Origin of the sequence: Polynucleobacter sp. 71A-WALBACH, assembly GCF_018882365.1 — a bacterium.
Lineage (GTDB): Bacteria > Pseudomonadota > Gammaproteobacteria > Burkholderiales > Burkholderiaceae > Polynucleobacter.
Genome location: NZ_JACVOP010000004.1, coordinates 57,672 through 115,342, shown reverse-complemented (window position 1 = coordinate 115,342; position 57,671 = coordinate 57,672). Strand labels below are relative to the sequence as shown.

The window sequence follows — 57,671 nt, the reverse complement described above, 5'->3', positions numbered from 1 at the left end:
TTGACTCAATATCTATCGGCATCTTGCGCGCCGTCTCAGTTTTGGTCATTGCCTGCCCTTGTGCGCTTGGCTTGGCTACTCCAGCCGCCATCATGGCTGGTACTGGCATAGCCGCACGTTTTGGCATTTTGATTAAGGACCCTCAAGTACTGGAGTTAGCACACCGCCTTAATATCGTTGCCTTTGATAAGACGGGCACATTAACGATTGGTAAGCCACGCATGCTTGCCCTACTGCCTTTTCATGAGTCATCCGCTGATATTGATCAGATCCTCGCCACCGCTGCGGGCTTGCAATTAGGAAGTGAGCATCCTTTAGCTAAGGCCTTGCTTGATGCGGCTAAAGCAAAAGAGCTCAATCCGATTGCCGCCTCGTCGAGCAAAGGCTTGCCTGGTGTTGGCATTGAAGGCATTCCCAGCGCCGGCCTTTTTGCGGGTCAAACGCTTCGCTTGCAAAGTGTGGCCTCGCTTGACGGCAGTCCGCAGTACGAGATTATTTTACAAAAAGCGCAGGTTTGTTATGAGCAAGGTCAGACCGTTTCCGTCTTGATGGGCTTAGGTAGTGAAGGTAGCACGATACCAACACCCATCGCAGTAATTGCCTTTGGGGATGAGCTTAAACCGAATGCTCAATCAGCAGTCAATGCGCTGCATGCTTTACACATTCGCACTGTCATGCTGTCTGGAGATAATTTGGCTGCCGCTACCCGAGTAGGAAAAACGATCGGCATTGATGAAGTCTTTGCTCAAATCATGCCAAGCAATAAAGCGGAAATAATTCAACAATTGCAGAGCAGCTCTGAAAGTAAGAAACATTACGTAGCGATGGTTGGTGATGGCGTTAATGATGCTCCAGCCTTGGCAGTCGCAGACGTTGGGATGGCGATGTCCACTGGAACTGATGTCGCAATGCAGGCCGCAGGTATCACCTTAATGCGCGGGGACCCTACTTTAGTTGCGGATGCGATTGATATTTCTAAGAAAACTTGGAATAAGATTCGTCAAAATTTATTTTGGGCGTTTGCATTTAATACGATCGGCATACCGATGGCGGCGCTGGGTTTTTTATCACCCATGCTGGCTGGCAGTGCGATGGCGCTCTCTAGCTTCTGTGTACTAAGTAATGCCCTGCTACTAAAGCGCTGGCGCCCTTCGCATACCTAAGTTACTTAGGATTCTTGCGCACTAACTCAATGTCACCATAAAGAGCTCGAGTTTCTGATTTAGTGTTATCGGTATCAGTCAGAAGCGCGATACCAATCACATTACCTGGCGCCTCTCCATAAGCCAACTTGTAGTCTGCCGCTAAATCTCGCTCATGCTTGCGCCACTCGTCCAAACCATCCCAACCAGAATCAACCACAATCATCTTCACGCGAGAGGTATGGGCATTATTTAGAACAGTATTGACGGGATTCTTACCAGACCAGATATACATCACTGTGGCATAAGGCATTTCTTGACCACTAATTAAACTTGCCATTTCAAAGGTCAGCTTTTCTTTCAAAGGAAGTTTCGATTTGTTGCCATCGAAGGCAACCAAAATACGCAGTGGCGCATCGTCATGCTGACTGTCCGCATTATCTGCTTGCGGTATCGCACCGACCGCTTTCCATTCCCACTGAAGCCATAAGTTTTGCGCTGAGCGTGGCCGAAGCTTTACCGCAAGACCAGATGCCGATGTTTTGGAGTTAGCAGCCAGGACCGTGCGACCTTGGTATTTTTCAAGACGGTAAATCGTGTTCTTTTTATAGGGCGCTATACGATAGAAATGCCAACCCTCTGGCATGCCATCACGCGGCTTCTCCGCAGAGAATTTCGGCAAATCCTCTTGAGCGGGTAGCTGATCGGCATTAAATGCTTGACCCGCCTCATTCTCAATTGAATTCCCAGTCAGACCTGCGCAGCCTACCAAACAGATGGTTAGGGCAGTCAAAAGCAATGGGATTCTGAAGAACATTCTTGTAAACATGTCTTCAATTGTCCCAAAGAAAGTGCTGCTTAAGTCTAAAATCATCGGATGCGCCATCAATCACCCTCTAGCTGGGCTGCCATCAGCATCTGCATTGCTGCCTTGGTGCATTTTGCCCTTGGTTTCTCGATTGAGTTCTCTGTCGATGAAGCCCATTACGCGTTGTATGCAAAACATCTCGCCTGGAGTTATTTTGATCATCCCCCACTGGTGGGATGGATTCAGTGGCCACTAGTTTCGCTCACCTCGTCCGAGGGGGTCATTCGCCTGATTCCTGAATTGTTGTGGGTCATTTCCGCCTTCCTGGTATACAAGGTCACCTTAGAAATTCATCGCCTGATGCAGGGACGCAATGCGGGCTACCTCAGCACCACCCTTCCTTCGGCCAATCTCTGTGGATTGATGGCTGTTTTAGCTATCGTTGTGGCTCCACTGCCCCATGTGTTAGCAATCGGTCTTTTACCCGATACTCTGCTTGCACCCTTAAGCCTTGGCTTGATGTTGATGGCTTTACGCTGGACCAGAAAAGATCACTTCTCCTTTGCGGACTGGCTCATTACGGGTTTACTGCTGGGCTTGTCAGGCCTTAGCAAATACACTGCTGTATTTACCGCCTTAGGTTTGCTCTTGGTGTTTTTGGCTTCACCCAAAAAAGCATGGCTTACCAAAGTTGGCTTTTGGGTGGCGGCGGCAATCGCCTTAATGGTGATTAGTCCAGTGCTGTATTGGAACTGGATGAATGACTGGGTTTCCTTCAAGTATCAAATTGCTCATGGTAGCGGTGGCACTTGGGCATGGCGCAGAGTTGCTGCTTTTGTGGGCATTCAGATTCTGTGTTTTGGGCCCCTATTAATTTTGGGTGCCTATGTATTTCTCAAGAACTGCCTGCGCTCGCAGAAGTTCATCCTCCTTGCCTTGCTCAGTTTCTTTGCAATCCCGTTCGCGATTTTTACTACCCTATCTGGAGGTGGCAGCCTCCCTCACTGGACTACTCCTGCGTGGTTTTGTCTTGCACCCTTTGCTGGCATTGGCCTAGCAAAGGCATGGGCTATGCAACATCGCACAGCCATTCGAACACTGCTTATTGGACAGCTACTCATTTGCTTGTTAGGTTTTGGCTTTGTTTTAGCTGGAGGCATCAATACGGCCGCCATCAAATCCAATCCGATTGCGGATCTCTATGGTTGGAAGCAAGCTGGCCAGAAAGCAGCCCAATTAGCAGAAGCGACTCAAGCAAACGGTATCGCAGTGCAAAACTGGACTCTAGGCAGCAGAGCAGCTTGGTATGCGAGTCCATTACCCATCTTCGTTTTGGATGAAAGGCAAGATCAGTTTGACCTTTGGTTTGGAAAGTTGCCAGTTGGTGCAAGCGTCTTGCTGATTAACTGGTCGGGAATGGCTTTTAAGCCCCCAATTGGAAGCAATCGAGCATTTGAGCAATGTGAGCCCTTAGATAGCCTAGAAATCGTCCGATTTGGGCAGATATTATCCAAATTTGACTATAGCCTTTGCCGTAACTGGCAGGATGCGGGTGCTGCGCATTAATTCCCCAAATTTAGGACCGTTTCGGGACCCTTCAGCGCTCTAGGCATTATCCTTACGCCTATGAGTTCACAACCCCAAGCCACCCCAAAAGCCACATCTGGGTGGAAAGCAATCCTCAAACGGGCTTGGCCCACCATTCGCATTTTGCTATCTATTGCCCTCCTCTGGAAGGCGACTAGCGGAATTGATTGGCATGCCCTCCTAGATTCTGGGATTCAGATGCAACCTTGGTGGTTTTTGGCTGCTGGCCTGATGATGCTCTCGGCATTTATTTGTGGCGGACTGCGCTGGGGATTTTTAATGCGCAAAGTTGGATTTCAAGGAACTCTTATCGACTTTGTAGCGCTGTATTTTGCGGGCGGACTGATTAACCAAGGACTACCTAGCACTCTTGGTGGAGATAGTTATCGCGCCATTACTGCTACTCACCTTAATAGTAGTGGCAAGCTCAATAAAGAAAAAGAGCTGAATGAAGAGCTTCACCACTCGGTGGATTTAGAGCACGCAAACCCTAAGCTACGCCTGAGTTTTTCTATGGTGCTGGTAGATCGTCTTCTCGGCTTAGCGGGAAATAATTTACTGGGTGGCCTGGGTCTTATTCTTGGTGGTGCTACTTTAGCCACTTGGGGAACAGATTTAGGTTATGCCGTCACTGGAATCATGATTCTGGCCGGCTTATTACTTGCTGCGATTTTGGCCTGGAGTCCTAGCCGAAACATTTTGCAAAAATTATTGGACCGCCTTCACATGAGTCACGCTTTACCCGGCATTAAGCTGGCGTTTTCTTGGCCGATGAATGTGGCTCAAGCAGCATTTGCGATCGGCATTCACTCCCTCACGATTCTGACGCTTTTGTTTTGCCTGAAAGCATATGGAGTGGATGCGCCTATTGAAGCCCTGATGATCGGCTTACCAGCACTGAGTCTGTTACTAATGCTGCCAATCAGCATCTCTGGTTGGGGTTTGCGTGAGGCCACACTCTCTTCTGTTCTGGCATTGTGGGGTGTAAGCCCCTCTATGACGGTATTAGCATCCATCAGTTACGGCGCCATCACCGTCTTATCAGTATTACCTGGCGCTTATTTTTTATTAAAACGGAAATAATTCCTTTAGAGACCTCCTATGAGTATTAGCGTCAACACCATGCGCGCCATCGACCACTGGGTTGGTGTACCACTATGCGCGGTAGCAAGCCCGATAGTTGCTTTTATTGACAGCGTCAAGAATGCCTTTAGTCGCGGCCCAAATGCGCCACGCAAACTACTGTTTATTGAATTATCGGAAATGGGTAGCGCCATCTTGGTTGACCCAGCTATGCGCAATGCGCAGGCTCGTGGCGCTGAATTATTTTTTCTGATTTTTAAGAGCAATCGTGCCAGCCTTACCTTGCTCAACACAGTTAAACCTGAGAATATTTTTACGATTGATTCTTCCAGCTTGGGTGGTTTAGTTAAAGACACACTCAAATTTTTACTGGTGGCTCGAAAGCATCGTATCGACACCGTAATTGATTTGGAATTGTTTTCCCGCTTTACCGCTCTGCTCACTGGCCTATGCGGTGCGCGTCGTCGTGTCGGATATCACATTTTTCATGGTGAGGGCTTGTGGCGCGGCTTTATGTTGACTCGCAAAGTTCATTACAACCCGCACATCCATATCACCAAGAACTTTCTCTCTCTCATTCATGCGGCATTTGCCAAAGAGATTGAAGTGCCCTTTAGCAAAATTCATATTGCTGATTCTGAGGTTCGTTTAGAGCAAGCGGTGATTGAGCCAGCTGCATTAGTCAAAGTTCGTGAGCGTATTGAAAAGCTGGCCGCAGATGCCGGCATTCAATTTAAACAAGGTCAACAACGCCTGATTTTAGTCAATCCCAATGCCAGCGACCTATTACCGCAAAGACGCTGGGCGCAACAGCGCTTTTCTGAACTCATTCAAGGATTGAACCAGCTTTACGCTAACGATCTGATTTTGATCACGGGCTCCCCTGCAGAATTTGAGTATGTTGAAAAAGTGCGTGCAGTTGCCAACGTTAAAAATGCTTTGAACTTTGCTGGTCAAGTCAGCTTCGCGGAACTGCCACCGCTCTACACCCTATCTGATGTCATGGTGACCAATGATTCTGGGCCAGGCCACTTCTCCGCCGTGACGCCATTGCGTACAGTCGTCCTTTTTGGACCAGAAACTCCTGCACTCTATGGATCCGTTGGTAAATCAATTTCGATTACCGCCAATCTGGCATGCTCTCCGTGTGTCAGCGCAGCCAACCATCGCAAGACACCCTGCCATGACAGCGTCTGCATGCAGGCTATTACTGTCCCTCAGGTACTAGAAAAGATGGTGCATCAGCTCAAGGAAGCCGATCAAGAGCGGGCGCTTTAATTCGCATGACCGAGCAGCGCGAATCGACTTTAGCCATTCTCCCGTTTTGGGTTTGGTGTATTCCACTTTTGCCACTTGGTCTGGCGGCCGCCATTTACTTCGGCGGGCTACAAACTCCAACGTTTTTATTCATCAATCGCTATACCCAAATTCTTCCAGATACCTTATGGGCCTGGCTGACTTTCGCTGGTAATGGCTGGGGTGTCTTTGCCTTATGTTTTCCCCTGCTACTGCTGGCTCCTAGATTGTTTTGCGCTGGACTTATAGCCTCCTTAATTGGTGGTGCTGTTAGCCAGATCATCAAACCTTTTTTAGACTTTCCTCGTCCTGCAGGAGTATTGGCTTTAGGAGACTTCTATCGCATAGGCGAGCCCTTGTTTCATAGAGCAATGCCCTCTGGCCACACACTCAGCGCTTTTGCAGTGGCCTCTGGAATTTACTTTGCCAGCGATAAAGATAAGCGGGCTACTTTATGGTGGATCTTCATCATTGCAGGCTTTGTTGGCATCTCTAGAAATGCGCTCGGAGCCCACTGGCTTACAGACGTTCTAGCAGGCTGTGCTCTTGGACTATGGTCGGGCATGTTGGGAGCCGTCATGATGCGATTCATTCCAGACGCTCAACTCGCACCGAATAAGCTTGGTCCTCGCCTGATTGCTCTGGGCGGTCTCGCAGCTATTTATGCACTTCTAACTCAAACTTTGGACTCAGTGCTCAATCAATCATTGCAATATGCTTGCGTAGCATTAATTAGCATTACCCTGACTCTATTTATTAAAGCGCAAAAACCTAAGGCCATTTAAAGATGTTTAGTTATCGCCATGCTTTTCACGCAGGCAGCCATGCGGATATCCTGAAGCACATCGTGATGTTTCATTTAGTTGAGTATCTTCAAGAAAAACCGGGCGCCCTGACAATTGTTGATACTCATGCTGGCGCTGGAATTTATAGTCTAGTAGATGGCTTTGCCACCATCAGCAAAGAGGCAGATCAAGGAATTGATCGCTTAGCTCAATTTGCAGAGACGAACTCTGTTAGCCCAGGCATTGCCAAGTATCTCGATTGCATTCGCGCTGAGAATGCCGCAGATGACATCTCAATCTATCCTGGGTCTCCATTTATTCTAGCTAGACTGCTAAGAACTCAAGATCGCCTGAAGCTTTTTGAGCTACACCCCAAAGAGATTGATATCTTGCGCCACAATATTAGTGAACTCAAACAGTCTAAGCAAATTGATATTTACGCAGAAGATAGTTTTGCAAGATTGAAAGGGTTAATGCCACCACCCAGTAGGCGCGGACTAGTCTTGATTGACCCCTCCTATGAAGATAAGCAAGACTACCGTTATCTCGAAACCGCGATGGAGGAAGCGCTACACCGCTTCGCTACCGGGTGTTACGCAATTTGGTACCCATGCCTCTCCAGAAGAGAGTCAGCCGCACTGCCTGATCATATGAAAAAGATTGCGCTAGCCCATAAACGCTCTTGGCTACAAGTTGAACTGCGGGTTGAGAATGCCCCAAAAGAACGCCGACTTCAGGCCAGTGGCATGTTCATCATCAACCCACCGTGGACACTAGAAAAACAATTAACTGAAAGCTTGCCCATCCTTGTCAAAGCACTAGGACAAAATAGTGGCGCTGGCTTTGTATTAAAGAGTTTTGAGGCTTAGGGCTTAGGGCTTCGGACTTCCTATCTAGTCTAGTACTTGAATCATGATTTCATTGCGGCGCATGAAGGGCAAAGTCCAAGGTGGGTTATAGCGCGCAAATTGGGGTTCACCAGCTGGCTTTAAATTCTTGGTCTTCATCCACTCACGCAGGGCCTGAGTTTTTTCTTGCACTTTCTCTTCGTTATAAAAGCCGGAAAAAATAATTACCGCTCTTTTTTCTGCCGGGACTTCTCTAATATTGATTTGTGGATTGAGGGGTTTAGGCAAGCTAGCTAAGGTATATTCCGCAGGCATCACAAAAGATACTGTCCATTGATTTCCAGCGGCCTCTAGAGGTTTGCCACCCTCAATTTTTACTGGAGCGGTCATCGCAATTTTTGCACTCTTATTTTGATCGCCCGACTCAATGCCAACTGGCGCTGTCATGGCAATCTTCTCAGCAACCTGATTTTTTCCAAAAATATAGGCCGCGATCAAACGAAATCCTTGAGCTGATGCAGCATCTAAATCACCGTCTACCTTAACCTCCGCCACAATAAGGGGGGCGTAGGCTCGCAATTCAAAGGGTTCAGATTTCTCTAAGAGGACATACTTCGGTTCTTCAGTTGCCATTGCAGCGCTCGCAATTAAGATGCTGGTGAGAAATACTAAAACTCGCAGGGTGCAGTCTTTCATGATGAAGGACTACCACTGAGATTGAATAGTAAAACCAGATATGTCGTATTGAATATGTGCTTGTGCACCCACTGGCAAAGTGAGCTTTTCGGGTTGATGTCCAAACGGTAGCCCTGTTAATACGGGGATGTGTTCAGGAAGGCGCTTGCTAACGGCCTCAATAGCACTCTCCAGCGTATAACCACGATCATTGTCATAAAGACGATATGCCGAGAATCCACCCAAGAGAATTGCGCTTTGATTACTTAATACACCCGCATCCAATAATTGCATCAGCATGCGCTCAATTCGATAGGGATGCTCATTGACATCCTCTAAAAACAGAATTCCACCTTGGGTCTGTTCCTTGCTTGGCAAGTAAGGCGTTCCCACTAGGCCTGCTAGCACAGTGAGGTTTCCACCCCAGAGCATTCCTGAAGCTTGGACTGTAGTAGATTTTCTTAAGAAGGGTTGCGCGGCTTGGATGGTGCAATCTAGCTTGCGCTCGTTAATTGCTTGCTGAAAATGCTCCCACATAAACTTATTAGGAGTAACAGCCTCACCCTGCTCGCCTTGGCAAGCAAAATCAAAATTGAGCATGGGTCCAGCCAGTGTCACTGCGCCAGTCTTGGCAAGTAAACCCAACTGAAAAACTGTGAAATCACTATGCCCACAAATTTGTAGGCCACTACCAATCGCTTTGGCAATTGCATTCCATTCAACATCTGGGAGAAGGCGGTGTAAGCCATAGCCACCACGCATAACCACAACAGCGCTATCGGGAGATACGCTGGCGAGTTGATTAAGCTCAGCTAAACGCTCTATATCTGACCCAGCAAAGCGTTGCTCTACCCGACTAACGCAGTCTGTATTTAAAACCTCTAGGCCTTGTTGCTTTAGCCACTCAATACCCGCCAAGGGACTGCGCGTATCTAAGCTAGCCCCTGAAGGAGCAATCAAATGAATTTGCTTCAACGCCGCTCCTTGAAAAAATTACGCAGAATTTGCCCGCACTCTTCGCTCATGATGCCACCTTCAACTTGAGTCTGGTGGTTAATCTGCTTTTCAGAGAAAACATTGAGTACGCTTCCAGCAGCACCTGTTTTAGGATCGGCCGCTCCGAATACCACGCGCTCAACTCTGGCGTGCAGCATCGCTCCCGCGCACATAGTGCAGGGCTCTAGAGTGACATAGAGGGTTGTACCGGGCAGGCGATAATTAGATTCGTCTTGGGCTGCAGCACGCAATGCCATCATCTCTGCATGGGCGCTAGGATCACTATTACTAATAGGCTGATTAAAACCGCTTGAAATGATTTGACCATCGCGCACTAATACTGCGCCTACTGGAACTTCGCCAGCGATTGCAGCGAGCTTAGCTTGATCCAAGGCTTGCTGCATAAATTGGCGATCAAGCTCTGCTTGCATATTGCTTCTTAAGAATGAGAAACGTCAGCCCAACAATTGGGGGTTTCATAAAGACGAATGGAGGCCAACTTGAGCCGACCATCAAAAGCTTTTTCAAAAATGGGCTGTAATACTTTAAATGCTGCACTAGCTAAGTTCTCAACAGTGGGGACATGCTCCATCACTACGGTCTTGTGATTGGGAATGGAGTTTAAATAATCCACCAATCCAGTATCTTCTTTAGCCACTAGAAACGCATGGTCCCAAGGCTCCACTACATACTGGTTAGTCAGGCGCTTAATGTCGCCAAAATCTAAGACCATACCATCATCCGCTTTCCCTGGATGATCGGCTATCACACCAGTCAGCGTGACTTCAATCGCATAACGATGACCATGCAAATGGCGGCACTGTCCATCGTGATTGGGAATGCGGTGGCCCGAGTCAAACTCGAGTCGACGGGTAATGGAAATAGCTTCTTGCTTGGTAGTCATGATTACTTTTCTAAATACTGAAATAAGGCTTAATGAAACCGCTATCGAATACCGATCATTTTATGGGCCTGAACGCTTAAACGCCATAAAGGCCGCTTTTGACATAGGCTAACTGCCAGCGTAAGGTTTTCTTGGAGCTTAGGTCCATCCATGGCCTGCAAGAAGCGATTGCGATAATCCATCTTCTCAAATCGCGCCAATATAGTCTCAATAGATCCATGACCAACCTGAGGAATAACGAGTTTAATCTCATCGGCCTGTAACACAATCAGCTCAGAGCCGGCCTTCGGACTGACGCAAACCCAGTCAACCCCTTTGGGAACTTTTATCGTGCCGTTGGTCTCAATAGCAACAGCAAACCCTTTGGCATGCAAAGCATCAATTAAGGGGGCATCGAGTTGCAGTAATGGCTCACCACCAGTAAAAACAACATATCGCTGCTGTGGTCCAGCAGAAGTACTGTTCCACGCTTCCTCTATGGTGTCAGCGAGTTGATCGGCAGTTTGAAACTTGCCACCACCAGCGCCATCGCTACCAACAAAATCGGTATCGCAAAATTGACAAACTGCAGTGGCGCGATCTTCTTCTCTACCGCTCCAAAGATTGCAACCAGCAAAACGGCAAAACACAGCCGCACGACCTGCGTGAGCGCCCTCACCTTGGAGGGTTGGAAAGAGTTCTTTAACTGTATACATAACTAACTGCTGATTTTAAGCGCTTTACTTACTTCCAGGACACTAGCTCCCATTCCAAATAATCTTCCCAAAGAGCATCATTCCAGAATCTGCCACCTAAAAGATAGCGTCCATACCCACGACGAATGACCCAGCGCCCCACCTCTGGCGATAGCCATACGTCTTCCTGGCGATAGTTAGCCACCCTAAATACGTCATTACTCTCAAAATAAGGCGCCTCATTTCGGTACTTCAAGACTGGAAATTGGCCAGCAGGAACACCAACACCCTCCCATTGCAACGCCGACACATTTAATCCCCAGTAGTAACTACTATCAGGATAGCCAACCACTTGATAACGCGTACGGTAGAAACCAGACCAGCCTGGAACCAATTGCTCAGGCCACAAGGGGATGGGCTCTAAAAACTTTTGAGGGGGATTCCAATGGGGATCTTGGAGTACATAACCCCAAGGACTCTGGATTTCATCTGGGAGTGGCCCAGCTTTTAACCCGCTGCGTTGAATCCGAATCTGTGGCGAAATAGACACTACCCGCTCGGTAACTATATCCACTAATTCTTGATTGAAAACATTGCGAACGTTGTAGACCCACTGCTGACCCACTTGTGGAGCCCTCACCTTCGGTGGATTGATGGGCTGTGGCAGAGGGGTCGAGACCGGATAAGGCTGCGAAGAAATACAGGCCACCAACAAAAGTGGCAATACCAGCAAAAGAAGTTTGCGTGCTGTGCTTATTTGTAGGAGCTCAGTTGCCATTGATAGCTACCCTCTAAAATCACAGATCCATAGCCACCCTGTAATTGATAAGAGCCGGAGACCTCGCGCGCAACCCAACGTCCAATACTTGGAACAAACCAAGTAGTCTCTTTTCGAATACAGTCAATTTTGCTTGGATCTTGATTTTCATAATTAATCAAGGACTGAAAACGTAGCGCTGTAAATTGGCCAGCTGGAACAGTAATTTTTTCCCAGCCGTGAACACTCATGTATTCCTGCCAATTCAACCTAGAATCTGAGTAGCCAGCAATACTGTACTTCGTATTGAACTGCTTAGCCCAGGTGCTTGAGAGCTGCTCCGGCCAAAGTGGTAAAGATGGACTGAAGTTAAGTAAGTGTGACCACTGGGTATCTGTGGCAACCATACCCCAGGATGTTTGAATTTCACTTGGTAAACGTGCGCCGTCAGCAGTCATACGATCGATCACAATCGATGAGCCAATATTAGAAACGCGCTCAGTAATCACATCCAAAGTTTTACCGTCAAAGATATTTTTCTTAATGTAAGTCCACTCTTGCCCTACTTGAGGTGGACGAACAACTGGTAATGGGTTTGGCTGAGCAACAGGGATACCATGCTCATAAGAAAGACTGCCACAAGCTACTGGAGCCAAAGCGGCCGATGCAATGAAAGTACGGCGAGATAGATTCATATTGCTACCTATGGTGAATTAATGAAGCAACTTGGTTTGTTCAAGTTTATACATGCCTTAATACTTTGGCTATCTTATTGCGAGCAACGGTGGTCTTTGGAGTACTGGGCACATCAAACCACTGATGGGTGTCTTCCTCAAAGCCAACACCGTGCATAAAGTTGTAAATCGCTTTTTTGAGGCCCATACCCAGAAGATCATGATCCACCCCAGTAGGATCGATAAAGGCCACATCATTCTTTGCAAAGCTAATGGGGGGCAATGGTACGAGCTCAATTCCATAGGCTGCCGGGTCAAGCCCCACAGGAGAATGTACTGTGCACGTAAATCGATGAAAGAACCCACTTTGAATACAGCCATTCTCAAAAAGCTGCCGAACATACTCAAGGGAGTCGACAGTTTCTTGAACAGTTTGCGTAGGGAAGCCATACATTAAATAAGCGTGTACTAAGATTCCCGCGTCAGAGAAGCCTTTAGTCACTTGAGCTACCTGCTCGACTGAAACGCCTTTTTTCATGAGCTCAAGTAGCCTATCTGATGCCACTTCTAATCCACCAGACATGGCAATGCAGCCGCTTTGCGCTAACAATTCACATAGGTCCGGAGTAAACGTCTTCTCAAAGCGAATATTTCCCCACCAAGAAATCACTACCTTGCGACGAATCAATTCTTCAGCAAGGGCTTTCAAGATTTTGGGTGGCGCCGCCTCATCCACAAAATGAAAGCCAGTTTGGCCAGTTTCCGCAACAATTGCTTCGATACGATCAACCAGTAGACTTGCTGACGCAATTTCGTAACGAGAAATGTAGTCGAGGCTAACATCACAGAAGCTGCATTTTTTCCAATAACACCCATGAGCAACAGTAAGCTTATTCCAGCGCCCATCACTCCATAGGCGATGCATAGGATTGAGCATATCCAGCAGGGATAAATACGAATTTAGCGGCAGACCATCCCAGGTTGCAGTCCCAACATCTTCAAATGGAACGTCAGGCTCCTGCCAGTTGATGTAACGCACTTCATTTTTGGCATTACGGATAAAGGTACGTACCAATCTCTCTGAAGAGCGTTTTCCATTTAAATGCTCAGTGAGTGCAAGCAAGGGTCGCTCACCAGAATCTAGGGTGATGTAATCCACAAAATCAAATAGGCGCGGATCGGTTAGCTCACGTAATTCGGTATTGACGTAACCACCACCAAGGCCAATCTTGATATTGGGATAATGCAGCTTGATAGTTTGAGCAATTCTCAATGCCGCATACATAGCTCCAGGGAACGGCACTGAGAGCAATACTAGGCTAGGCTCATGCTTTTCGATCGAGGACTTTGTTAGCTCTTGTAAGTGCACATCCATCAATGTGGGGGTGGCTGCCAAGGCATCTGCCAAAGGCGTAAAGGTCGGCTGACTGCCCGCCAATGATTCAGCATAGCGAACAAACTCAAACCGCTCATCCACAGCATCACGAAGCACATCAGATAAATCATTGAGATAGAGGGTTGCTAAATGACGCGCGCGATCCTGAGAGCCTAATGCACCAAATGCCCATGCCAATGAATCTCCGCCCTCTTCCTCATCATAAGCATCCAAGGAGGTGAATCGAGGGCCTTCAGGCAATAAAGTACGACTATTGATGCGATGAGCAAGAGTGCTATCTCGCCCTTGCAAAAATGCAATAGCTAAAGCGATAGTGCTTTGGTAATCGGCAAAATAATCGAGGAAGAAATTAACGCTCGCACTGCGATCCTCTTCAGGGAGAACCAATGCTTGATCTTTGATCTCCAGCAAACCCTCTGGAGTAAAAAACCCCAGAACTAAGGCTAAAGCCAAATCCTCTTGAACTGCATCTAGACCTTGTGAGCGTAAAAAGCCAGTGAGGTAAGCCGTCGATGGATACGGCGTATTGAGCTGCGTCATCGGCGGAATCAGGCTTAGGATTTTCATGCTGCTATCGTTCGCTTATCGCCAAGTGACTCTAATAACTCTAATTCCTCAGAGGTAAAACCTGCTTGCTCACGTGCCTCAAAATTAAATGGGCCTCTCAAAGTGGGTGCACGATATTGTTCAGCCAACTCTCGATAAGTTGTAATCGGGGATAAGCCCTCATTTGCGCATAAGAAATTAAACCAGCGATTGCCAACGAGTACATGACCAATTTCATCATGAAGAATGATTTCTAAAATCTCTACAGCCCGAGCATCTTTGATTTGCTTAAATCGATCGCGAATTTCAGGAACGGCATCAAGGCCTCTTGCTTCCATTGTTCTAGGGACTAGTGCCATCCTTGCAATCACCGAGTCCGTAGTTCTCTCCACCATCTCCCATAAGCTATTGTGGGCCGGGAAATCTCCATAGCTAAATCCAAAGGATTGCATATGCGCATTGACCAAACTGAAATGGTATGACTCTTCTTTAGCTACCTTGAGCCAGTCTTCGTAATACGCCTTAGGCATATTAGGAAAACGCCAGATAGCATCTAGGGCTAGATTCATGGCGTTAAATTCAATATGCGCAAGCGAGTGCCAAAGAATAGACCTGCCCTCAACGGTATCCATTTTTCTTTTAGGGACCCACTTCGGCGCAACTAAGTCAGGTTTAGCAGGCCGTCCAGGAAGATTGAGGTCTTGACTATTGAGATTGGAAGAAGGGCTTAAATCAACACGCCCAGCTTGATACTCGTCGAATAATTGAGACAGCTCGCCAACCTTGAATTGCACATCAGTATTTGCCAGTATTGCGAGGGCAGTTTCTCGTAACTCAAGCATGGGTATGGGCAAAGGCAGACTGAAGTCGCCTATTCCCACTCAATGGTTGCTGGAGGTTTTCCGCTGATGTCATAGACCACGCGATTAATACCGCGTACTTCATTAATGATGCGATTAGATACCTTACCTAGTAAATCATGCGGTAAGTGAGCCCAATGCGCAGTCATAAAGTCTTGCGTTTGAACTGCTCTGAGGGCTACAACGTATTCATAAGTTCTACCATCACCCATGACACCTACAGACTTCACTGGCAAGAACACCGCAAAAGCTTGGCTGGTAAGGTCATACCAAGATTTTTGGCTCGCTTCATCAATCGTATTACGTAATTCTTCAATAAAGATAGCATCAGCACGTTGCAAAAGATTTGCAAACTCAGTCTTCACTTCACCTAAGATGCGCACACCAAGGCCAGGACCTGGGAACGGATGGCGATACACCATCTCGCGTGGCAAGCCTAGGGCAACGCCAAGTTCACGTACTTCGTCTTTGAACAATTCGCGCAATGGCTCAAGCAGCTTGAGATGCATGTCTTCAGGCAAGCCGCCCACGTTGTGGTGACTCTTGATCGTATGCGCGCCCTTTTTACCTTTACCGGCAGACTCAATCACGTCTGGATAAATGGTTCCTTGAGCAAGCCACTTGGCATTTTTAATCTTGCCAGACTCCGCTTGGAAAATCTCAACGAATTCTTTGCCGATGATTTTGCGCTTCGCCTCTGGATCTGCAACACCAGCCAGCTCAGACATAAACTTTTCTTTAGCATCCACCCGAATGACTTTGACGCCGAGGTTGCGGGCAAACATCTCCATCACCATGTCGCCTTCGTTTAAGCGAAGTAAACCATGATCGACAAACACGCAAGTAAGTTGCTCACCAATCGCGCGATGAATTAATGCTGCTGCCACGCTAGAGTCAACGCCGCCAGATAAACCGAGAATGACCTCTTCATCACCGACTTGCTTACGAATATGTTCAACCGCCTCGCTAATATAGTCACCCATTACCCAATCTGGTTTGCACTCACAGATCTCGTGTACAAAGCGACCCAAGATAGCCTCACCTTGTAATGTATGGGTTACTTCAGGATGAAACTGGAATGCATAGAAACGACGCTCTTCATCAGCCATACCGGCAATAGGACATGACTCAGTTGAAGCCATCATTTTGAAAGCGGGTGGCAATGTTGTTACTGAGTCACCATGACTCATCCACACTTTCAGGATGCCGTGACCTTCACTGGTAGAAAAGTCTTGAATACCTTTAAGCAAGTTGGTGTGGCCATGAGCACGTACTTCTGAATAACCAAACTCACGTGCCTTACCCAGGGATTCAGCAGAAGCAACGGCGCCACCGAGTTGGGTTGCCATGGTTTGCATACCATAGCAAATACCAAGAACGGGGACACCTAATTCAAAAACGATTTGCGGTGCACGAGGACTTTCCGCCTCCGTAACAGAGCTTGGTCCACCAGAAAGAATAATTCCCTGACCGCCCTGCTCTTGAATGAATTTGCGAATGAATTCTGGATCGCAATCGTAAGGATGAATTTCTGAATAGACGCGGGCATCACGCACGCGTCTGGCAATCAGTTGGGTGACTTGGGAACCAAAGTCGAGAATGAGTATTTTGTCGTGCACGAAAGAGCCAGTCTTTAATTCAGCCTAAATTTCAGCTTTTGTTTACTTATTAATCAATGTGGTAATTTGGCGCTTCCTTGGTGATCTTCACATCATGAACGTGTGACTCGCGTACACCCGCTGAAGTGATTTCCACAAAATTCGCTTTCTCATGAAGTTCATCAATCGTCTTACAACCCAAGTAACCCATTGAAGAACGAATGCCACCCGTCAGTTGATGCAAGATCGCAAGGACACTACCTTTGTAGGGAACTTGGCCTTCAATACCTTCTGGCACTAACTTCTCAGCATTCGCTGCACTAATATCACTCTGGAAATAACGATCGGCAGAACCGTCCGCCATCGCACCCAAAGAACCCATGCCGCGATAGCTCTTGTATGAACGGCCTTGGTATAGGAATACTTCGCCAGGCGCCTCTTCAGTGCCAGCAAACATACCACCCATCATGACGGAACTTGCGCCAGCAGCCAATGCTTTGGCAACATCACCTGAGTAACGCACACCACCATCAGCAATTAACGGAATACCTGTACCCTTGAGAGCAGCAGCTACATTCACAATCGCGCTAATTTGAGGAACACCTACACCCGCGACAATCCGGGTTGTGCAAATTGAGCCTGGGCCAATACCTACCTTAACGCCATCAGCACCATGGTCAGCCAGTGCTCTAGCAGCATCACCAGTAGCAATGTTGCCGCCAATCACTTGAACGTGTGGATAGTTCTTCTTAACCCACTTAACGCGATCCAATACCCCTTGGCTGTGACCATGTGCGGTATCCACCACAATCACATCAACGCCTGCGCGTACCAAGAGCTCAATACGCTCATCATTATCGGGACCTACGCCAACAGCAGCGCCAACGCGCAATTTACCTTCGCTATCTTTACAAGCATTTGGATGCTCAGTAGCCTTCAAAATATCTTTAACGGTAATCAGGCCACGCAACTCGAACTTGTCATTGACAACCAGGACACGCTCCAAGCGGTGTTGACTCATCAAGCGCTTTGCTTCTTCGAGCGAGCAACCTTCTTTAACCGTAATCAAGCGCTCACGTGGAGTCATCTTGGTTTTAACCGGTGCGTCTAAATCTTCTTCAAAGCGTAAGTCGCGGTTGGTAATAATGCCGACCACCTCTTTACCAGTCAGCACTGGGAATCCAGAGAAACCATGCTCACGAGAAAGTTGAATGACTTGGCGAAGCGTGACATCAGGGCTCACCGTAATCGGATCACGCAAGATGCCAGACTCGTAACGTTTGACCTTAGCCACTTCCCTAGCCTGTTCAGCAGGCTTGAGATTTTTATGAACAATACCAATACCACCTTCGCTGGCCATAGCAATTGCCAGACGGCCTTCAGTAACGGTATCCATAGCTGCGGACACCAACGGTGTATTGAGTGAAATATCTCGAGTTAACTTACTTGCCAAGCTGGCATCTCGAGGAAGTACCGAAGAATAAGCCGGTACAAGGAGCACATCGTCAAAAGTGAGTGCTTTTTGAATGAGTCGCATGCAAAACCCCTAGTCGCAAAAACCGATTATAGCCTCCTAGCCTTTCTTTTAGCTGCGGCAGCCTGGAATTTGGCATCCTGGTTCTGGTTGGCCTTCTTACGGCGGACAGCCTTGGGGTCTACTAGGAGCTCTGAATACAGCTCTAAACGATCGCCCTCATAAATTGGGCTATCCCAATCTTTACGCTTCCCAAAGACGCCAAAACAGCCTTTTCTAGCCAAGATGGGATCTTCAGAATCTTGAGCGATTCCAGCTTTGATCAGGGCCAGGCCTACCGTAGGGGTCTCGGAGGGTTCAAAATGCATTAAAAATGGGCTTAACTTGGGTTCGCCCAAGCGAGCATCGCAAATCAGAATCTCCATTGAACGACTAGCCATAGAGGTCTTCAGCTCGCTTGACGAAACAATCGACAAAGGTGCCGGCAATATGACCAAATACGGGGCCAATGATCTTGTCTAGGATGACGCTCTTGAACTCCCAATGGAGCTTGAATTCCACCTTACAAGCATCTTCCTTGAGTGGGATAAAGTTCCATTGCCCAGAAAAGTGCTTAAAAGGGCCGTCTACGAAGACCATATCAATGGTTTCGGGGCGATGATTGACGTTTCTGGTGTGAAAGTACTGATTAATACCCTTAAAGTGGATGTTGATTTTGGCATCCAAAACAGTCTCAGTTTGCTCAAAAATTTCCACGCCACCACACCAGGGCAAGAATTCAGGGTAACGCGCAACGTCAGTTACTAAGCCATACATGCGGTCGGCTGATTGGCCAATTAAAACGGTCTTGTTGACGTCTGCCATAATCGATCTTGAGAAGCTAAATAAATATGAGTATCGTCGATAACAAAAAAGCCTTCTTCGATTATTTTATCGAGGAACGGTTCGAGGCAGGACTGGTTCTGGAAGGCTGGGAAGTAAAAGCCATTCGCGCTGGTCGAGTCCACATTAAAGAAGCGTATGTTGTCATCCGTCGGGCGGAGCTATTCCTGATCGGCTGTCACATCACCCCGCTACTATCGGCCTCCACTCATATAGTTCCCGAGAGTACCCGTACCCGCAAACTCCTCCTCAATGCGATTGAGATTAAAAAGCTGATTGGCAAAGTTGAACAAAAGGGCTACACACTGGTTCCTCTGAACTTGCATTTCTCCAAAGGGAATGTGAAATGCGAGATCGGACTAGCTCGGGGCAAGAAACAACATGACAAGCGCGCCGCTACTAAAGAGCGTGAATGGGAAGTTCAAAAGGGACGAATTGCTAGAGGCGATCTCAACGCTTAAGCTGCTGTAGTAGGTAAGCCAACTGGGTGCAACTAACCCTAAAGAACAATTCTTATGCATTTATGCACCAATAAAGTGCAATAAGGCACCAAGCCGCCCCATTCCATCCCCTGCAGTTAACTCCAAAGGCATTAGTTTGTAACTATGAAATTGCCCTTTGACGAAATGCTCGACGCCAGCGGAAAAGCGCGTCCCCATTACCAAGTTTTCCATCAATGGCTTCAGCAGCAGAGTGACACCCTCATGGGTCTCAAGCGCGCTGAAGCTGACTTGATATTCCGACGAGTCGGCATTACCTTTGCCGTCTATGGAGATGATCTGGGGTCTGAGCGAACCATCCCCTTCGATCAAGTGCCACGTATATTTACCGCAAAAGAGTGGGAACAGTTAGAGTCTGGCCTACGTCAACGGGTTAAAGCACTCAATCGCTTTATTTACGACGTCTATCACGAAGAAGAAATCATTAAGGCAGGAATCATTCCCGCCGAGCAAATCTATAACAACGCGCAATACCGCCCCGAGATGCGTAACGTCAACATACCTCGTGATATCTATGCCCAAATTGCCGGAATCGATATCGTGCGCGCTGGTGAAGGTGAGTTCTATGTTCTAGAAGATAACCTGCGCGTCCCCTCTGGTGTTTCTTATATGGTTGAAGATCGCAAAATGATGATGCGACTCTTCCCCGATCTATTCCAGAAATATCGAGTTGCACCCGTAGAGCACTATCCAGATTTTCTGCTGGAATGTCTTAAATCCGTTAAGCCCGATGATGTTAAGAAGCCTAATGTCGTAGTGCTAACTCCAGGCATGTATAACTCCGCTTACTTTGAACACAGCTACCTGGCCCAACAAATGGGCGTTGAGCTGGTTGAAGGAAAAGATTTATTTGTGAAGAACGAGCAAGTCTTCATGCGGACCACTCAAGGGCCTGAACGAGTCGATGTGATCTACCGTCGCGTTGATGATGATTTCCTAGACCCCCTCGCCTTCCGCTCAGACTCAACCCTAGGTGTTGCTGGATTGCTATCCGCGCATCGCGCGGGTAATGTGACTTTGGCTAACGCTATTGGCACTGGCATTGCTGATGACAAATCCATCTACCCTTATGTGCCTGACATGATTGAATTCTATTTAGGTGAGAAACCTATTCTTAATAACGTACCCACATTTCAATGTCGCAAGCCAGATGACCTCGCTTACACCTTAGCTAATTTAGATAAGTTGGTAGTGAAGCTAACGCATGGCGCTGGAGGTTATGGCATGTTAGTTGGACCAGCATCTAGCAAGGCGGAGATAGAAGAGTTCCGCAAGCATTTGATTGCCAATCCAGATAAATATATTGCCCAACCAACACTTGCGCTCTCCACGTGCCCCACTTTTGTTGAGTCTGGTGTTGCGCCACGCCACATCGATCTTCGTCCGTTTGTTCTGTCGGGCAAAACAATCAAAATGGTTCCAGGTGGCCTTACCCGCGTTGCCCTCAAAGAAGGTTCTTTGGTCGTGAACTCCTCACAAGGTGGCGGCACTAAGGACACTTGGGTTCTAGAAGAATAAAAGGGATAAGTAAATATGTTGAGTCGTACCGCTGATTGCCTTTACTGGATGGCCCGCTATACAGAGCGCGCAGAAAATACTGCCCGCATGTTGGATGTCAACCACCAGACCTCCCTCCTTCCGCAGCCTGCAGAATTTTTAGAGCAAAGTTGGAAGAAGTTGCTCACTATCTCCAAGCTAGAAGAGTCCTTCATGGAGAAATACGATGTAGTCACCCGTGAGAATGTTTTGGACTTCATGATCTATGAAACCAGCAATCCTTCCAGCATCGTGTCCTGCTTATTTGCCGCTCGAGAAAATGCCCGTGTTATTCGGGGAAGAATTACATCCGAAGCCTGGGAAACTCAAAATACCACTTGGCTTGAATTGCAACGCATTCTTGAGGCCCGCAATCAAGCAGACCCCAGCAGACTTCTTGAATGGGTTAAGCATCGCTGCCATCTATTTCGGGGCGTAATGCATGGCACCATGCTCAAGAATGAAGCCTTTTACTTCATGAATGTAGGAACGCTTCTGGAACGCGCCGATAACACTGCTCGTATCCTGGAAACCAAATATGAAGACCAAGCAACCCTTAAAGTACTCCGCACGGATAAGAAGGTTGAAGCCGATGGTGCAGATGGAGACTTCTTTGATTTCTATCATTGGGCAGCTCTTCTTCGCTCAGTTTCCGCCTTTGAAATTTACCGCCAGATCTATTCTGATCAAGTAACCCCAAAGCAAGTTGCGCAGCTGTTAATTTTTAACAAGCAAATGCCACGCTCGCTGGTTAGCTGTGTCAACGAATTGATTCCATTGATTTCAGAAGTAAAAAATCAACAGTCCAAGGAAATCGAACGACTACTAGGTAAGCTCAAGGCAAGCCTAGACTATTCAGACATTGATGAAGTGTTCTCACAAGGGCTAGAAGAATTCATTGAAGAGTTCTTGCAGCGCATTAATCACATTGCTGATGAGTTCAGTAATGCCTATCTCATTCCACTAGCTGTAGCCTAAAGATCTCTATGCACCTGAAGATTCGTCACCGTACTGAATACCGCTATGAAACGCCAGTGCACTACTCTATCCAAGAGCTACGCCTCACACCCCCGGATATAGCTGGTCAAATAATTGACAAGTGGAAAGTCAGCACGCCAATTAAAGCAAGCAATTCTTATGATGCCTTTGGAAATCTCTGCAGTGTATTTGTTCAAGAGGCCTCCTACACCTCGATGATGATTGAAGCTGAAGGTGAAGTGCACACTCAAGATGCCTTTGAATTTCTTGACGAGCCCAAAGCGGTATCCCCATATCACTTGCTTCAACAAACACCTTTAACCGAACCTACACCAGAAATGCTGGAATTCTTCTCCCCCTCTATTCCAAAGAAGAATTCAGTGGATGAGGTAATGAAATTGGCGGCTGCAGTGCAAAGCGCCATTCTCTACTTTCCCGGCCAAACCAATTTCGCTACGACGGCAGCGCAATCTTTTGCAATGAAATCGGGCGTATGCCAAGATCATGCCCATATCATGCTGGGCCTTTGTCGCGCCTCGGGTATTCCAGCTCGCTACGTCAGTGGATACTTCTTTGCTGAGGACTCTCCAAACCTGGCTAGTCACGCCTGGATTGATTTTTGCGCTGACATTGATAAAGGACTTTGGATTAGCGTCGATATTACCAACGCTTGCTTCATTGATGCCCGCCATATCCGCCTTGCGATTGGTAGAGATTACTACTCAGCAGCCCCTGTTAAAGGGGTTCGTTCTGGCGGTGGTGGCGAGGAATTAAGTGCCAGCATCTCAATTACGCAAGCGAACTAATGCAGTCATGATTGAAGCCAAGTAAGAGATAATTCCAAGAAATAATTAAAGAGGCTTCAGGATGACGTATTGTGTTGGGCTTTGCCTAAAAGATGGTTTAGTTTTTTTATCAGACACCCGTACCAATGCAGGCGTTGATCAAATTGGCACCTTCAGAAAGATGTCTTTATTTCAAAAGGATAAAGATCGATTTTTTACCCTGATGAGTGCTGGCAATCTTGCGATTACTCAAGCTGTTAAAGAAATTTTATTGCAGGGCCAACTCCTTAATGGAAAGAATCTGTGGAATGTAGAGAATACCCATGATGCCGCCGTAGTAATTGGGGATGCCGTTAAGCAGGTCTACGACCGAGATCATGAGGCCCTTGAAAAAGCGGGCATTGACTTCAATTGCAATCTCATCTTTGGCGGTCAGATTAAAGGTGAGCGCCCAAGACTTTTTAATATCTATTCCGCTGGCAACTTTATTGAAGCTACACCTGAGACATGCTATTTCCAAATCGGAGAATCTAAATACGGAAAGCCTATCTTAGATCGAGTGCTCAATTTTGATACGCCACTCAATCTTGCCACTAAGTGCGCGCTCATTTCAATGGATTCGACCTTAAACAGCAATATTTCTGTGGGTCTGCCACTAGATCTATTGGTCTACGAGAAAAACTCCTTACAAGCCAACAAGCTTGTCACCATAGATGAATCCAATCCTTACTTTAAGATGATTCATCAACTCTGGGGCGAGAAGTTACGTGCCGCCTTTAATTCAATCGCTGAACCAAGCTGGTCTGGAGCTACACCATCAAAATCGATTGCCTCGGCTGCCAAGAAAATGGGCTCTGTTCCCATACATCGTGCTGGTAAGGCTGTGAAGAAGGTGGCTACACCTGCTAGAACTACCAACAAGATAGGCGTAAAGAAAAAAGTAGTTACGAAAGCTAAGCGTTAATTTTGCTGATTGCTATAAAACAAAAGGCCTAGAGTTTTCATCTAGGCCTTTTAAACTAAATCCAAAACCGAATACTTAGACTTCTTTCTTACCCAACATTTCCCAGGTAGCAATCACGCTATCCGGATTGAGTGAGATTGAAGTAATACCCTTAGCCACCAACCAACGCGCAAAGTCTGGGTGATCTGAAGGGCCTTGACCGCAAATACCAACGTATTTATTTTGCTTACGGCAAGCCTCAATTGAGCGTGCAATCATGAATTCAACTGCAGGGTCGCGCTCATCAAAGTCAATTGCCAGCAATTCCATACCGGAGTCACGGTCCAGACCCAGGGTTAACTGGGTCATATCGTTTGAACCGATTGAGAATCCATCAAAATGTTCGAGGAATTGATCAGCCAAAATAGCGTTCGATGGAATCTCGCACATCATGATGAGGCGTAAGCCATTTTCACCACGCTTGAGGCCAAGCTTCGCCATCATATCGATCACGCGCTCAGCTTGCTTAATGGTGCGAACAAACGGCACCATGATCTCCACGTTATCCAGGCCCATGTCTTCACGAACACGCTTCATAGCAGCGCACTCTAAGGCAAAGGCTTCGCCGAAATCTGCAGACACGTAACGGGATGCGCCACGGAAACCGAGCATTGGATTTTCTTCATCCGGCTCATAGCGTGATCCACCGATAAGTTTTTTGTACTCATTTGACTTAAAGTCAGACAAACGAACGATCACTGGTTTTGGATAGAACGCAGCAGCAATGGTAGCTACACCTTCAACCAATTTATCTTCATAGAACTGGCGTGGACTTGCGTAACCGCGAGCAACGCTTTCTACGGCACGCTTGAGGTCGGGATCAATGTTGGGGTACTCCAGCACAGCACGTGGATGTACACCAATGTAGTTATTAATGATGAACTCGAGACGAGCCAGGCCAACACCCGCATTCGGAATTTGGCAGAAATCAAAGGCCAACTGAGGATTACCGATATTCATGGTGATCTTGACTGGGATCTCTGGCAATACGCCACGAGAAACTTCAGTCACTTCAGTTTCAATCAAGCCATCGTAGATATGACCCTCGTCACCTTCCGCACAAGATACGGTCACCATCATGCCGTCTTGCAGATGCTCGGTCGCATCACCACAACCCACCACCGCAGGAACACCTAACTCACGGGCAATAATGGCTGCGTGGCAAGTACGACCACCACGATTAGTCACAATCGCGGAAGCGCGCTTCATTACCAGCTCCCAGTTAGGGTCAGTCATATCGGCAACCAATACATCACCTGGCTGAACGCGATCCATCTCGCTTGGGTCACGAATAACGCGAACTGGACCCGCACCAATCTTTTGACCAATGGCACGCCCTTTAGCGAGAACCTTGGAGGTACCCTTCAGTTTGTAACGCATCTCTACTTGGCCGGCAGCCTGACTCTTCACCGTCTCTGGACGTGCTTGGAGGATATAGATACGACCATCTTGACCATCCTTGCCCCACTCGATATCCATTGGACGACCATAGTGCTTTTCAATGATAACGGCGTATTTTGCTAATTCAGTAATGTCAGCATCTTCCAATGAAAAACGATTGCGTTTTTCTGGAACAACATCAACAGTGATTACTTTCTCGGCAGAGCCTGCAGGAGCAAACTGCATCTGAATTAACTTAGAGCCTAAGGAGCGACGAATGATTGCCTTCTTATCCTGCGCCAAAGTCGTTTTGAATACATAGAACTCATCTGGATTGACGGCGCCCTGCACCACAGTCTCACCCAAGCCATAGCTTGAAGTAATAAACACTACATCCTCAAACCCAGACTCAGTATCCAGAGTAAACATGACGCCAGCAGCGCCTAAGTCAGAGCGCACCATACGCTGAATACCAGCAGATAAGGCTACTTCAGCGTGAGCAAAGCCTTTGTGAACGCGGTAAGAAATCGCACGGTCGTTATATAAGGAGGCAAATACTTCACGAATTTTCTTTAGAACATCGTCGATGCCTTCGACGTTCAAGAAGGTTTCTTGTTGTCCCGCAAATGAAGCATCAGGCAAGTCTTCTGCAGTTGCAGAGGAGCGCACCGCGAAAGAACCATTACCAGAATCATCTAATTTTTTAAATGAGGTACGAATCTCTTCATCCAGGCGAGGTTGAAACGGAGCAGCCTCAATCCAGCCGCGAATTTCTTTACCAGCTTCAGCTAGAGCGCGAACATCATCAATATTGAGATTTTCCAAACGCTGTTGAATGCGCTCAGTCAAATTGTTGTGCCCTAAGAAATCACGAAACGCCAATGAGGTGGTTGCAAATCCAGTAGGCACACGAACGCCAGCGGAAGACAACTGAGAGATCATTTCACCGAGTGAGGCATTTTTACCGCCAACTGATTCAACATCAGTCATTCGGAGTTGCTCAAAAGGCAAAACATAGGCATTTGCTACATCGTTACTTTGTTGCTGTTGGTTGGACATAAAATACTCTCTAAAGATAAGGAAACTGGTCGAGCGGCCGAATAAAATACGGCATACTTCATTAACTACATATTGTAGTGCTGACCACGACTTTTAGGCCAACCTCATGTCTACCCAAACCCGCATTGTTTTTATTGTTTCTGACGGTACCGGAATTACTGCTGAGAACTTCAGCCAGTCGATTTTGGCTCAATTTGAGGCCACTTTTAAGCATATTCGAGTACCCTTTGTGGATAGCCCTGAAAAAGCCCATGACGCCGTTTCTAGCATCAACCAGGCGGCCACTAAATATGGGGTTCAACCCATTGTCTTCACCACTTTGGTGAACCCCGAACTGAATAAGATTGTCGGCAAGGCCAATGGCTTGATTCTGGACATGTTCCAGACTTTTGTGGCGCCATTAGAGCAAGCCCTGGGGGTCAAGTCTACTCATGCCATGAACCGCCTGCACCACAATGCCGATACTGAGGCCTACAAGAACCGTATTGAGGCGATCAATTACTCCCTGGCCCATGATGATGGCCAATCGAACCGCAACCTAGCGGAGGCCGATGTCATTCTTGTAGGCATCTCTCGGGTAGGTAAAACGCCAACCAGTCTTTACTTGGCAATGCAATATGGCATGAAAGCGGCCAACTACCCCCTTATTCCAGAAGATTTTGAACGTGGGCAGTTGCCAAAGGATTTGATTCCCTACAGAAATAAGATTTTTGGCCTAATGATCGATGCCGAACGCTTATCCGAGATTCGCAATGAACGGCGCCCTGGTAGCAACTACGCCAAACTAGAAAACTGCCGCTACGAGATTAATGAAGCCACTGCCATGATGAAAAAAGAATCCATACCTTGGGTGGTAACAACGAGTAAATCAATTGAAGAGATTGCTACTACGGTCTTGCAATCCATTAAGTCGGATAAGACAATCTTAGGCTAGCGCTTTGCTTTGTTTTCTAGCTACGACGAATGCGTACAGTTTCAAATAAACAAATTGCCGCAGCAGTAGAAACATTGAGCGACTCTACACGGGGATCAATGGGTATCGAGACACCTTTGGCTTGAGCCATCAGATCTTCGGAAACCCCCTGGCCTTCACTTCCCATTACCCAAGCAACGGGATGAATCAATACCTGAGGCATATTAAACAGATCAAGCTCACCATCAGCCGTAGCTGCCAGTAAAGGCGCAGTTACCGCACTGAGCACTTGCTGACTTGACCAGCCCTCATATAGATCCAGCAATCGATGGGCACCCATGCCAGCACGTAATACTTTGCTTGACCATGGATGTGCGCAGCCAGACAGCGCGATCACCTGAGTAAAGCCAGCAGCTGCTGCAGTGCGCAAGATAGAACCCACATTACCCGCATCTTGAATACGATCCAAAATAATCACATCACCCGAAATCGTAGCAACAGACTTTTGGGGATTTAATGCGGTTTGAGGTAGATCTAGCAAGCCAGCAATCTGAGGCGCATTTACCAAGTCACTGAGCAAGTCCCATAAACCTTTATCTAGTTGACATATGCGAGTCTCGGGACAAATTTCCACATGGTCATAAACGGCTTGAGCAATCTCTGGATTTTGCAAGCCTAACTCAGATGTGATCAAAGTCTTTAACCCTGGATTGCCCACCCAGGTTTGCACCAAATGAATACCCTCCAACAAAGCCTGGCCGCAAGTGAATCTCGCCTTTTGGCCTTTAGGGCCTGTAGCCTGCAATTGTCGAATCTCCCGAAATAAGGAGTTGTCTTTTGAGCTGATAAATTCAATTTTCATGGATGGATTATCGACTATGAAGAGCCAACACATTGCGAACAGGAGAGAAGCTTCGACGATGCTCAGAACAGGCGCCAAATTCTTTAAGAGCAGCAAAATGCGCTTCTGTTGGATATCCCATGTGTTGAGCAAAGCCATACTGCGGATGGATTTCGTGCAGGGCCATCATTTGGCGATCACGCGTCACCTTGGCCAAGATAGAGGCTGCTGAAATCGCAGGCTCTTTGGTATCACCCTTCACAATAGCTTCCGCCAAGATCGGGAGCTCAGGACAGCGATTGCCATCAATCAAGGCTTTATCTGGCCAGCTACCTAAACGTGTTGTGAGATCCTCAATCGCTCGGCGCATTGCTAACATCGTTGCTTGCAAAATATTGATCTCATCAATCTCGACTGGGCTCGCCTCACCAATGCCCCAGGCTTTTGCCTTGAGCATAATTTGCTCAAATAGAAATTCGCGCCTTACAGCTGATAACTTCTTGGAATCTTTTAATCCACTGATAGGGTTGGCAGGGTCGAGCACAACGGCGCCAGCAACAACCGCCCCCGCTAACGGGCCACGCCCCGCCTCATCGACACCACATACCCAAATTACACTCACGCGCTAACCCGATTTTTACCTGCGGCAATAGTTTGCGCCACAGCCTGGGCAACCAATAAACCTGTTGGCCTACGCAAGGTTTCATGCATTTCTGCAAAACGTGTTTTCAGTTGAGCAACCTTGCCAGGATTATTTAACCAAGACAAGAGTGCATCAGCTAAGTTGCTCGGAGTCGCATCATTCTGTAGAAGTTCCGGAACAACGAACTCGCCACAGAGAATATTCGGCAAACCGACATAAGGCAGATAGCCCTGTCGCTTCATAATCTGCGCCGTCAACCACGGTACCTTATAGGAAATCACCATCGGCTTTTTCCAGAGCGCGGCCTGCAGTGTTGCGGTACCGCTCGCAATCAGAACAACATCAGCTGCCTCAAGAACGGTATCAGCTTCACCATCAATCAAATAGATATTGAGCCCTGGGTTGTTCTCAAGGGTATTTTTAAGTAGCGCTTCCAATGGCGCACGCAAGCGTGGAGTGGCTACCGGAATGACAAAGTGAAGCGACTGTCCCGGCATGCGCTTCATAAGCTCTGACATCGTTTCAAAAAAGACCGGGGCAATAAGCTCAATCTCTGAGCCACGACTGCCGGGCAATACGGAGACAATAATTCCACTCAGTGCATTGGTGGGCAGATTTAGGATTTTTTCTATTTTTTGCTTGGCGGCAGCGGGATTTGGCTCAAGCGGTATCTCGCTCGCTAGTGGGTGCCCAACATAAGTTGCACTGATACCAGCGCGCTCATAGATCTCGGTTTCAAAAGGAAAGATACAAAGCATGCGCTCTACTGCCAGCTTAATCTTCTTGATGCGCCCTGCTCTCCAGGCCCAGATTGATGGGGAGACAAAATGCAAAGTCGGAATACCTACTTTACGCAAAGCTAGCTCAACACCCAAATTAAAATCCGGCGCATCAATACCGAGATAGACATCAGGGCGACCTTCACCCAACAAATTAGTAGTGAGTTCTTTACGCAGTTTCAGAATGGCGGGTAATTGTTTAATAGCTTCAACGTAACCGCGCACACTCAGCGTCTCCATGGGCCAATCTGAACGTAGCCCCTCTGCCTGCATGCGTGGACCGCCAATGCCATAGACCTCTAAATGAGAGGTATCCGGGATTTGCTTTAGCGCACTTAAGACTGGCGCTGCAAGCAGGTCACCCGAAGGCTCTCCGGCAACACAAGCAAGTTTGGACACTAGCTATGCTCTATCGAATGATGCCGCGTGTAGAGGCGGCAATAAAATCATGGAACTCTGTGAGCTTTTCTGCGGTAGCGGCATCTGATGCACTAGCAATAGCCATCTTCTGAATCTCTACCTTAGCCTCCTCAAAACTGAGGCCATCTTTGTAGAGAACTTTATAAGCTTGACGCAATGCGGAAATCGTTTCGCTTGAGAAACCACGACGTTTTAGACCTTCCACATTAATTCCGTGTGGGGACGCTTTATCTCCAGCCGCAATCACAAAGGGGGGAATATCTTGCACCAAAGCAGAGGCGCCACCAAGCATGGCATGTTGCCCAATACGGACAAATTGATGAACCCCAGACATCCCGCCCATAATCGCCCAGTCACTGACTTTTACATGTCCAGCGATCTGTGCGTTGCTTGAAAAAATCGTGTGGTTACCAATCTGGCAATCATGCGCAATATGCACATAAGCCATGATCCAATTGTCATCGCCGATACGGGTAATACCTTCGTCCTGAGAGGTGCCCGTATGAATAGTCGTGAACTCACGAATCGTATTACGATCGCCAATCATTAATTGGGTAGGTTCGCCACGATATTTCATATCCTGAGGGGCACCACCAATAGCGGCAAAGTGAGCAAAGTTATTTTCTTTACCGATCGTGGTGTAACCCTCAATCACGGTATGAGATCCCACCTTGCAGCCCGCGCCAATTTTGACGTTAGGCCCAATTACAGAATATGGACCAATCTCAACGTCGCCAGCGATCTCAGCCTTGCTATCTACTACAGCGGATGCATGAATCCGAGTCATTACGCACCTTTCGTACGAACTGCACAAGTAATATTCGCTTCTGCAGCCAACTCACCATCTACCGTCGCTTGCACCTGAAATTTATAGATGCCGGCGCGTTCACGCTCTAACTTGGCAGTCATGATCAGTTGATCACCAGGCAATACCGGCTTCTTAAAGCGGGCGCCATCGATACCAGCAAAGTAATAAACTGCATTCTCTTCACGAACTTCAGAAAAAGTAAGCAGTGCTGCAGTTTGAGCAAGCGCCTCAATAATTAAAACGCCAGGCATTACTGGAAAATCTGGGAAGTGCCCCTGAAAGAATGGCTCGTTCATCGTGACGTTCTTGAGAGCGGTAATGCTTTGACGAGGTTCAATCTCCAGAACACGATCAACCAATAAAAATGGATAGCGATGTGGTAACAACTTCAAAATTTGGTTGATGTCGATAGCGATGGGTTTGCTCATGTATTTACCTGCTGAATAAAGTTTCTAATTTTTTTAATATGGTGATGATTTATTTAGATTTATCTAATAATCGTAAGCGTTGCCGTATTTTATCGAGGCCCCGCAGAATCGCGGCATTTTTCTCCCAAGCGCTGTGGAGCATAGATGGGTAGACGCCAGTGTAATGCTGCCCCGATTCAGTAATAGAACGAATGATCGAGGTGTTGCCAGACACTGTTGTTCTGTCAGCAATCGTCAGATGACCAGCAAAATTGGCTGCACCACCAATGATGCAGAAGTTGCCAATCTTGGTACTTCCTGAAATCGCCGCGCAACCGGCAATCACACAACAATTTCCCACCACGACGTTATGCGCGATTTGCACTTGATTATCAATTTTTGTTCCATTACCGATGATGGTGTCGCTCATGGCACCACGATCGATTGTGGTTGACGCACCAATTTCAACATCATTCCCAATCACCACCGCACCAGTTTGCGGGATCTTGACCCACTCGCCACCAGTAGCTGAAAAGTCAGGGGCAAATCCAAAGCCATCCGCACCAATCACTGCGCCACTGTGAATAATGCAACGCTCACCAATAGTCGTTTCTGAATAAATAGAAACGTTGGGGTAAATCAAGGTGTCGCTACCTATATTGGATTTTCTAGCGACAGAGGTATTGCCTAACAAGGTAACGCGCTCACCCAATTTCACACCTGGGCCAATTTGCACAAATGGTCCGATATGGCATGAATCAGGAATAGTTACGGAAGGATCAATGGCCGCACTAGGATGAATTCCAGGTGTATAAACAGGTGCTGAAGCCTTGGCAAAGTACTGCGCCATTCTGGCAAAAGTTGCGTAGGGATTTTTAGAAACAAAATACGCACGCCGCGCCGAATGCGCACTCGGATTTGCCTGAAGAAAATCGAGATCCGCTTGGCTAACAATCAAACCGCCAGTGGCGCTGTCACTAGCCTGCTGGCGATACAGCGGATTAGAAAGAAAGGAGATTTGGCTAGATTGAGCTCGCTCGAGAGGAGCGAGACCCTGAAGCGCGAGGGAGCCATCCCCCACCAAGCTTACTTGAAACTGTTCGGCCAGCTCGATGGCGGTGGGCATAAAACTTACTTGAGACTATTCAAAGCCTTGATGACATCATCAGTAACGTCAACCTTTGGATTTGCATAGGCTGGATCTTGAATAATGACATCAATTTTTCTCTGGTCAGCAATTTGCTTAAGGGCTTGATTGGCTTTTTCAGCAATCTTGGCGCGCTCTTCAAAGTTACGCTGATTGAGATCTTCTGTATATTCACGCTGTTTGCGTTGTAGTTCGCGATCTTGATCCGACAACTCACGTTGACGACGTACGCGATCTGCCTCAGACATTACCGCTGAATCGCGATCTAACTTTTCAGCAGCAGATTTAATTTTTTGAGCGCTGTCACGAATTTCATTCTGACGCTTCATGAATTCATTTTGCAATTTAGTTTGGCTTGCTTTAGCCATATTGGATTCGTTGAATACTTTTTCAACGTTCACCGCTGCCACCCGAGTGCCAGCTTCTTGCGCAAATGCCTGTGGCAAAGCAATGAGTGAAGAAACAGCGATTAAGCCGTATTGAATCCATTTGGAAGATTGACGAAGCTTCATAAAACTTTCCTTAAACAATTAAAACGCTGTGCCGACCTGGAACTGCAAACGCTGAACGTTATCCGTTGGCACTGATTTGATCGGAATACCGTAACTGAATTTTAGAGGACCCAGTGGTGATATCCATGATAAACCCAAGCCATAAGAATATCGTAATACTAGGTTGATATTAGTACCAAAGGCATTACCGCCATCCACGAATCCAAAGACGCGGAGAGTTTTATCAATCCCAGATCCAGGGACTGGAACCGTATATTCCAAGTTCGTCACAATCTTCGATTGCCCGCCAGTTGGCTGATAAGTACCCGTATAGGTATTGAGATAAGTAGGTCCAAGGCTACCAGGGGCATAGCCACGAACAGAGCCAATACCACCTACATAGTAGTTTTTGGTAATTGGGAATGGATTGTTGCCATAGGCCTGGCTATAGCCAACCTCGCCATTGAAAGACAAGATATTGGCTTTGGAGAACGAGTGATATTTCTGATATTGGCCAAACATACGGTAGAAGGTCATGTTACCAACTGGCGTTCCAACTTCACCGCTCAGTTGCTGCAATGACCCGGTGGAAGGGATCAATGCGCTATCACGACCGTCACGCGACCAACCCACAGTTAACGGAATGTTGTAGGTATTTAAGGTTGCAGGATAGCCAGGGTATGGCACACCATAACTCTGCATATAAGTTAGATATGGTGCTGGAGTATTAATACTCGACTGGATTTGGAAGGCCTCAACACCTGTTCCAAAAAATACCCGGTCAACTTCGGTATATGGAACACCAAATTTGATATTTGAGCCAACAGACTTGATTTGATAGTCTGGATCACCGACGTAATACAACGGCTTGGATGAGCGATAGTACAAATCGGTATAGCGACTAATACCCTCTTCGGTAAAGTAAGGGTCATAGTTGGACAAAGCCAAGCTTTGGTTGATTTTACCAAGCGACATATTCAAGCCTACTGCCGTCCCTGTACCAAAGGCATTTTCTTGATTAATACCGGCAGAGAGAATTAATTTTTCGGTTGACGAGAAGCCCGCACCCAGAGTAACTGCACCAGTTGGTTTTTCAGTTACCTTCACGTTCACATCAACCTGATCCGGGGATCCTGGCACGTCCTGAGTAGTCATATCAGTCTCCGTGAAATAACCTAGACGACCTAAACGTTTTTTAGATAAATCAATCTTGTCACTATCGAACCATGAGCTCTCGAACTGGCGCATCTCACGGCGAATCACCATATCTCGAGTCTTTGCATTACCGCTCACGTTCACTTGACGAACATAAACACGGCGACCTGGGTCCACCACTAAAGTAAGGTCAACCTCACTCAATTCACGACGAATATCAGGCTGCGGATTAATGGTCGCAAAAGCATAACCATACGAGCCTAGAATTTCCGCAATCGCTTTGGTGCTTTCAGTCAACTTAGCGGAAGAGAAGGTATCGCCAGGCTTGAGGGTCACAAGCTGAATCAGCTCAGCCTCTTTACCCAATAAATCACCAGCTAAGCGAACATCTTTTACTGTGAATTTATTCCCCTCACGAATACTGATCGTGAGGTAAATACCTTTTTTATCTGGAGTAATCGACACCTGAGTAGATTCGATCACAAACTCAAGATAACCACGATTGAGATAGTAAGAGCGAATATTCTCTAAGTCTGCTGTGAGCTTTTGTTTGGAATATAGATTGTCTTTGCTGTACCAAGATAACCAACCACCTGTCTTGAGTTGCATCTCACTTTTAAGAGTGCTCTCACTGAAGACGTCGTTGCCGATGAAATTGATCTCTTGGATCTTGGCTACAGGACCTTCATCGATATTGAAATAAATAGCTACTTGATTGCGCTCTACTGGAGTAACAGTTGCAACCACCTCAGCGGCATACATACCCTTACCAACATATTGACGCTTCAGCTCTTGCTCAGCTTTATCAATTAAGGCCTTGTCATAGAAGCGAGCTTCAGCCACGCCTACTGCTTTTAAGGATTTTCGAACGATCTCCTGATCAAACTCTTTCATTCCGGTAAATTCAATACGGGAGATGGTGGGGCGCTCTTCAACAATCACAATCAAAACGTTGCCTTGTGCCTGAATCTGTACGTCACGGAAAAAGCCAGTGCTATATAAGGCCTTGATAGCCTCAGCACTCTTTTCTTCGGTGAAAGTATCGCCAACCTGAACTGGGAGATAGCTAAATACCGTGCCCGGCTCTACTCGCTGCAAACCTTCAATGCGGATATCTTTGATAACAAAGGAATCGGCTGCATGCGCATTAATACAAAAACCAGCTGCCAGAATAAGGGCGACTTGAGCAACAAATCGAGTTACGGAGCGAAAAGAAGGGATCAGAAAATTCAAGGTGAAAGGTAGCGTTGCAAATCGTTAAACAAGGCCAGCAAGGAAAGTGATATCAGTAGCAAAAAACCCACTTTTTGGAGCTTTTCCTGCAGAGATAATGACATTCGCTTTCCAGCAACCAACTCCCATGCATCATACAGGAGCTGACCCCCATCTAGCATTGGTAAAGGCACCAAATTCAAGAGGCCAATGCTGATACTCATGAGGGCTAGAAAGGCAATAAATGGCTGCCAACCCACCTGGGCAGACTTCCCTGCCATATCCGCAATGCTTAAGGGTCCGCCAAGCTGTTTTAGGGTTGTTTTTCCAGTAAATAAACCCAACATCAGCCGCATGGAGACTTTGGTAATTAAATATACCCGCTGACTGGCAAATCCTAGGGCATCTACAGGGCCCAACTTGAGCTCTTGCCACTCAGAGGGTGGGCTGACTTGCGGAAGCAGGCCCAAAGCTTGAAATGGGTCAGATTCAGGTGTAATTGGGGGTAAATCACCCTGCTGAAAAGATTTGATCTGCCTACCACCAGAAACATCCTGGATCTCCAAAGCAAAACCCTGCTCTCCAGTAAGCGCATCCAATAGAAGCCAACGCAAGGCATTCCAACTTGGGACTGGGTCAAACTCTTCAAAAATTGGGGTGCCGTTGTAGTCGGATGACAGGGATTGCCAACCAATAACCTGATCCCCCGCAGTCACTCCCAGTTTTGCTGCAATCGATTGCTCGGGCGGAGACTGAAGTCGAGCAGGCAGCTGAGGTACGCCAGAGATATAAAGCACTGAAAACAAAATAACCGCCAATAGGAAATTGGCAAATGGCCCAGCAGCCACAATCAATGAACGTTGCCATAAGGGCTTTACATCGAATGACTGGGGGCGATCTTCTAATGGAATGGTTTGCTGGTTATCACGGCCATCCAGTAATTTGACATAGCCACCCAGTGGAATAGAGGCTAGGACCCACTCGGTACTGTTCTTTGCTCGATAGGTAAATAAAGGTTTGCCAAATCCCAAGGCAAAACGAAGCACTTTGACACCGCATAAACGGGCTGCCAAAAAATGGCCGTATTCATGAAAACTGACCAATATGCCTAGCGTGACTAAGAACGCAGCAAGAGTGATTAAAGACTGCACAGTTAAGTCAACCTATCTCTTAATGGCGCGAATATATTGGATCGCAGTTTGGCGGGCCAGAATATCTGCCTCAAGAATCATTTCCAGAGAATCCGCAGCAAGCGCAGGCATGGCATTTAGACAGTGCTCTACTACGCTAGGAATGGTTAGGTAAGGCAAGCCTTCATCCAAGAAAGCCGCAACCGCAACTTCGTTGGCAGCGTTCAATATGGCGGGAGCCGTGCCCCCTGCTTTTGCGGCCGCAAAGGCCAAACTCAAACAAGGAAATTGGGAGAAATTCGGCTCTGTGAAACTAAGGCCCGTCAACTGCGTCAGATTTAAGGGGGCAACACCAGCATCAATACGCTCAGGCCAAGCCAGTCCATAAGCAATGGGGGTACGCATGTCAGGTTGCCCCATTTGCGCCAGCACTGAGCCATCTCGATAGCGCACCATGGAATGCACCACGCTCTGCGGATGAATTAATACCTTAATCTTTTCTAGCGGCAAACCAAAGAGCCAAAAAGCTTCAATCACTTCCAGGCCTTTATTCATCATCGTCGCAGAATCTACTGAAATCTTTCGACCCATTACCCAATTGGGATGTGCGCAGGCCTGCTCAGGAGTAATGCTGGCTAAATCTGTAAGCGACCTATCTCTAAATGGTCCGCCGGATGCAGTCAACCAGAGCTCTTCAACCCCTAAATGTTCTGATGGATTTTTTGTAAAGTGATCCGGCAAGCATTGAAATATGGCGTTGTGCTCACTATCAATGGGGAGCAATTCACCGCCACCTGTTTTCATGGCCTGCATAAATAAATTACCCGACATCACCAGAGCTTCTTTATTTGCTAGCAATACTCTTTTACCTGCTTGCGCTGCCGCTAATGCGGGGACTAGACCAGCTGCACCCACAATCGCCGCCATCACGGTATCGCAGCCAGACTCAGTAACTGCGCTTACTAAAGCCTGAGGCCCATAAAGGACTTGAGTGGTTATCTGATTTGCTTCTAATAGGTGACTGAGTTGGGCAGCGCCATCGGCATCAGCTACGACTGCAATGGCCGGCTTGAATTCAATACATTGCTCAGCTAAACGCTCAATTTGTTTTGCGGCAGTCAGAGCCACCACTTTGAAGCGCTCAGGATGGGCGCGGATCACGTCTAAAGTATTGACACCAATCGATCCTGTAGACCCTAAGATGGCAACCTGTTTAGGAGACATCAAATTAATCCGGCTAGCAATGCGGCAATCGGCATTGTTGGAATGAGTGCGTCAACGCGATCAAGGACCCCGCCATGGCCAGGTAATAAATGGCTACTGTCTTTGACACCAGCCAAGCGTTTCAATTGAGACTCAAACAAATCTCCAAAGACGCTGAAAGCCGCCAATACCGTCACCACCAAGAACATTGGCACCCAACCAAAGCGGATCGCCCAAGCGCCAAATAGCGTATCACCAAGAGGCAAATACACTACACATAAGAATGCGTAGAGATAGCAAAGAACGAGGCCACCTACTGCGCCTTCAATCGATTTTCCTGGGCTAATGTTCACGGCTAACTTATGTTTACCAAAAGCTTTACCAACAAAATAGGCGCCAATATCAGCAACCCAAACTAAGGCCATGCTACTTAACAAAAAGACTAAGCCCAGCTCACGCAAGAAAACCAAAGCGAACCAAGTTGCTGGAAGAATAATCAAGCCCAAAATGCTGTAAAAAGGTTTGAATTTTTGGAGCGAGAGATTCATACCCTTCGCCAAAATGAATGGCGCTAAGAAAAACCAAAATAAGACAGCCATCATGAGCAAAGAGAACTGCCATGAGATTGCCTGCATACCCAATAGAAATAAAATAATGGCCAAACAAAAAGCAGCATAGAGCCATGCGGCCTTCTTAGCTTCTGGGGCAATCATGCGACTCCATTCCCAGGCGGCAGCAACTAATGCGACTAGAAAAAAAGCACCCAAGTAGATCGGCGGCAGTAAAAATAAGATGGGCAATAGCACCGCCATCAAAATAGTGGCAGTAATGATTCGGGTTTTTAGCATAGGGGGATGTGAGGCTCTTAGACTGCGTCGCTCATTGGCTCAGAGGCCAGCTGCGCACTAGTGCGCCCAAAACGACGCTCGCGCTGGCTAAACCAGTCGAAAGCCTTGTGCAGTTCGGCTTCATCAAAATCAGGCCAGAGGGTGTCTGTGAAATACAGTTCGGTATAAGCCAATTGCCATAGCAAGAAGTTGCTCACACGCTGCTCACCACCAGTACGAATAAACAAATCTGGCTCTGGCGCATAAGCCATGGATAAATGGGGTTGCAACAACTCTTCAGACACTTGCTCGGGCTTTAAGCCAGGATTCGCAGTTAAACATTGACGCATCGCCTGCAAGATATCCCAACGTCCACCGTAGTTAGCAGCGATTGTGAAAGTTAACCCCTTACAGCCAGCAGTTTTTTCTTCTGAGAATTGCACCATCTCCTGAATCGCAGAATCAAAGCGACTGAGATCGCCAATGAGGCGTAAAGAGATATCATTTTCAGCAAGACGAGAGACTTCACTTTTTAATGACTTCAAAAACAACTTCATCAAAAAGCCCACCTCTTCTGGTGGACGGCGCCAATTTTCGGAACTGAAGGCAAATACGGTGAGGTATTCCACACCTAAACGGCGACACTCTTGAACAATCTTACGAACAGCGCCCAATCCCTCTGTGTGCCCAGCTACCCGGGGCATGAAACGCTTACTAGCCCAGCGTCCATTGCCATCCATGATGATGGCAACATGGCGAGGAATGGCGCTAACCTCTGGAACGACCAAGGTAGAGCTAGTGTGCTGTGTCATAAAGCGAATAATAAGAAATGAATCTGACGATTAAACCGTCATGATCTCTTTTTCTTTTTCAGAAACGATCTTATCAATATCCACTACCGCACGATCAGTCATCTTCTGAATTTCATCGGTGGCACGGCGCTCATCGTCCTCAGAAATTTCTTTATCTTTGGTGAGACGCTTTAAGTGCTCATTAGCATCACGTCGCAAATTACGCACAGCAATCTTTGTATCTTCACCTTCGTTTCTGACAACCTTCGTCAAATCACGACGGCGCTCTTCTGTCAAAGCTGGCATAGGTACACGAATGACCGTACCCTGAGATGCTGGATTCAAACCTAAGTCCGAATCACGAATTGCCTTCTCAATAGCGCCAACCATGGTCTTTTCAAAAGGCTGAACATTAATAGTTCTGGCATCAGCCAAACCCAAGCTAGCAACTTGACTTAGCGGTGTGGGATTGCCGTAGTAATCAACCTGAATGTGCTCCAAAATTCCTGGATTAGCACGGCCAGAACGAATCTTTGCCAAATTGGATTTCAAAGTCTCGAGGGACTTTTGCATCTTTTGATCGGTAGTAGTTTTAATTTCTGCTGCGGACATCAAGCCTCCTATTAAACGTGTACTAAAGTGCCTTCAGATTCACCCTGAACCACACGCATTAAGGCGCCCGGCTTAAGAATCGAAAATACTTTAATGGGTAATTTGCGATCACGACACAATGCAAAAGCAGTTGCGTCCATCACCTGCAAGTTTTTGATGATTGCCTCATCAAAAGTAATTGTTTTATACAAAGTAGCAGTGGGATCCTTCATTGGATCTGCACTGTAAATACCGTCTACCTTGGTTGCCTTCAATACGATCTCTACACCCATCTCCGCGCCACGCAAGGCGGCTGCAGTATCAGTCGTAAAGAATGGATTGCCGGTACCCGCGGCAAAGATAACGACTTTACCTTCGCCCAAAGCACGAATAGCGCGTGGGCGAATGTAGGGCTCAACTACTTGATCCATTCTGAGAGCAGACTGCACGCGAGCCTCTACCCCTTTTTGACGCAAGGCGTCTTGCAGTGCAAGCGAGTTCATCATTGTTGCGAGCATTCCCATGTAGTCAGCTGTTGCGCGATCCATGCCGGCCGCGCCACCCGCTACACCTCGGAAAATATTTCCGCCACCGATCACGATGGCCAACTGAACACCACTATTCACTACATCGGCAATTTCTTTCACCATCGAATCAATAGTGATGGGATTAATGCCGAAAGCATCATCGCCCATTAAGGCTTCACCAGAGAGTTTTAAGAGAACACGTTTGTAGGCTGGCATCGTTTTATTTTCCGTAATTTGCTAAGCAATTTACTTGCTTAGCTTATTGATCTTTAAGAACTTTTTAATATCTTGCCCAAATTATAAAGGGCTTGGCACAGATCAAACAAAAGGGCATAGAAACAGAGGTTTCGATGCCCTTTTGGGTATTACAGCCTTACTGGGCAAGCCCAGCAGTTTTAGAGCTAATTAAGCACCTTTAGCAGCGGCAACCTGAGCAGCAACTTCAGCCGCAAAGTCGTCTTGACGCTTCTCAATGCCCTCACCCACAACAAACATGGTGAAACCCTTGATTGTGGTGTTTGCAGCCTTGAGCATTTGCTCAACTGATTGCTTGTCGTTTTTAACGAAAGTTTGGTTCAACAAAGAAACCTCTTTGAGGTACTTCTGAATAGAACCCTCAACCATCTTCTCAACGATTTCTGGTGGCTTACCAGATTCAGCAGCCTTTTGAACAGCAACGCTACGCTCAACAGCAATAGCTTCTGCAGGAACATCAGCCATCGACAAAGCTACTGGCTTCATTGCAGCAATATGCATTGCTACGTCTTTAGCTGCAGTCTCATCACCTTCGAACTCAACCATCACGCCGATACGAGTACCGTGGAGGTAAGAAACCAACTTGTCGCTACCGGCGAAACGCTTGAAGCGACGCGGCATGATGTTCTCGCCGATCTTACCGATCAAGGCGCTACGAACTTCATCTACAGTTTGGCCATTCATTGGCAACGCAAGTAACGCAGCAACATCAGCTGGGTTATGTTCTGCAACCAATTTCACGCACTCAGCAGTGAATGCCAAAAAGTCATCGTTCTTAGAAACGAAGTCAGTTTCACAGTTCACCTCAAGCAAGGCGCCAGTAGTGCCGTTGATGAATGAAACAACAATACCTTCAGCAGTAACGCGGGATGCTGCTTTACCAGCTTTGCTTCCAAGCTTTACACGCAGAATTTCTTCTGCACGAGCCATATCGCCATCAGCCTCAGTCAATGCTTTTTTGCACTCCATCATCGGAGCATCGGTCTTGGCGCGTAACTCGCCAACCATTGCAGCGGTAATAGCGGCCATTATTCAGCCTTCCCTTCTTCAACAAACTCTTCTTCGCCTTCTTTAACAGCGGTCAGGATTTCTTGAACGGAGTTTGATTTACCTTCGAGGATTGCATCAGCAATACCACGAGCGTAGAGAAGAACAGCTTTGCTTGAGTCATCATTACCAGGGATGATGTAATCAACACCTTCTGGTGAGTGGTTGGTGTCCACTACAGCGATAACAGGAATACCAAGCTTGATAGCTTCAGTGATAGCAATCTTGTGATAGCCAACGTCCACTACGAAAATCGCATCAGGAACACCATTCAAATCCTGAATACCGCCAAGCGCTTTTTGCAACTTGTCGAGATCACGATCGTTAGTCAAAGCTTCTTTCTTGGAAAGCTTTTCCCAATCGCCAGCTTCTTTAGCAACTGCCATATCCTTCAAACGCTTGAGGGAACCTTTAACAGTTTTAAAGTTAGTGAGCGTACCGCCCAACCAACGGCTGTCGATGTAAGGCATACCAGCACGAGCAGCTTCTTCAGCAATGATCTCGCGTGATTGACGCTTTGTACCAACGAATAAGATAGTTCCACGATTAGCAGCAACTTGTTTTGCAAATTTCAGGGCGTCCTGAAACATTGGCAATGTTTTTTCTAAGTTGATGATGTGAATTTTGTTGCGATGGCCGAAAATATAAGGGGCCATTCTTGGGGACCAGAAACGGGTTTGGTGACCAAAATGGCAACCGGCTTCCAGCATTTGACGCATAGTTACTGACATAACTTCTCCTAAGGGTTAGTTTCTAAGATTGAGTCCTAGCTGCGCTAAAAAACGCCACCCTGGAAGGCTCAACCCGCGATTTCAGATCAAAATTGACCTGAGAACGAAATTATAGCTTAAATATCAATGATCTAGGCACCTTACCCCCGCCGAATTAAGTTAACAGCACCTCAGAAATACCTCCAAATGGCCTCTCTGCCTATTATTTAAGCAATACAGATCTACCAAAAACTGCCAAGTCGTTGATAATCAAGGCATGAATAGTGTATTTACCGCCGAAAAAGACATCCAAGGGATGCGCGAAGCTGGCCGCTTAGCCAGTGAAGTTCTAGATCATGTTGCCCCACACGTCAAAGCTGGCGTCAGCACCGCCGAATTAGATCGCATCTGCCATGAGTACATGCGCGATGTCCAAAAGACTATTCCAGCGCCATTGAACTATCAGCCACCAGGCTACCCACCTTTTCCAGCGTCCATCTGCACCTCTGTCAATGATGTCATTTGTCACGGCATTCCTGGTGAGAAGATTTTGAAAACTGGTGACGTTGTGAACCTCGATATCACCGTAATTACTCCTGATGGTTACTACGGTGATACCAGTCGCATGTTTATGGTTGGCGAAGTTTCGGTCTTAGCAAAGCGTCTCGCTCAAATTACTTTTGAATGTATGTGGCTCGGCATTGCACAAGTAAAGCCTGGTGCATCACTGGGTGATATTGGCCACGTCATTCAACAGCATGCTGAAAATGCGGGCTACTCAGTCGTACGTGAATATTGTGGCCATGGCATTGGCAAAGTGTTTCATCAAGACCCACAGATTCTTCACTATGGCCGTCCTGGTACTGGCGAAAAATTAAAAGAAGGGATGACTTTCACTATTGAGCCAATGATTAATGCCGGCAAGCGAGATATTCGTACGATGCCCGATCAATGGACCGTGAAGACTAAGGATCGCAGTCTTTCAGCGCAATGGGAGCACACGCTATTAGTTACGGCCTCTGGCGTTGAAGTGTTAACTTGGTCTGAGGGTAGTAATCCGATTCCCGATTGCGTTAAAGGCCTTTCATTTAGACCGAATCTCGTCAACGCTTAATTACTCAAGCGAAATGGGTCAAACTCTCGCAGCAATGAAACCTATTGCAGATATTGCCAGCTTACGAGCTGCACGAGAGTTGGTATATGCCGATTTTCGTGAACACCAAGTGGTGGGTAGGCTAACGAAGCAACTAAGTAAGCTCAGTGATGAACTCCTCATCAGCTTATGGAATTCATGTGAACTCAATTCAGATGTCGCACTTGTAGCAGTGGGTGGATTTGGTCGTGGCGCACTCTTTCCCTACTCTGATATTGATATTCTGATTTTGCTGCCTGCGGATAAGCAATACTTTGAAGATGTACTTGCGGGCAAGATTGAAAAGTTTGTAGCGCAATGCTGGGATACCGGTTTAGAAATTGGCTCCTCCGTCAGAACGGTAGCTGAATGCATCTCTGAAGCGGAGCAAGACATTACAGTCCGCACCTCTTTGCTAGAGTCGAGACTAATCTGTGGCAAAAAAGTCCTCTTCAAGGAATTCGAGTCCATCTACGAACAAACCTTAGATCCGAAGTCATTCTTCCAGGCTAAGTTAGCAGAGCAAATTCAGCGTCACTATAAATATCAGGACACGCCTTACTCCCTAGAACCCAACTGTAAAGAGAGTCCCGGCGGCTTGCGTGACTTACAGGTAATCTCCTGGGTCAGCAAAGCGGCACACCTAGGAAGCACCTTCAAAGATTTGAGTCTCGCTGGCTTAGTCACTCAACGTGAATTAACTGAACTCAATCGCAACCAGCGTTTTCTAGAAACTCTACGCGCCAATTTACATCTCCTTGCTAAGCGCAGACAAGATGTATTGGTATTTGACTTACAAGCGCCCCTTGCTGAAACCATGGGTATTCAGGAAGGGTCATCAAGACTGGCAAGCGAAGCAATTATGCGTCGCTACTATTGGGCTGCTAAAGCAGTCAGCCAGCTAAATGACGTGCTACTTCAAAATATTGAAGCACTACTCTTTCCTCAAGAATCAAAAACGACTCATGCGATTCCAGGTGAAGGTAATGAGTGCTTTATTGAGCGTCAGGGCGTCCTGGACATCACCGACCCCCAGTTGTTTCAGAAGCACCCAGAACAAATTCTGCGCACCTTCTTAGTATTTGCGCAAACTGCCAACGTCAAGAGCTTATCCGCAACGATCTTTAGAGCCCTCTACAACGCCCGCCAAAAGATGGATAGCAAATGGCGCAAGGATCCAGTGAACTGCGCTTTATTTATGCAGATCCTGAAAGAGCCTGAAGGAGTCAGTCGCGCCTTTCAACTCATGAACCGTACTAGCGTTCTCGGTCGCTATCTGCCTGCTTTCAGAAAAATCGTTGGTCAGATGCAGCATGACTTATTTCACGTCTATACCGTTGATCAACATATCTTGATGGTGCTGCGTAATGTGCGCCGCTTTATGGTGGTTGAACATACCCATGAGTTTCCTTTCTGCAGCAGTCTGATTGCCCATTTTGAGAAGCCCTGGCTATTGGTTATTGCCGCTCTCTTTCATGATATTGCCAAAGGACGTGGTGGTGATCACTCAGAGCTTGGCAAAGCAGACATGCGCAAGTTCGCAAAGGATCATGGCCTGGACAAGGCAGATACCGAACTCGTAGTATGGTTGGTTGCAGAGCACTTGAATATGAGTCAAGTTGCCCAAAAACAAGACATCACCGATCCAGAAGTAGTACAAGCATTTGCCAAAAAGGTTGGTGATGAGCGCCATCTGACTGCGCTCTACCTGCTGACTGTCGCAGACGTTCGCGGTACCAGTCCAAAAGTATGGAATGCCTGGAAGGGCAAACTATTAGAGGATCTCTATCGCGTAACCCTGCGCGTATTGGGTGGCGCAAAGCCAGATGCCTCTTCAGAACTCGCGCAGCATCAAGAAGAATCTCGCGCTAAGTTGCGACTCTATGCCATTGAAGACTCTGCTTATGAAAATCTCTGGAAGCAATTGGATGTCGCATTCTTCTTACGTCAAGATGCAGCTGATATTGCGTGGTTAACACGCCATCTATTTAACAAGGTAGATAGCGAAACGCCTGTTGTACGTGCTCGCCTCTCTCCGGTAGGCGAAGGCTTACAGATTGCCGTTTACGTTAAAGACCAAGAAGACTTATTTGCCAGAATTTGTGCCTACTTCGAGCGCCACGGCTTCTCGATTTGGGATGCTCGTATTCACACGACGAAGCATGGTTATGCGCTGGATACATTCCAAATTTCGGGCAGTAATTTGGTAGATGAAGGCGGAAGCTATCGTGACCTGATTCAGCTAGTCGAGTACGAGCTTACTGCCGCACTACAAAATAACGATTCCCTGCCATCACCAAGCATGGGTAGACTCTCAAGGCAGTCGCGCACCTTCCCCATTCAGCCACGAGTGCATATGACTCCGGATGAACGTGGTCATTACTATGCCCTCTCGCTATCAGCCAGTGATCGCACTGGCCTACTCTATGCTATCTCTAGAATTTTAGCCAAACATCACGTTTCCCTCCATACGGCACGCATCAACACATTGGGTGAGCGAGTAGAAGACGTCTTCCTCCTGGATGCGGCCAACTTGAGCAAAAATCCAAAATTACAGATCTTGCTAGAGACAGATTTGCTCGAAGCCCTGGGAGACTAGGTCGGAGACTGTAGTTTTTGCAATGCTCGCCGAATGCGCTCATTGGTAATTTTTTCAAACGGCAACCAAACCTTTTGAATATCTTCAGAAGGCTCTCGCTCCTCTACAACCCGAAGTAAAAATAATAGATCGATATGTAGATGCCCTGCCTCACCTTTTTTAGGGTTTTCAGGGATCTCATGTAAGTCAATATCTATAGGATCTAAATGTCCCTCCAGGGGTTCGCAAATTACCCCCGTTTCCTCAAAGACTTCGCGAATTGCAGCCTGAATAGGCTCCTCGCCCTCATCAATATGACCGCCTGGCTGAAACCACTGCTTAATATAAGGATGAAAAATCAACAGAACTTTTCCATCTTTAATTACTAGCCCACTAGCCGTAATGTGACCCTGCTCTGTAGAGCGAGAATAAGGAGCTGGTGAGGACAAGACTTGATCGCACGAACTCTTGAACGGCGAGTGAGCGACTGCGACAGAGATCTGATCAATAATGTTCATAGGTAAGTCTCAAGATAATATTGTAAGAGTTAGTTAGCCTCAAGACCGGGGTTTATTGAGCCTCTCCTACCGCCAGATCGATATTGATCCATCACCAGATCTAAACTATTGTTGTTAATACCTGGATTAACCCTTTGAAGGCAGCTCAAGAGCGCTTGCCTGTTTGCATGTTTTTGATTGGAGTCCGGTAAAGAACCCTCTGGCGCAGGATTGACATTACTAAAGCACATCCTAAACTGATCTGGTGTCACCCCAAGATCACGACCAATTTGATCAACAGGCCTACGAAAATCATCCCTCATTAGACCGCCTTGAGGAGGTCTAGGCATATCCTGCTACGTTCCCTTTAGGGGCATCATTGGCGGAGGTATTTTGGGAAAAATAGAGACAAAGAATGTCGACTATACCAATACAGCAATCAGAATTTTTGTCACTAAAGCTCTCTTGTATTTAGGAGCACCATAAAAAAATGCCAACAAGCTCGACGCCAGTTGGCATTATTCTCAAGTTAAGGCGCTACAGGGCCTGCTGAATTCGGAAATACACCTGGAATCAAGTCTCCACCTCTAACAAGACGGCCACATCCATTGCAATTACCATCGGTAAGAGTCGCGCCCGACGGAATTGTGCTTGATGACCCAGGGGTAAGTATCAATCCATATCCTGTATTTCCACTAATTACGTTTCCTGTACCGGTTGATGTTGAAGGAGCTGTGAACGGACCAATGTAAGTATTGACGCTATTAACCCCCAAGTAAATACCGCCCAAACCATTGCCAAACTTATCCAGCATGGTAGTGCTCAATCCAATTACAGAATTAAATATCTTGTTGTTGCTTGCAGTGCCCACAATTTCAATACCGTAGTTCGCATTTCCCGAGAAGGTATTTTGTGGGATAACGGAATTATTGTAGCCACCAATAAAGTTATCATGAGCACTTCCAGCAATATATACCCCGCTTCCACCGTTTCCAAACCCGGTAACCGGCGGATTAGCAAGCGCTCCAGTACCTTCGGTATTTAGACCAACCACATTGGGATCCACTGTAACCCCAGAAGCATTTCCAGAAATCTCAATACCATGATGCGTATTGCCTGAAAATACGTTGGTACGAATTAAATTGTTACCACCTGTGGAGTCAATCGTAATACCATTGCCACCGTTTGGAGCTGCTCCTTGAAAGGCATACAAACCACCAAAGGTATTAAATGTAGTAAAGCCACTAGCCGTTCCTGAGACTTTAATACCATCCAGCCTATTTCCAGCCGAAACATTGCCTAATGGAATCACGCCACCGACCTGAACACCTGCCGATGTCCCGTCAACCAAAATTCCATATGCACCATTCGGAACCATGGAGGCATTATTTGCGCCAGCACCAAAGAAGTTAGCTTGAATCAAAATCGCATTTGAGTCAGCCACATGCAAACCATTCCCCCCGTTACCGCTCAACACGTTGTAATAAATAAATGGATTGTCTTCAAAAGTACAGCCGATGAGTTGATTGTTGTTTGCGTTGCGAATGATTACCCCATCCAAGGTATTACCAATCGCACTAGTTCCAACATTATTAGTGCCAATAAAGTTACCACTCAGAACGGTTAATTCTGATCCACCATCAATCAGAACCCCATTAAGCGAGTTTCCAGAAATCAGATTTCCCAGAGGCGGGGCAATCGAAATAATAGGAACCGTGCCTTTGTTGCCGGTTGGATTATTAGTTTGGCCAGTTGCCGAATTGAAATACGCCGTACCGCCAATGGTATTTTCTGTAGAGAAGTAGGTGACATAGATGCCGTTACCCCGATTGCCAATAGCAGCAGTACCGGCTGGGTTAGTTCCAATAGCGTTACCCTGAATCTTATTCCCGGCGCTGCCATAAAGCTGAATACCATGGAGCAGATTTCCAGAAATGACATTTGAGTAGAGTCCAGAAATACTTTTAGGATTGGAGCCAATCACGTTATTGGTCGATGAAGTAGCAATGTAGATACCGCTCAGCGCATTAGGCGCCGCTACCCCACTCAGATTTAGACCGATATAGTTACTTAATAGAGTGATGCTGCCAGCATTTAAAGTAACGCCATTGGAGTTTGAGCCAATAATAGAAAGTGCATAAATACTAGAGCCAGCAGACCCGCTATTAAAATTAAAGCCTGAGCTAACGTTATTAAAGTTAACTGAAACTAGTGGGGCTGTAGTGGTATTACCAGCGGAGTATCCAGGCGCTGTCGTTCCATCGATGAGGACTTTGTTTGTAATCGCAGGCAAATCGCTTGCCAAGGTGATAACCCCCGCAACAGAAAAGGTAATACCTGAGTATTGGGTTGATGGTGCACTATTCACAGAGGTAATGGCTGCCCTCAGTGAGCCCGCCCCAGAGTCACTCAATGTACTAACAACATAATTTGCACTTGGAGAGCTGCTGGCCGAGGAGCCGCCACCACTTCCACCACCACAAGCCACTAATCCCAAGGATATGGCGAAAAAAATAATAAAGTAGCTGAAGCGGAAGGATTTAAAAAAAGAAGTGAGCAAAATGACGATCTCCAAGATTTAGGTATATTTTGAATTACAACACTTTACCTTATCCCTAGGGCTAATGTCAGGATCAGTGCTCACTAAATCAGAGCATCTTTCATTAATTCATAAATTTAGATGCGATCCCCCTAAAGAGACTATGGCAGACCAGGGAAATCTGAAGACAACAATCGATTTAAGCGCAATGCATTTATATCAAGAAATGTCCGGCAATAGATTTTGTAGGGTCCAGGATCCCTTACTTCAAGAGCCCCAACATAGCAGTCTGATCAATCACTGGGACGCCTAGTTCTTCTGCCTTCGTGAGTTTGCTACCGGCATCCGTTCCTGCCACTACATAGTCTGTTTTCTTTGAGACCGATCCCGCGACTTTGGCGCCCGCTTTTTCAAGTAAGTCTTTAGCTTGATCACGAGTCATTGTAGGGAATGTGCCTGTAAGTACAAATGTCTTACCCGCTACCGCTGCACTGATAACTTTCTCTTCTACAGAAAGCTGCATTCCTGAAGCAAGTAGTTGCTCAATCACCTCGCGATTATGGGCTTCCCCCATAAAGCTGATGATGGAGTCTGCAACTACAGGGCCCACATCTTTGACGCTAAGGAGGTCCTCAACGCTCGCATCCATCAGAGCATGCATGGATTGATAGTGGTTAGCCAAGTCTTTAGCGGTGGTCTCGCCTACGTGACGAATGCCTAGGGCAAAGATAAATCTGGCTAGCGTGGTATTGCGTGATTGGTTGATTGCCGCAATGAGGTTATCAGCCGACTTCTCACCCATGCGCTCTAGATTAGCTATGGCAGTAAACCCAAGGCGATAGAGATCCGCAGGTGTTCTTACTAGATTGTGATCAACCAACTGGTCTACGATCTTCTCACCCAAACCTTCAATGTCTAGCGCTCTTCTATGCGCAAAATGAATCAACGCCTGCTTGCGTTGCGCGCCACAGAATAGGCCACCGCTACAACGGGCAATCGCTTCATCTGCCAAGCGCTCAATATGTGAATCGCATACTGGACAACGGGTAGGCATTTTGAATTCGGTTGCATTAGCCGGTCTGCGCTCTTTAACAACGGACACCACCTCAGGAATTACATCACCAGCCCTTCTTACGGAGACGGTATCGCCAATGCGTACATCTTTACGTTTGACCTCATCTTCATTATGCAAAGTAGCGTTAGTCACAGTAACTCCACCCACTTCTACAGGCGCTAATCGAGCGACAGGAGTAATAGCACCCGTACGGCCAACTTGCACATCTATACCGAGGACAGTAGTTAGCGCCTCTTGCGCAGGAAACTTATGGGCTAAAGCAAAGCGCGGGGCTCTGGATACAAAGCCTAGCTTTGCCTGCTCCGCAAATGAATTGACCTTATAGACAACACCATCAATGTCATATGGCAATGAATCTCTTTTTGTACCAACCTCATTATAAAAAGCCAAAATCTCTTCTACAGATTTAAGAACACGGCGCTCAGAGCAAACTGGTAAGCCAAGTTTGACATAAGCGTTCAGCAACTCTTCATGGGTCTTTGGTAGCCAGGACTGTGGCTCTAGTGCTCCTAGCCCATAAGCAAAGAATGAGAGCGGTCTTTTGGCGGTGACCTTGGAATCTAATTGGCGCAAACTTCCTGCAGCAGCATTGCGAGGGTTCGCAAATTCTTTCTCGCCCAGGGCTGCAGCTTGCTCATTCATTTTCTGGAAGTCTTTGAGATACATAAAGACTTCCCCACGCACTTCTAATACTTCTGGAATATGGCTACCAGACAGTTTTAGTGGAATAGCACGAATCGTTTTGATATTGGCAGTGACATCCTCACCGCTAGTACCGTCGCCACGGGTCGCCGCCCTAACTAGGGAGCCATGCTCATAGCGCAGTGAGATTGCTAGACCATCAAATTTGAGTTCACCTGCGTAATCTACTTGATCAACATGCAAGCCCTCACGGCAACGACGATCAAAGGCAATCAGTTCGGCATCTTCAAAGGCATTATTTAAAGACAGCATGGGTACGGCATGCGTCACTGAATTAAATTCTTTTAGCGCAATACCACCCACCCTTTGCGAGAGTGAGTCGGCAGTTACCCACTCAGGGTGCGCGGCCTCAATATCGAGCAACTCTCGATAGAGGCGGTCGTACTCGCTATCAGGAACTATTGGATTATCTAGAACGTAGTAAGCATGCTCTAAGCGCGCTAACTCGACTTGTAAGAATGCGTAGCGATCCGCTAAATTTGTCGAACTAGAGGACGACAAAGCCGCTCCCTAGCTAAAGAGTCTGCTTGCGGTAGAAGAGCCGGCTGGAACGCCACTCTTCTCAAGATTGGCATACAAGACATCGAGATGCTGTCGAATACTGATCACCGCGGCTTCAGTTAGATTAATGCCATTGTCATCTACCAAGCGGCCATGAGCGGCTTGGGCAATCTCAATTCCTTCACCCAACATACGCTCAAACGCGCGTTCATCCTGCGGTACCAAAGGCACCTCAAGCAACAAGGTCACTTGTTTAACAGGTGCATTGGGATCGATTTCTGCACTAGAAAAAATGAGTGCGCCATTGCTATAAAACTCATAAGCGCGGCCATTGCGAGAAAGTCTAAAACCCCTCTTACGCATTAAGGCATCAAAGTTGGCGCCAGGGGTAGCCTCATCAAATAGAACATTAATACTCAATTGAATATCGCTCTCCGCAGCCATCGCATCCAACTCTTTGGCGCTCTCGAGCATGGTGTTTACGCTGGGCATGTCAATCTGGGAGCCTAGTGTTTCCGCAAGGGCTTGCGCGCGTGAGCAAAAATCAGATAACTCTAAGACGCCAATGGGACCGCGACGGCTAGCCAACTGAATCGCTAGCTGTAGCTCAGAATAAGATGCCTCTGCACGGAGCGCTTCCCAGTCTTCAGCTGCATCAACATCTGCGTTTAAGCCTTCGCACATCCATCGCGCTGTTGAAGTGCTCGGCTCATTTGCCCAAGCATTAATTTCTTCCAGAATTTCAGCGCCGCTAATACTTTCATCAAAACGTAAGGTGATGACGCAATCAATCCGCGGGTCAATTGAAAAACTTTCTGGAATGGATGGTGTTGAAGCTCCAATGTCCCCAAAGGAGGGTTCTGCCCGCCCTTCAGAATCAGAAGAGGTTTGACCAAAAGACGGCTCTTTTGCAAAAAGATCTTCCACAGAATATTCACCAGCAGCCCTTGCCTTACGGCGGGCGCGAGCGTACTTGAGATTCAAAATGGCTACTGCAATAAGAATCAGCAGGCCAATAACAGCCAAAGCGAACTGCAAGTCAGACAAACCTAGCATTGTCATGAATTGCTCTAGATCCACTTAAACTGCCTCCACCATAGATACTGCAGAAGAAATATCCACCGCCACAATACGAGATACACCCTGCTCTTGCATGGTGACACCAATCAACTGATGAGCAATTTCCATTGTGATCTTGTTATGTGAGATGAACACGAACTGAGTCTTATTGGACATTTTGGCAACCATCTGCGCATAACGCAAGGTATTCGCATCATCTAATGGTGCGTCAACCTCATCGAGCAAACAGAATGGCGCTGGATTCAGCAGGAATAAAGAGAAGACCAGGGCAATCGCTGTCAAGGCTTTTTCACCACCGGAGAGCAAGTAGATAGAGCTGTTCTTCTTGCCTGGAGGCTGAGCCATCACTTGCACACCGGCATCCAAGATCTCTTCACCAGTCATTACCAATTCGGCATGACCACCACCAAAGAGCTCAGGGAACAACTGACCGAAATGGGTATTTACTTGATCAAATGTACCCTGCAAGAGATCACGGGTTTCCGCGTCAATCTTAGCGATCGCATCAGTCAAGGTTTGCATTGCCTCATTCAAGTCTGCAGACTGTGCATCTAAGAACTGCTTACGCTCACGGGAGCTGGAAAGCTCATCCAAGGCAGCCATGTTGACTGGGCCTAAGGACTGAATCTCATTACCTAGACGGGTTACTTCGCTTTGCAAAGCGCCTACCTTAAGATCTGGGCTAAAGCTGGCTTCAAGCGCGATGAGATCTGCCTCAGCGTCTGACAGCAAGGTTGCAAATTGCTCAAAGCTTAAGCGGGCAGCTTGTTCACGCAACTGCAAATCGACCACTTTGTCACGCATTGGCTGCAGGCTTCGCTCAATCTGCATGCGCACTTCATCAGCTTCACGCAATTGATGCAATAAAGCATCTTGTTCGGTACGGGCATTTGCCAACGCAGCTTCGCGAGCACTGCGAGCCAGCAAGAGGCCCTGCAATTTATCTTGAGCTTCTTCATCACTGAGCGTTTCGAGCTCTTGCTCTGAAGTAGCCTGCTTATCCTGAATCTCCATGATCTGAACACGTGCGGTACTTTGATCGCGCTGCAAATCAGCAATACGTTGCTGTAAAGATCGGGTTGCAAAAGCCGCTTCTTGAGCTGACATTTCGGATGAGCGCAAAGCTTCACGCAGACGATCACGCTCTTGGGTGGCTAACTCGAGTTTTTCTTGAGCTATTGCAAGATTTTCTTGCATGCCCTGTTTAGATTCTTCTGACTGAGCGAGCTCTTCAGAAGATTGCTCTTGAGTTTGAGTCAATTGCCCTATTTGCTGACGTAACTCACTCAACTCACCCTGAATTTGTTCAGCGCGTTGACTGTACTTTTCTTCAGCTTGAGTTAACTGCATTCTTTCTACTTCAAAGCCGTGCACTTCTTGTACCGCATGCTCTGCGGCAACACGAGTTTGCTCTGCAGCTTGATGGGCGGCTTGATAGTTGGCAACACATTGATCCAACTCACCCTGCAATTCACTCTGAATCAGCTTTTGTGCGCGCAATTGCTTCTCAAGACCTTCCATCTCTTGAGCACGCGCCAACATACCAGCTTGCTCAGAGTCTGCCGCATACAACTGCACACCCACACGACTTACTAAATGACCCTGTTGAGTAACGAATGCACCACCAGCAGGTAACTTCTCACGACGATGCAGTGCATCTTCCAGGCTATTGGCAATATAGATATTGTCTAACCACTCTTGCAACACAGCAGCAACACGCGGTGCCCCTGCACTTTGAACACGAGTTAGCAAAGGGGTGAAATCGGCTGGCACCGTAGTGTGCGCAGGAGAGATATCCTCCGTTAACAAAATTGCTAGACGACTTGGGGGCGCATCATTTGCTAGGGCTAAAGTTTCTTGAACGCTCTTTGCCGTAACGGCAGCCAAACGCTCGCGCAGCACGGACTCCAAAGCAGCTTCCCAACCACTCTCTACTTTGAGCTCTTGCCATAAACGCTTGCTCTCTTTTAAACCTTTACTCTCAAGCCATGGACCAATCTTGCCTTGCGCTTGAACGCTAGCCTGCAAGGCAGTCAATGCGGTCAATTTAGCTTCAGTTTGAGCTAACTCTTGATTGGCTGACTGAATCTGTTGTTGCGCAGTATTGCGAGCCTCATCAGCAGCAGGCACACGTTGTTGAGCCTCGCCAGCTTTTTGTCTTGCTTCGTCTACTTTGCGTTGGGCCATGGCATGACGATCAACCGCCGTCTGCAATGCTTCAGCATCAGGTCTGCGCATACCAGCGAGTTCAGCCTCAAGACGGGTATCGCGCCCTTTGAGCTCTTCTAATTGTGTCGTAATAGCTTTAACACGTTCACCCAAACTGGCTAAACGCTGATCAATCGTGGCCAAGTTCTCACGCGCATCATTCAGTTCGCGCGCATGAATTTGATAGGCCTCTTCACGACTTGGCATTTGCTCTTGCAAGCCAGATAAATCCGCCAACAATGTTTGCTCTTTTTCCGCAGCCATACTGAGTTCTTGCTCGGCAGTGCGCTGGGCTTGAGCGGCGTCAGTTTCTTGAACGGTCCAACGTTGTAGTTGAGCTTGCAAATCTTGAGATTGTTGTTGTAGACGCTGACGCGCTTCTTGTACATAACGAATCTGTGACTCAACCTGACTGACATCAGCATTGGTTTGATACAAATCGCCTTGAGCCTGAGAAACCTTATCTTGTAAAGCGTATTGTTCGGTACGCATGGTTTCAAGTTCTGTTTCAGCATGACGCATTTTTGCGGTCTGCTCTTCTAAGCTCACTTGAGTATCACGAATACCATTAGCATGGCGCTCTTGCTCTTTACCAGCCTCAGTCTGACGCACAAACCAGAGTAACTGTTGCTGAGACTTCATTGATGTAGAGAGCTCCGCATGGCGCTCGGCCACGGTTGCTTGTTTCTCTAGACGAGTGACTTGCTGATCAAGCTCGCGCAAAATATCTTCTACACGAACTAAGTTTTCTTTTGTATCTTCAAGACGTGAGGCTGTTTCTTTGCGACGCTCTTTGTATTTAGAAACGCCAGCAGCCTCTTCCAAGAAAACACGCAACTCTTCTGGCTTAGCTTCCAAGATGCGATTAATAGTGCCCTGCCCGATGATGGCGTAACCTCTTGGACCCATACCAGTACCCAAGAAAATATCTTGAATATCTTTACGGCGCACGACTTGATTGTTGACGTAGTAACTTGAGTTGCCGTCACGGGTTAAGACACGCTTAACGCCTAATTCAGTAAAAGCACTCCACTGTCCTTGCGCACGACCATCCGAATTATCAAAAATGAGTTCCACACTGGCGCGACCAGACGGTTTGCGCAAACCAGAACCATTAAAAATAACGTCCTGCATGGATTCACCACGCAACTCGCTCGCGCGTGACTCACCTAAAACCCAACGTACAGCGTCAATAATGTTCGACTTTCCGCAACCGTTAGGACCCACAACACCGATCAATTGACCTGGCATTTCGAAATGGGTTGGGTCGACGAAGGACTTAAAGCCGGAAAGTTTGATGGATTTCAGTTGCACGGCGTACTTTGCAGGGAAAAAAGGGGTTCAAATAAGGGGGTAAAAATTATTACTAAAGTGGGAAGATGATAGCAAGCTTAGGGCTCCCCACACGGGTTTTTGCCCCACCGATATAATGATTAATCTACATCCAGGGGCAAAACCCCTTAACAATCTGATAGTTAACTGAAAAGCATGAGCCAATCACCACAAAGCATCATCGAACAAGCCTGGGAAAACCGCGCAAACCTGTCTCCTGAGGCCGTTTCTGGGGAAATCCGCAATGCAGTGAACGCCGTTCTCGAAGGCCTCAACACGGGCAGTATTCGTGTGGCTGAACGCCGTAGCGTCGGCAAATGGGAAGTAAACCAGTGGGTGAAGAAGGCAGTTTTGCTATCTTTCCGCCTGGAAGACAATAAACCCATGGGTGCTGGTGGCTATACCCAGTTCTACGACAAGGTGCCTAGTAAGTTTGAAAACTATACCGCTGAAGACTTTGCTAATGGCGGTTTCCGCGTTGTTCCGCCTGCAATGGCTCGTCGAGGCTCATTTATCGGCAAAAATGCCGTTTTAATGCCTTCCTACGTCAATATTGGTGCTTATGTAGGCGAAGGCACGATGGTTGACACTTGGGCAACCGTTGGGTCATGCGCCCAAATCGGCAAAAACGTTCACCTTTCTGGTGGCGTTGGTATTGGCGGTGTTTTAGAGCCAATCCAAGCTGGTCCGGTCATTATTGAAGATAACTGCTTTATCGGCGCCCGCTCTGAGGTCGTTGAAGGCGTGGTGATTGAAGAAAACGCTGTTCTCTCTATGGGCGTATACATTGGTCAAAGCACCAAGATCTACGACCGCGAAACCGGTGAAATCCATTATGGGCGTGTACCGGCAGGTTCTGTTGTGGTGCCAGGCTCCCTTCCTTCTGCTTGTGGCAAGTACAGCCTATACGCCGCAATCATTGTGAAGAAAGTAGATGCTCAAACTAGAGCAAAGACTGCGATTAACGAACTCTTGCGCGATTAAGCCCAATAATCTATGAGCGCCACCCTTGAGTTAACTGAAGCCCTTATCTCCTGCCGATCGGTCACACCAGCGGACGGGGGCTGTCAGGAGCTCATTGCCAAACGCCTTCAAGCCATTGGCTTTCATACGGAGAGTGTTGTCAGTGGTCCCGAGAACTTTCAGGTCACCAATCTGTGGGCCATCAAAAAGGGTGCAGCTGGAGATCAAGGCGAAGTCTTAATGTTTGCCGGGCATACCGATGTTGTGCCTACCGGCCCGCTGGAAAAATGGACCAACGATCCATTTACGCCAACTATTCGGGATGGCATGCTCTATGGTCGTGGCGCAGCGGATATGAAAACTTCTCTTGCGGCATTTGTTGTTGCCACAGAAGAATTCGTGATCACCCATCCGAATCACAAAGGCTCGATTGCCTTTTTAATTACTAGCGATGAAGAAGGTCCAGCCAATGATGGCACCGTCATCATGTGCGAGCGCTTGAAAAAACATGGTCAGCGCCTAGATTACTGCGTCATTGGTGAGCCAACTTCAGTTGATAAATTGGGTGACATGATTAAGAACGGTCGTCGCGGCTCCCTATCTGGCAAGCTTCGAGTTAAAGGCATTCAGGCGCATATCGCCTACCCTCACCTTGGCAGGAATCCGATTCACCTTTCAGCGCCAGCGATTCAAGCGCTAGTAGAAACCGAATGGGATAAAGGTAATCAGTATTTTCAGCCTACGAGTTTTCAGATTTCCAATATTCATGCGGGCACTGGCGCGAATAACGTCATTCCTGGTGAGCTGGCAATCGATTTCAACTTCCGCTTCTCCACAGAGAGCAAGCCAGAAGAGCTTCGCAGTCGCCTTGAGAACATCCTGAGTGCTGCTGGGCTCGATTTTGAAATTGACTGGGTGCTCGGTGGTAGCCCATTCATTAC

At 47.3% G+C, this 57,671-nt stretch carries 52 protein-coding genes and 1 pseudogene (2 of these 53 cut by a window edge); 16 read left to right on the top strand and 37 right to left on the bottom strand.

Annotated elements, in window-relative coordinates:
• Window positions 1-1,163, top strand: the 3' portion of a protein-coding gene (locus tag ICN42_RS11260) for a cation-translocating P-type ATPase (RefSeq protein ID WP_216254834.1). It extends 1,114 nt beyond the left edge of the window; 1,163 of the gene's 2,277 nt are visible here — the last part of the coding sequence; the start codon falls outside the window, past its left edge; it ends in the stop codon at window positions 1,161-1,163.
• A gap of 1 nt (window position 1,164) precedes the next feature.
• On the opposite strand, the gene ICN42_RS11255 is transcribed toward ICN42_RS11260, so the two are convergent.
• Window positions 1,165-2,016 carry a DUF3047 domain-containing protein gene (locus ICN42_RS11255; protein WP_255539370.1) on the bottom strand — a complete coding sequence of 284 codons (852 nt, stop codon included), beginning with the start codon at window positions 2,014-2,016 and terminating at the stop codon, window positions 1,165-1,167.
• Between the two features lie 3 nt (window positions 2,017-2,019).
• Here ICN42_RS11255 and ICN42_RS11250 point away from each other — a divergent pair, with 3 nt between their 5' ends.
• From ICN42_RS11250 to ICN42_RS11230, 5 genes are read left to right on the top strand one after another with little or no spacing between them, the layout of a single operon-like run.
• On the top strand, window positions 2,020-3,516 hold the full coding sequence (locus ICN42_RS11250; RefSeq protein ID WP_216254831.1) for a glycosyltransferase family 39 protein: 1,497 nt from the start codon (window positions 2,020-2,022) through the stop codon (window positions 3,514-3,516).
• Between the two features lie 60 nt (window positions 3,517-3,576).
• On the top strand, window positions 3,577-4,620 hold the full coding sequence (locus ICN42_RS11245; protein ID WP_216254828.1) for a lysylphosphatidylglycerol synthase transmembrane domain-containing protein: 1,044 nt from the start codon (window positions 3,577-3,579) through the stop codon (window positions 4,618-4,620).
• 18 nt (window positions 4,621-4,638) lie between these two features.
• On the top strand, window positions 4,639-5,898 hold the full coding sequence (locus ICN42_RS11240; protein ID WP_216254825.1) for a glycosyltransferase family 9 protein: 1,260 nt from the start codon (window positions 4,639-4,641) through the stop codon (window positions 5,896-5,898).
• Between the two features lie 5 nt (window positions 5,899-5,903).
• Complete coding sequence (locus ICN42_RS11235) at window positions 5,904-6,701, top strand: phosphatase PAP2 family protein (RefSeq protein ID WP_216254822.1); 798 nt, start codon at window positions 5,904-5,906, stop codon at window positions 6,699-6,701.
• Between the two features lie 2 nt (window positions 6,702-6,703).
• Window positions 6,704-7,570, top strand: coding sequence for a 23S rRNA (adenine(2030)-N(6))-methyltransferase RlmJ (locus ICN42_RS11230; protein WP_216254820.1), 867 nt, complete (start codon window positions 6,704-6,706; stop codon window positions 7,568-7,570).
• A gap of 24 nt (window positions 7,571-7,594) precedes the next feature.
• Here the strand turns inward: ICN42_RS11230 and ICN42_RS11225 are convergent, their stop codons facing one another.
• Genes ICN42_RS11225 through ICN42_RS11165 form a run of 13 tightly spaced genes read right to left on the bottom strand, consistent with a single transcriptional unit; the run spans window position 7,595 to window position 18,967 of the window.
• On the bottom strand, window positions 7,595-8,245 hold the full coding sequence (locus ICN42_RS11225; protein ID WP_255539369.1) for a heme-binding protein: 651 nt from the start codon (window positions 8,243-8,245) through the stop codon (window positions 7,595-7,597).
• 9 nt (window positions 8,246-8,254) lie between these two features.
• Window positions 8,255-9,199: an LD-carboxypeptidase gene (locus tag ICN42_RS11220; RefSeq protein ID WP_216254817.1), complete on the bottom strand. Its 945-nt coding sequence runs from the start codon at window positions 9,197-9,199 to the stop codon at window positions 8,255-8,257.
• On the bottom strand, window positions 9,196-9,651 hold the full coding sequence (gene tadA, locus ICN42_RS11215; RefSeq protein WP_216254814.1) for a tRNA adenosine(34) deaminase TadA: 456 nt from the start codon (window positions 9,649-9,651) through the stop codon (window positions 9,196-9,198). Before tadA ends, ICN42_RS11220 begins: the two co-directional genes overlap by 4 nt.
• An 8-nt stretch (window positions 9,652-9,659) precedes the next feature.
• Entirely contained in the window at window positions 9,660-10,124 is a 465-nt protein-coding gene (gene queD / locus ICN42_RS11210; RefSeq protein WP_216254811.1) for a 6-carboxytetrahydropterin synthase QueD, read from the bottom strand.
• A 41-nt stretch (window positions 10,125-10,165) separates the two neighbouring features.
• A complete protein-coding gene (gene queE, locus ICN42_RS11205; RefSeq protein WP_216254808.1) occupies window positions 10,166-10,819 on the bottom strand; it encodes a 7-carboxy-7-deazaguanine synthase in 654 nt (217 codons plus the stop codon).
• A 28-nt stretch (window positions 10,820-10,847) separates the two neighbouring features.
• Window positions 10,848-11,576, bottom strand: coding sequence for a hypothetical protein (locus ICN42_RS11200; RefSeq protein WP_216254805.1), 729 nt, complete (start codon window positions 11,574-11,576; stop codon window positions 10,848-10,850).
• Window positions 11,552-12,250, bottom strand: a complete 699-nt coding sequence (locus ICN42_RS11195; RefSeq protein WP_216254801.1) for a hypothetical protein — start codon at window positions 12,248-12,250, stop codon at window positions 11,552-11,554. Before ICN42_RS11195 ends, ICN42_RS11200 begins: the two co-directional genes overlap by 25 nt.
• A 46-nt stretch (window positions 12,251-12,296) precedes the next feature.
• Window positions 12,297-14,192, bottom strand: a complete 1,896-nt coding sequence (locus ICN42_RS11190; protein ID WP_216254795.1) for a radical SAM protein — start codon at window positions 14,190-14,192, stop codon at window positions 12,297-12,299.
• Entirely contained in the window at window positions 14,189-15,013 is an 825-nt protein-coding gene (locus ICN42_RS11185) for a ferritin-like domain-containing protein (RefSeq protein WP_216255090.1), read from the bottom strand. The genes ICN42_RS11190 and ICN42_RS11185 overlap by 4 nt, the downstream gene beginning before the upstream one ends.
• Window positions 15,014-15,042: 29 nt before the next feature.
• A complete protein-coding gene (guaA, locus tag ICN42_RS11180; RefSeq protein WP_216254792.1) occupies window positions 15,043-16,650 on the bottom strand; it encodes a glutamine-hydrolyzing GMP synthase in 1,608 nt (535 codons plus the stop codon).
• Window positions 16,651-16,699: 49 nt separating this feature from the next.
• Window positions 16,700-18,166 (bottom strand): IMP dehydrogenase, encoded by a 1,467-nt coding sequence (guaB, locus tag ICN42_RS11175; protein WP_215386071.1) that lies wholly within the window; start codon window positions 18,164-18,166, stop codon window positions 16,700-16,702.
• Window positions 18,167-18,192: 26 nt separating this feature from the next.
• The gene (locus ICN42_RS11170; RefSeq protein WP_216254789.1) at window positions 18,193-18,543 is read right to left on the bottom strand and encodes an RnfH family protein; all 351 of its coding nucleotides are present in this window, start codon (window positions 18,541-18,543) and stop codon (window positions 18,193-18,195) included.
• Window positions 18,536-18,967, bottom strand: a complete 432-nt coding sequence (locus ICN42_RS11165) for a type II toxin-antitoxin system RatA family toxin (RefSeq protein ID WP_216254786.1) — start codon at window positions 18,965-18,967, stop codon at window positions 18,536-18,538. The genes ICN42_RS11170 and ICN42_RS11165 overlap by 8 nt, the downstream gene beginning before the upstream one ends.
• 26 nt (window positions 18,968-18,993) lie before the next feature.
• Between ICN42_RS11165 and smpB the strand changes: the two genes are divergently transcribed.
• From smpB to ICN42_RS11140, 5 genes are all read left to right on the top strand, one after another.
• Complete coding sequence (gene smpB / locus ICN42_RS11160) at window positions 18,994-19,446, top strand: SsrA-binding protein SmpB (protein WP_216254783.1); 453 nt, start codon at window positions 18,994-18,996, stop codon at window positions 19,444-19,446.
• A gap of 144 nt (window positions 19,447-19,590) precedes the next feature.
• Complete coding sequence (locus ICN42_RS11155; protein WP_216254780.1) at window positions 19,591-21,003, top strand: circularly permuted type 2 ATP-grasp protein; 1,413 nt, start codon at window positions 19,591-19,593, stop codon at window positions 21,001-21,003.
• A gap of 15 nt (window positions 21,004-21,018) precedes the next feature.
• Complete coding sequence (locus ICN42_RS11150) at window positions 21,019-21,999, top strand: alpha-E domain-containing protein (RefSeq protein ID WP_216254778.1); 981 nt, start codon at window positions 21,019-21,021, stop codon at window positions 21,997-21,999.
• Window positions 22,000-22,007: 8 nt separating this feature from the next.
• Window positions 22,008-22,805 (top strand): transglutaminase family protein, encoded by a 798-nt coding sequence (locus tag ICN42_RS11145; RefSeq protein WP_216254776.1) that lies wholly within the window; start codon window positions 22,008-22,010, stop codon window positions 22,803-22,805.
• A gap of 61 nt (window positions 22,806-22,866) precedes the next feature.
• Window positions 22,867-23,748 (top strand): proteasome-type protease, encoded by an 882-nt coding sequence (locus ICN42_RS11140; RefSeq protein ID WP_216254773.1) that lies wholly within the window; start codon window positions 22,867-22,869, stop codon window positions 23,746-23,748.
• Between the two features lie 75 nt (window positions 23,749-23,823).
• Here ICN42_RS11140 and ppsA read toward each other — a convergent pair whose 3' ends face one another.
• Entirely contained in the window at window positions 23,824-26,226 is a 2,403-nt protein-coding gene (gene ppsA, locus ICN42_RS11135) for a phosphoenolpyruvate synthase (protein WP_216254771.1), read from the bottom strand.
• A 106-nt stretch (window positions 26,227-26,332) separates the two neighbouring features.
• Here ppsA and ICN42_RS11130 point away from each other — a divergent pair, with 106 nt between their 5' ends.
• Window positions 26,333-27,160, top strand: coding sequence for a pyruvate, water dikinase regulatory protein (locus ICN42_RS11130; protein ID WP_216254770.1), 828 nt, complete (start codon window positions 26,333-26,335; stop codon window positions 27,158-27,160).
• Between the two features lie 16 nt (window positions 27,161-27,176).
• Here ICN42_RS11130 and ICN42_RS11125 read toward each other — a convergent pair whose 3' ends face one another.
• From ICN42_RS11125 to rpsB, 16 genes are all read right to left on the bottom strand, one after another.
• Window positions 27,177-28,001, bottom strand: a complete 825-nt coding sequence (locus tag ICN42_RS11125; protein ID WP_216254768.1) for an RNA methyltransferase — start codon at window positions 27,999-28,001, stop codon at window positions 27,177-27,179.
• 7 nt (window positions 28,002-28,008) lie between these two features.
• Complete coding sequence (gene rnhB, locus ICN42_RS11120; RefSeq protein ID WP_216254767.1) at window positions 28,009-28,602, bottom strand: ribonuclease HII; 594 nt, start codon at window positions 28,600-28,602, stop codon at window positions 28,009-28,011.
• Window positions 28,599-29,801, bottom strand: coding sequence for a lipid-A-disaccharide synthase (lpxB, locus tag ICN42_RS11115; protein ID WP_216254764.1), 1,203 nt, complete (start codon window positions 29,799-29,801; stop codon window positions 28,599-28,601). The genes rnhB and lpxB overlap by 4 nt, the downstream gene beginning before the upstream one ends.
• Before the next feature lie 10 nt (window positions 29,802-29,811).
• Window positions 29,812-30,609 carry an acyl-ACP--UDP-N-acetylglucosamine O-acyltransferase gene (lpxA, locus tag ICN42_RS11110; protein WP_216254760.1) on the bottom strand — a complete coding sequence of 266 codons (798 nt, stop codon included), beginning with the start codon at window positions 30,607-30,609 and terminating at the stop codon, window positions 29,812-29,814.
• Window positions 30,609-31,058 (bottom strand): 3-hydroxyacyl-ACP dehydratase FabZ, encoded by a 450-nt coding sequence (gene fabZ / locus ICN42_RS11105; protein WP_046330453.1) that lies wholly within the window; start codon window positions 31,056-31,058, stop codon window positions 30,609-30,611. Before fabZ ends, lpxA begins: the two co-directional genes overlap by 1 nt.
• A 49-nt stretch (window positions 31,059-31,107) precedes the next feature.
• Window positions 31,108-32,163: a UDP-3-O-(3-hydroxymyristoyl)glucosamine N-acyltransferase gene (lpxD, locus tag ICN42_RS11100; protein ID WP_216254758.1), complete on the bottom strand. Its 1,056-nt coding sequence runs from the start codon at window positions 32,161-32,163 to the stop codon at window positions 31,108-31,110.
• A gap of 5 nt (window positions 32,164-32,168) precedes the next feature.
• The gene (locus ICN42_RS11095; protein WP_216254754.1) at window positions 32,169-32,696 is read right to left on the bottom strand and encodes an OmpH family outer membrane protein; all 528 of its coding nucleotides are present in this window, start codon (window positions 32,694-32,696) and stop codon (window positions 32,169-32,171) included.
• 18 nt (window positions 32,697-32,714) lie between these two features.
• Window positions 32,715-35,063, bottom strand: a complete 2,349-nt coding sequence (gene bamA, locus ICN42_RS11090) for an outer membrane protein assembly factor BamA (RefSeq protein WP_216254751.1) — start codon at window positions 35,061-35,063, stop codon at window positions 32,715-32,717.
• Window positions 35,060-36,193 (bottom strand): site-2 protease family protein, encoded by a 1,134-nt coding sequence (locus ICN42_RS11085; RefSeq protein WP_216254749.1) that lies wholly within the window; start codon window positions 36,191-36,193, stop codon window positions 35,060-35,062. Before ICN42_RS11085 ends, bamA begins: the two co-directional genes overlap by 4 nt.
• Window positions 36,194-36,205: 12 nt before the next feature.
• Window positions 36,206-37,396, bottom strand: coding sequence for a 1-deoxy-D-xylulose-5-phosphate reductoisomerase (ispC, locus tag ICN42_RS11080; RefSeq protein WP_216254746.1), 1,191 nt, complete (start codon window positions 37,394-37,396; stop codon window positions 36,206-36,208).
• Window positions 37,396-38,223, bottom strand: coding sequence for a phosphatidate cytidylyltransferase (locus ICN42_RS11075; protein WP_216254743.1), 828 nt, complete (start codon window positions 38,221-38,223; stop codon window positions 37,396-37,398). Before ICN42_RS11075 ends, ispC begins: the two co-directional genes overlap by 1 nt.
• 17 nt (window positions 38,224-38,240) lie before the next feature.
• Entirely contained in the window at window positions 38,241-39,014 is a 774-nt protein-coding gene (gene uppS, locus ICN42_RS11070; RefSeq protein ID WP_216254740.1) for a polyprenyl diphosphate synthase, read from the bottom strand.
• 30 nt (window positions 39,015-39,044) lie between these two features.
• Window positions 39,045-39,605 carry a ribosome recycling factor gene (gene frr, locus ICN42_RS11065; RefSeq protein WP_216254733.1) on the bottom strand — a complete coding sequence of 187 codons (561 nt, stop codon included), beginning with the start codon at window positions 39,603-39,605 and terminating at the stop codon, window positions 39,045-39,047.
• 11 nt (window positions 39,606-39,616) lie between these two features.
• Window positions 39,617-40,327 carry a UMP kinase gene (gene pyrH / locus ICN42_RS11060; protein WP_216254730.1) on the bottom strand — a complete coding sequence of 237 codons (711 nt, stop codon included), beginning with the start codon at window positions 40,325-40,327 and terminating at the stop codon, window positions 39,617-39,619.
• A gap of 189 nt (window positions 40,328-40,516) precedes the next feature.
• Window positions 40,517-41,395, bottom strand: a complete 879-nt coding sequence (gene tsf / locus ICN42_RS11055) for a translation elongation factor Ts (RefSeq protein ID WP_216254727.1) — start codon at window positions 41,393-41,395, stop codon at window positions 40,517-40,519.
• Window positions 41,395-42,144 (bottom strand): 30S ribosomal protein S2, encoded by a 750-nt coding sequence (rpsB, locus tag ICN42_RS11050; protein ID WP_216254724.1) that lies wholly within the window; start codon window positions 42,142-42,144, stop codon window positions 41,395-41,397. The genes tsf and rpsB overlap by 1 nt, the downstream gene beginning before the upstream one ends.
• Before the next feature lie 196 nt (window positions 42,145-42,340).
• On the opposite strand from rpsB, the pseudogene map reads away from it, so the two are divergent.
• Window positions 42,341-43,237: pseudogene (map, locus tag ICN42_RS11045) on the top strand (type I methionyl aminopeptidase); the annotation flags it as partial.
• Between the two features lie 13 nt (window positions 43,238-43,250).
• Window positions 43,251-45,854, top strand: coding sequence for a [protein-PII] uridylyltransferase (locus ICN42_RS11040; RefSeq protein ID WP_216254721.1), 2,604 nt, complete (start codon window positions 43,251-43,253; stop codon window positions 45,852-45,854).
• Here the strand turns inward: ICN42_RS11040 and ICN42_RS11035 are convergent.
• From ICN42_RS11035 to smc, 6 genes are all read right to left on the bottom strand, one after another.
• Window positions 45,851-46,351, bottom strand: a complete 501-nt coding sequence (locus ICN42_RS11035) for an NUDIX hydrolase (RefSeq protein ID WP_216254718.1) — start codon at window positions 46,349-46,351, stop codon at window positions 45,851-45,853. The two genes, ICN42_RS11040 and ICN42_RS11035, sit on opposite strands and share 4 nt — an antisense overlap.
• A gap of 29 nt (window positions 46,352-46,380) precedes the next feature.
• Window positions 46,381-46,653 (bottom strand): hypothetical protein, encoded by a 273-nt coding sequence (locus tag ICN42_RS11030; RefSeq protein WP_216254716.1) that lies wholly within the window; start codon window positions 46,651-46,653, stop codon window positions 46,381-46,383.
• A gap of 206 nt (window positions 46,654-46,859) precedes the next feature.
• A complete protein-coding gene (locus tag ICN42_RS11025) occupies window positions 46,860-48,890 on the bottom strand; it encodes a hypothetical protein (protein WP_216254712.1) in 2,031 nt (676 codons plus the stop codon).
• 241 nt (window positions 48,891-49,131) lie between these two features.
• Window positions 49,132-51,147, bottom strand: coding sequence for an NAD-dependent DNA ligase LigA (ligA, locus tag ICN42_RS11020; RefSeq protein ID WP_216254709.1), 2,016 nt, complete (start codon window positions 51,145-51,147; stop codon window positions 49,132-49,134).
• 9 nt (window positions 51,148-51,156) lie between these two features.
• The gene (locus ICN42_RS11015; RefSeq protein ID WP_216254707.1) at window positions 51,157-52,209 is read right to left on the bottom strand and encodes a cell division protein ZipA C-terminal FtsZ-binding domain-containing protein; all 1,053 of its coding nucleotides are present in this window, start codon (window positions 52,207-52,209) and stop codon (window positions 51,157-51,159) included.
• 18 nt (window positions 52,210-52,227) lie between these two features.
• Window positions 52,228-55,749: a chromosome segregation protein SMC gene (gene smc / locus ICN42_RS11010; RefSeq protein WP_216254704.1), complete on the bottom strand. Its 3,522-nt coding sequence runs from the start codon at window positions 55,747-55,749 to the stop codon at window positions 52,228-52,230.
• Between the two features lie 174 nt (window positions 55,750-55,923).
• On the opposite strand from smc, the gene dapD reads away from it, so the two are divergent.
• Window positions 55,924-56,751 (top strand): 2,3,4,5-tetrahydropyridine-2,6-dicarboxylate N-succinyltransferase, encoded by an 828-nt coding sequence (dapD, locus tag ICN42_RS11005; protein ID WP_015421440.1) that lies wholly within the window; start codon window positions 55,924-55,926, stop codon window positions 56,749-56,751.
• Window positions 56,752-56,763: 12 nt separating this feature from the next.
• Window positions 56,764-57,671: the 5' portion of a succinyl-diaminopimelate desuccinylase gene (dapE, locus tag ICN42_RS11000; RefSeq protein ID WP_216254701.1), read on the top strand. The gene runs 244 nt beyond the window's last position; 908 of the gene's 1,152 nt are visible here — the first part of the coding sequence; it begins with the start codon at window positions 56,764-56,766; its stop codon lies off the right edge, out of view.

What these genes read in the sequence shown, in the direction of transcription:
- ICN42_RS11015 (WP_216254707.1), bottom strand. Translation starts at nt 52,209, where the DNA reads ATGACAATGCTAGGTTTGTCTGACTTGCAGTTCGCTTTGGCTGTTATT.
- ICN42_RS11200 (WP_216254805.1), bottom strand. Translation starts at nt 11,576, where the DNA reads ATGGCAACTGAGCTCCTACAAATAAGCACAGCACGCAAACTTCTTTTG.
- queE (WP_216254808.1), bottom strand. Translation starts at nt 10,819, where the DNA reads ATGTATACAGTTAAAGAACTCTTTCCAACCCTCCAAGGTGAGGGCGCT.
- ICN42_RS11125 (WP_216254768.1), bottom strand. Translation starts at nt 28,001, where the DNA reads ATGAAAATTGAATTTATCAGCTCAAAAGACAACTCCTTATTTCGGGAG.
- ICN42_RS11230 (WP_216254820.1), top strand. Translation starts at nt 6,704, where the DNA reads ATGTTTAGTTATCGCCATGCTTTTCACGCAGGCAGCCATGCGGATATC.
- lpxD (WP_216254758.1), bottom strand. Translation starts at nt 32,163, where the DNA reads ATGCCCACCGCCATCGAGCTGGCCGAACAGTTTCAAGTAAGCTTGGTG.
- dapD (WP_015421440.1), top strand. Translation starts at nt 55,924, where the DNA reads ATGAGCCAATCACCACAAAGCATCATCGAACAAGCCTGGGAAAACCGC.
- ICN42_RS11130 (WP_216254770.1), top strand. Translation starts at nt 26,333, where the DNA reads ATGTCTACCCAAACCCGCATTGTTTTTATTGTTTCTGACGGTACCGGA.
- lpxA (WP_216254760.1), bottom strand. Translation starts at nt 30,609, where the DNA reads ATGACTCGGATTCATGCATCCGCTGTAGTAGATAGCAAGGCTGAGATC.
- ICN42_RS11150 (WP_216254778.1), top strand. Translation starts at nt 21,019, where the DNA reads ATGTTGAGTCGTACCGCTGATTGCCTTTACTGGATGGCCCGCTATACA.
- ICN42_RS11235 (WP_216254822.1), top strand. Translation starts at nt 5,904, where the DNA reads ATGACCGAGCAGCGCGAATCGACTTTAGCCATTCTCCCGTTTTGGGTT.
- smpB (WP_216254783.1), top strand. Translation starts at nt 18,994, where the DNA reads ATGAGTATCGTCGATAACAAAAAAGCCTTCTTCGATTATTTTATCGAG.
- ICN42_RS11195 (WP_216254801.1), bottom strand. Translation starts at nt 12,250, where the DNA reads ATGAATCTATCTCGCCGTACTTTCATTGCATCGGCCGCTTTGGCTCCA.
- frr (WP_216254733.1), bottom strand. Translation starts at nt 39,605, where the DNA reads ATGTCCGCAGCAGAAATTAAAACTACTACCGATCAAAAGATGCAAAAG.
- ICN42_RS11140 (WP_216254773.1), top strand. Translation starts at nt 22,867, where the DNA reads ATGACGTATTGTGTTGGGCTTTGCCTAAAAGATGGTTTAGTTTTTTTA.
- ICN42_RS11190 (WP_216254795.1), bottom strand. Translation starts at nt 14,192, where the DNA reads ATGAAAATCCTAAGCCTGATTCCGCCGATGACGCAGCTCAATACGCCG.
- ICN42_RS11225 (WP_255539369.1), bottom strand. Translation starts at nt 8,245, where the DNA reads ATGAAAGACTGCACCCTGCGAGTTTTAGTATTTCTCACCAGCATCTTA.
- pyrH (WP_216254730.1), bottom strand. Translation starts at nt 40,327, where the DNA reads ATGCCAGCCTACAAACGTGTTCTCTTAAAACTCTCTGGTGAAGCCTTA.
- ICN42_RS11075 (WP_216254743.1), bottom strand. Translation starts at nt 38,223, where the DNA reads ATGCTAAAAACCCGAATCATTACTGCCACTATTTTGATGGCGGTGCTA.
- ICN42_RS11165 (WP_216254786.1), bottom strand. Translation starts at nt 18,967, where the DNA reads ATGGCAGACGTCAACAAGACCGTTTTAATTGGCCAATCAGCCGACCGC.
- ICN42_RS11185 (WP_216255090.1), bottom strand. Translation starts at nt 15,013, where the DNA reads ATGCTTGAGTTACGAGAAACTGCCCTCGCAATACTGGCAAATACTGAT.
- ICN42_RS11245 (WP_216254828.1), top strand. Translation starts at nt 3,577, where the DNA reads ATGAGTTCACAACCCCAAGCCACCCCAAAAGCCACATCTGGGTGGAAA.
- ICN42_RS11170 (WP_216254789.1), bottom strand. Translation starts at nt 18,543, where the DNA reads ATGGCTAGTCGTTCAATGGAGATTCTGATTTGCGATGCTCGCTTGGGC.
- fabZ (WP_046330453.1), bottom strand. Translation starts at nt 31,058, where the DNA reads ATGAGCAAACCCATCGCTATCGACATCAACCAAATTTTGAAGTTGTTA.
- ICN42_RS11240 (WP_216254825.1), top strand. Translation starts at nt 4,639, where the DNA reads ATGAGTATTAGCGTCAACACCATGCGCGCCATCGACCACTGGGTTGGT.
- tsf (WP_216254727.1), bottom strand. Translation starts at nt 41,395, where the DNA reads ATGGCCGCTATTACCGCTGCAATGGTTGGCGAGTTACGCGCCAAGACC.
- ppsA (WP_216254771.1), bottom strand. Translation starts at nt 26,226, where the DNA reads ATGTCCAACCAACAGCAACAAAGTAACGATGTAGCAAATGCCTATGTT.
- ispC (WP_216254746.1), bottom strand. Translation starts at nt 37,396, where the DNA reads ATGTCTCCTAAACAGGTTGCCATCTTAGGGTCTACAGGATCGATTGGT.
- queD (WP_216254811.1), bottom strand. Translation starts at nt 10,124, where the DNA reads ATGACTACCAAGCAAGAAGCTATTTCCATTACCCGTCGACTCGAGTTT.
- ICN42_RS11095 (WP_216254754.1), bottom strand. Translation starts at nt 32,696, where the DNA reads ATGAAGCTTCGTCAATCTTCCAAATGGATTCAATACGGCTTAATCGCT.
- ICN42_RS11030 (WP_216254716.1), bottom strand. Translation starts at nt 46,653, where the DNA reads ATGAGGGATGATTTTCGTAGGCCTGTTGATCAAATTGGTCGTGATCTT.
- ICN42_RS11155 (WP_216254780.1), top strand. Translation starts at nt 19,591, where the DNA reads ATGAAATTGCCCTTTGACGAAATGCTCGACGCCAGCGGAAAAGCGCGT.
- rpsB (WP_216254724.1), bottom strand. Translation starts at nt 42,144, where the DNA reads ATGTCAGTAACTATGCGTCAAATGCTGGAAGCCGGTTGCCATTTTGGT.
- ICN42_RS11040 (WP_216254721.1), top strand. Translation starts at nt 43,251, where the DNA reads ATGGGTCAAACTCTCGCAGCAATGAAACCTATTGCAGATATTGCCAGC.
- ICN42_RS11145 (WP_216254776.1), top strand. Translation starts at nt 22,008, where the DNA reads ATGCACCTGAAGATTCGTCACCGTACTGAATACCGCTATGAAACGCCA.
- uppS (WP_216254740.1), bottom strand. Translation starts at nt 39,014, where the DNA reads ATGACACAGCACACTAGCTCTACCTTGGTCGTTCCAGAGGTTAGCGCC.
- ICN42_RS11250 (WP_216254831.1), top strand. Translation starts at nt 2,020, where the DNA reads ATGCGCCATCAATCACCCTCTAGCTGGGCTGCCATCAGCATCTGCATT.
- ICN42_RS11255 (WP_255539370.1), bottom strand. Translation starts at nt 2,016, where the DNA reads ATGATTTTAGACTTAAGCAGCACTTTCTTTGGGACAATTGAAGACATG.
- ICN42_RS11035 (WP_216254718.1), bottom strand. Translation starts at nt 46,351, where the DNA reads ATGAACATTATTGATCAGATCTCTGTCGCAGTCGCTCACTCGCCGTTC.
- guaB (WP_215386071.1), bottom strand. Translation starts at nt 18,166, where the DNA reads ATGCGACTCATTCAAAAAGCACTCACTTTTGACGATGTGCTCCTTGTA.
- tadA (WP_216254814.1), bottom strand. Translation starts at nt 9,651, where the DNA reads ATGCAAGCAGAGCTTGATCGCCAATTTATGCAGCAAGCCTTGGATCAA.